Origin of the sequence: Lentibacter sp. (assembly GCF_965657785.1) — a bacterium.
Classification (GTDB): domain Bacteria; phylum Pseudomonadota; class Alphaproteobacteria; order Rhodobacterales; family Rhodobacteraceae; genus Lentibacter.
In genome coordinates, this window is sequence record NZ_CBFHPP010000005.1 from 113,572 (window position 1) to 169,051 (window position 55,480).

57 protein-coding genes and 1 tRNA gene (2 of these 58 running past the window's edge) are annotated in these 55,480 nt (G+C 59.6%); 26 read left to right on the forward strand and 32 right to left on the reverse strand.

Annotated features, from left to right (window positions below; genetic code table 11):
- The 7 genes from rpiB to ACTF58_RS04950 form a co-directional block, all read left to right on the forward strand.
- A protein-coding gene (gene rpiB / locus ACTF58_RS04920; RefSeq protein ID WP_438990916.1) for a ribose 5-phosphate isomerase B crosses the window boundary here: on the forward strand, positions 1-74 show its end. 376 nt of this gene lie to the left of the window's left edge; the window shows 74 of its 450 coding nt (coding positions 377-450); the start codon falls outside the window, past its left edge; the stop codon is at positions 72-74.
- A gap of 87 nt (positions 75-161) precedes the next feature.
- Positions 162-1,049 carry a CPBP family intramembrane glutamic endopeptidase gene (locus tag ACTF58_RS04925; RefSeq protein WP_438990852.1) on the forward strand — a complete coding sequence of 296 codons (888 nt, stop codon included), beginning with the start codon at positions 162-164 and terminating at the stop codon, positions 1,047-1,049.
- Positions 1,050-1,052: 3 nt separating this feature from the next.
- A complete protein-coding gene (locus tag ACTF58_RS04930) occupies positions 1,053-1,961 on the forward strand; it encodes a lysostaphin resistance A-like protein (RefSeq protein WP_438990853.1) in 909 nt (302 codons plus the stop codon).
- 63 nt (positions 1,962-2,024) lie between these two features.
- The gene (gene accD, locus ACTF58_RS04935) at positions 2,025-2,954 is read left to right on the forward strand and encodes an acetyl-CoA carboxylase, carboxyltransferase subunit beta (protein ID WP_438990854.1); all 930 of its coding nucleotides are present in this window, start codon (positions 2,025-2,027) and stop codon (positions 2,952-2,954) included.
- Positions 2,951-4,222, forward strand: a complete 1,272-nt coding sequence (locus tag ACTF58_RS04940) for a bifunctional folylpolyglutamate synthase/dihydrofolate synthase (protein WP_438990855.1) — start codon at positions 2,951-2,953, stop codon at positions 4,220-4,222. The genes accD and ACTF58_RS04940 overlap by 4 nt, the downstream gene beginning before the upstream one ends.
- Before the next feature lie 258 nt (positions 4,223-4,480).
- Positions 4,481-5,071 carry a rhodanese-like domain-containing protein gene (locus tag ACTF58_RS04945; protein WP_438990856.1) on the forward strand — a complete coding sequence of 197 codons (591 nt, stop codon included), beginning with the start codon at positions 4,481-4,483 and terminating at the stop codon, positions 5,069-5,071.
- Positions 5,068-5,904 (forward strand): LysM peptidoglycan-binding domain-containing protein, encoded by an 837-nt coding sequence (locus ACTF58_RS04950; protein WP_438990857.1) that lies wholly within the window; start codon positions 5,068-5,070, stop codon positions 5,902-5,904. Before ACTF58_RS04945 ends, ACTF58_RS04950 begins: the two co-directional genes overlap by 4 nt.
- Positions 5,905-6,009: 105 nt before the next feature.
- Here the strand turns inward: ACTF58_RS04950 and zapE are convergent, their stop codons facing one another.
- Positions 6,010-7,071: a cell division protein ZapE gene (gene zapE / locus ACTF58_RS04955; protein WP_438990858.1), complete on the reverse strand. Its 1,062-nt coding sequence runs from the start codon at positions 7,069-7,071 to the stop codon at positions 6,010-6,012.
- Positions 7,072-7,354: 283 nt separating this feature from the next.
- On the opposite strand from zapE, the gene ACTF58_RS04960 reads away from it, so the two are divergent.
- Positions 7,355-8,542: a leucine-rich repeat domain-containing protein gene (locus ACTF58_RS04960; RefSeq protein ID WP_438990859.1), complete on the forward strand. Its 1,188-nt coding sequence runs from the start codon at positions 7,355-7,357 to the stop codon at positions 8,540-8,542.
- 197 nt (positions 8,543-8,739) lie between these two features.
- Positions 8,740-9,975 (forward strand): MFS transporter, encoded by a 1,236-nt coding sequence (locus tag ACTF58_RS04965; RefSeq protein ID WP_438990860.1) that lies wholly within the window; start codon positions 8,740-8,742, stop codon positions 9,973-9,975.
- A 120-nt stretch (positions 9,976-10,095) separates the two neighbouring features.
- On the opposite strand, the gene ACTF58_RS04970 is transcribed toward ACTF58_RS04965, so the two are convergent.
- The 7 genes from ACTF58_RS04970 to ACTF58_RS05000 form a co-directional block, all read right to left on the reverse strand.
- The gene (locus ACTF58_RS04970) at positions 10,096-11,010 is read right to left on the reverse strand and encodes an ornithine cyclodeaminase family protein (RefSeq protein ID WP_438990861.1); all 915 of its coding nucleotides are present in this window, start codon (positions 11,008-11,010) and stop codon (positions 10,096-10,098) included.
- Entirely contained in the window at positions 11,007-11,624 is a 618-nt protein-coding gene (locus ACTF58_RS04975) for an HAD family hydrolase (protein ID WP_438990862.1), read from the reverse strand. The genes ACTF58_RS04970 and ACTF58_RS04975 overlap by 4 nt, the downstream gene beginning before the upstream one ends.
- On the reverse strand, positions 11,621-12,064 hold the full coding sequence (locus ACTF58_RS04980; protein WP_438990863.1) for a YaiI/YqxD family protein: 444 nt from the start codon (positions 12,062-12,064) through the stop codon (positions 11,621-11,623). Before ACTF58_RS04980 ends, ACTF58_RS04975 begins: the two co-directional genes overlap by 4 nt.
- Positions 12,061-13,479 (reverse strand): Si-specific NAD(P)(+) transhydrogenase, encoded by a 1,419-nt coding sequence (gene sthA, locus ACTF58_RS04985; RefSeq protein ID WP_438990864.1) that lies wholly within the window; start codon positions 13,477-13,479, stop codon positions 12,061-12,063. Before sthA ends, ACTF58_RS04980 begins: the two co-directional genes overlap by 4 nt.
- 9 nt (positions 13,480-13,488) lie before the next feature.
- The gene (fghA, locus tag ACTF58_RS04990) at positions 13,489-14,319 is read right to left on the reverse strand and encodes an S-formylglutathione hydrolase (RefSeq protein ID WP_438990865.1); all 831 of its coding nucleotides are present in this window, start codon (positions 14,317-14,319) and stop codon (positions 13,489-13,491) included.
- A gap of 76 nt (positions 14,320-14,395) precedes the next feature.
- A complete protein-coding gene (locus ACTF58_RS04995; protein ID WP_438990866.1) occupies positions 14,396-15,085 on the reverse strand; it encodes a nitroreductase family protein in 690 nt (229 codons plus the stop codon).
- A gap of 4 nt (positions 15,086-15,089) precedes the next feature.
- Complete coding sequence (locus ACTF58_RS05000; RefSeq protein ID WP_438990867.1) at positions 15,090-16,022, reverse strand: AEC family transporter; 933 nt, start codon at positions 16,020-16,022, stop codon at positions 15,090-15,092.
- A gap of 179 nt (positions 16,023-16,201) precedes the next feature.
- Between ACTF58_RS05000 and ACTF58_RS05005 the strand changes: the two genes are divergently transcribed.
- Complete coding sequence (locus ACTF58_RS05005; protein ID WP_438990868.1) at positions 16,202-16,948, forward strand: hypothetical protein; 747 nt, start codon at positions 16,202-16,204, stop codon at positions 16,946-16,948.
- Here the strand turns inward: ACTF58_RS05005 and mbfA are convergent.
- A complete protein-coding gene (mbfA, locus tag ACTF58_RS05010; RefSeq protein WP_438990869.1) occupies positions 16,945-17,919 on the reverse strand; it encodes an iron exporter MbfA in 975 nt (324 codons plus the stop codon). The two genes, ACTF58_RS05005 and mbfA, sit on opposite strands and share 4 nt — an antisense overlap.
- Before the next feature lie 118 nt (positions 17,920-18,037).
- On the opposite strand from mbfA, the gene ACTF58_RS05015 reads away from it, so the two are divergent.
- Both ACTF58_RS05015 and ACTF58_RS05020 read left to right on the forward strand, forming a co-directional pair.
- Positions 18,038-18,658 carry a TetR/AcrR family transcriptional regulator gene (locus ACTF58_RS05015; RefSeq protein WP_438990870.1) on the forward strand — a complete coding sequence of 207 codons (621 nt, stop codon included), beginning with the start codon at positions 18,038-18,040 and terminating at the stop codon, positions 18,656-18,658.
- Positions 18,659-18,685: 27 nt separating this feature from the next.
- Positions 18,686-19,036, forward strand: a complete 351-nt coding sequence (locus tag ACTF58_RS05020; protein ID WP_438990871.1) for a cupin domain-containing protein — start codon at positions 18,686-18,688, stop codon at positions 19,034-19,036.
- Positions 19,037-19,303: 267 nt separating this feature from the next.
- On the opposite strand, the gene ACTF58_RS05025 is transcribed toward ACTF58_RS05020, so the two are convergent.
- Positions 19,304-20,512 (reverse strand): aminopeptidase P family protein, encoded by a 1,209-nt coding sequence (locus tag ACTF58_RS05025; protein ID WP_438990872.1) that lies wholly within the window; start codon positions 20,510-20,512, stop codon positions 19,304-19,306.
- A gap of 152 nt (positions 20,513-20,664) precedes the next feature.
- Here ACTF58_RS05025 and ACTF58_RS05030 point away from each other — a divergent pair, with 152 nt between their 5' ends.
- On the forward strand, positions 20,665-21,651 hold the full coding sequence (locus ACTF58_RS05030) for a P1 family peptidase (protein WP_438990873.1): 987 nt from the start codon (positions 20,665-20,667) through the stop codon (positions 21,649-21,651).
- On the opposite strand, the gene ACTF58_RS05035 is transcribed toward ACTF58_RS05030, so the two are convergent.
- Positions 21,648-22,430, reverse strand: coding sequence for an alpha/beta hydrolase (locus tag ACTF58_RS05035; RefSeq protein WP_438990874.1), 783 nt, complete (start codon positions 22,428-22,430; stop codon positions 21,648-21,650). The genes ACTF58_RS05030 and ACTF58_RS05035 overlap by 4 nt on opposite strands.
- Positions 22,431-22,516: 86 nt before the next feature.
- Here ACTF58_RS05035 and ACTF58_RS05040 point away from each other — a divergent pair, with 86 nt between their 5' ends.
- A complete protein-coding gene (locus ACTF58_RS05040) occupies positions 22,517-23,989 on the forward strand; it encodes an NAD-dependent succinate-semialdehyde dehydrogenase (protein ID WP_438990875.1) in 1,473 nt (490 codons plus the stop codon).
- A 67-nt stretch (positions 23,990-24,056) separates the two neighbouring features.
- On the opposite strand, the gene ACTF58_RS05045 is transcribed toward ACTF58_RS05040, so the two are convergent.
- The 6 genes from ACTF58_RS05045 to ACTF58_RS05070 all read right to left on the reverse strand — a co-directional run bounded on the left by ACTF58_RS05045 (position 24,057) and on the right by ACTF58_RS05070 (position 29,734).
- On the reverse strand, positions 24,057-24,524 hold the full coding sequence (locus ACTF58_RS05045; RefSeq protein ID WP_438990876.1) for an Hsp20 family protein: 468 nt from the start codon (positions 24,522-24,524) through the stop codon (positions 24,057-24,059).
- A 141-nt stretch (positions 24,525-24,665) separates the two neighbouring features.
- Positions 24,666-25,481 (reverse strand): trypsin-like serine peptidase, encoded by an 816-nt coding sequence (locus ACTF58_RS05050; RefSeq protein ID WP_438990877.1) that lies wholly within the window; start codon positions 25,479-25,481, stop codon positions 24,666-24,668.
- 72 nt (positions 25,482-25,553) lie between these two features.
- A complete protein-coding gene (gene glcF / locus ACTF58_RS05055) occupies positions 25,554-26,840 on the reverse strand; it encodes a glycolate oxidase subunit GlcF (RefSeq protein WP_438990878.1) in 1,287 nt (428 codons plus the stop codon).
- Positions 26,840-27,175, reverse strand: coding sequence for a hypothetical protein (locus ACTF58_RS05060; protein WP_438990879.1), 336 nt, complete (start codon positions 27,173-27,175; stop codon positions 26,840-26,842). Before ACTF58_RS05060 ends, glcF begins: the two co-directional genes overlap by 1 nt.
- Entirely contained in the window at positions 27,172-28,290 is a 1,119-nt protein-coding gene (locus ACTF58_RS05065; RefSeq protein WP_438990880.1) for an FAD-binding protein, read from the reverse strand. Before ACTF58_RS05065 ends, ACTF58_RS05060 begins: the two co-directional genes overlap by 4 nt.
- A gap of 4 nt (positions 28,291-28,294) precedes the next feature.
- The gene (locus ACTF58_RS05070) at positions 28,295-29,734 is read right to left on the reverse strand and encodes an FAD-linked oxidase C-terminal domain-containing protein (protein ID WP_438990881.1); all 1,440 of its coding nucleotides are present in this window, start codon (positions 29,732-29,734) and stop codon (positions 28,295-28,297) included.
- Positions 29,735-29,852: 118 nt separating this feature from the next.
- On the opposite strand from ACTF58_RS05070, the gene ACTF58_RS05075 reads away from it, so the two are divergent.
- Entirely contained in the window at positions 29,853-30,233 is a 381-nt protein-coding gene (locus ACTF58_RS05075) for a hypothetical protein (protein WP_438990882.1), read from the forward strand.
- Positions 30,234-30,358: 125 nt separating this feature from the next.
- Here the strand turns inward: ACTF58_RS05075 and ACTF58_RS05080 are convergent, their stop codons facing one another.
- From ACTF58_RS05080 to ACTF58_RS05100, 5 genes are all read right to left on the reverse strand, one after another.
- Entirely contained in the window at positions 30,359-31,450 is a 1,092-nt protein-coding gene (locus ACTF58_RS05080; protein WP_438990883.1) for a CaiB/BaiF CoA transferase family protein, read from the reverse strand.
- 99 nt (positions 31,451-31,549) lie between these two features.
- Positions 31,550-34,216, reverse strand: coding sequence for a TRAP transporter large permease subunit (locus tag ACTF58_RS05085; RefSeq protein ID WP_438990884.1), 2,667 nt, complete (start codon positions 34,214-34,216; stop codon positions 31,550-31,552).
- A gap of 11 nt (positions 34,217-34,227) precedes the next feature.
- On the reverse strand, positions 34,228-35,220 hold the full coding sequence (locus ACTF58_RS05090) for a TRAP transporter small permease subunit (protein ID WP_438990885.1): 993 nt from the start codon (positions 35,218-35,220) through the stop codon (positions 34,228-34,230).
- 133 nt (positions 35,221-35,353) lie between these two features.
- Positions 35,354-36,439: a TRAP transporter substrate-binding protein gene (locus tag ACTF58_RS05095; protein WP_438990886.1), complete on the reverse strand. Its 1,086-nt coding sequence runs from the start codon at positions 36,437-36,439 to the stop codon at positions 35,354-35,356.
- 255 nt (positions 36,440-36,694) lie between these two features.
- Entirely contained in the window at positions 36,695-37,378 is a 684-nt protein-coding gene (locus tag ACTF58_RS05100; protein WP_438990887.1) for a phosphatase domain-containing putative toxin, read from the reverse strand.
- Positions 37,379-37,446: 68 nt separating this feature from the next.
- Here ACTF58_RS05100 and ACTF58_RS05105 point away from each other — a divergent pair, with 68 nt between their 5' ends.
- From ACTF58_RS05105 to recR, 6 genes are all read left to right on the forward strand, one after another.
- Positions 37,447-39,216 carry a DNA polymerase III subunit gamma/tau gene (locus tag ACTF58_RS05105; RefSeq protein ID WP_438990888.1) on the forward strand — a complete coding sequence of 590 codons (1,770 nt, stop codon included), beginning with the start codon at positions 37,447-37,449 and terminating at the stop codon, positions 39,214-39,216.
- The gene (locus ACTF58_RS05110) at positions 39,192-39,593 is read left to right on the forward strand and encodes a hypothetical protein (RefSeq protein ID WP_438990889.1); all 402 of its coding nucleotides are present in this window, start codon (positions 39,192-39,194) and stop codon (positions 39,591-39,593) included. The genes ACTF58_RS05105 and ACTF58_RS05110 overlap by 25 nt, the downstream gene beginning before the upstream one ends.
- A gap of 3 nt (positions 39,594-39,596) precedes the next feature.
- Positions 39,597-40,469 (forward strand): TauD/TfdA dioxygenase family protein, encoded by an 873-nt coding sequence (locus ACTF58_RS05115; RefSeq protein WP_438990890.1) that lies wholly within the window; start codon positions 39,597-39,599, stop codon positions 40,467-40,469.
- Entirely contained in the window at positions 40,462-40,896 is a 435-nt protein-coding gene (locus tag ACTF58_RS05120) for an NUDIX hydrolase (protein WP_438990891.1), read from the forward strand. Before ACTF58_RS05115 ends, ACTF58_RS05120 begins: the two co-directional genes overlap by 8 nt.
- A gap of 60 nt (positions 40,897-40,956) precedes the next feature.
- Positions 40,957-41,301: a YbaB/EbfC family nucleoid-associated protein gene (locus tag ACTF58_RS05125; RefSeq protein WP_438990892.1), complete on the forward strand. Its 345-nt coding sequence runs from the start codon at positions 40,957-40,959 to the stop codon at positions 41,299-41,301.
- Between the two features lie 88 nt (positions 41,302-41,389).
- Positions 41,390-41,986 carry a recombination mediator RecR gene (gene recR / locus ACTF58_RS05130; RefSeq protein WP_438990893.1) on the forward strand — a complete coding sequence of 199 codons (597 nt, stop codon included), beginning with the start codon at positions 41,390-41,392 and terminating at the stop codon, positions 41,984-41,986.
- 32 nt (positions 41,987-42,018) lie between these two features.
- Here the strand turns inward: recR and ACTF58_RS05135 are convergent, their stop codons facing one another.
- Positions 42,019-42,687 (reverse strand): Hint domain-containing protein, encoded by a 669-nt coding sequence (locus tag ACTF58_RS05135; protein WP_438990894.1) that lies wholly within the window; start codon positions 42,685-42,687, stop codon positions 42,019-42,021.
- A gap of 335 nt (positions 42,688-43,022) precedes the next feature.
- The gene (locus ACTF58_RS05140; RefSeq protein WP_438990895.1) at positions 43,023-43,781 is read right to left on the reverse strand and encodes a DUF1013 domain-containing protein; all 759 of its coding nucleotides are present in this window, start codon (positions 43,779-43,781) and stop codon (positions 43,023-43,025) included.
- Positions 43,782-43,921: 140 nt separating this feature from the next.
- On the opposite strand from ACTF58_RS05140, the gene ACTF58_RS05145 reads away from it, so the two are divergent.
- Complete coding sequence (locus ACTF58_RS05145) at positions 43,922-44,566, forward strand: ribonuclease T2 family protein (protein ID WP_438990896.1); 645 nt, start codon at positions 43,922-43,924, stop codon at positions 44,564-44,566.
- Between the two features lie 87 nt (positions 44,567-44,653).
- Here the strand turns inward: ACTF58_RS05145 and ACTF58_RS05150 are convergent, their stop codons facing one another.
- Both ACTF58_RS05150 and ACTF58_RS05155 read right to left on the reverse strand, forming a co-directional pair.
- On the reverse strand, positions 44,654-45,625 hold the full coding sequence (locus ACTF58_RS05150; RefSeq protein WP_438990897.1) for an NAD(P)H-quinone oxidoreductase: 972 nt from the start codon (positions 45,623-45,625) through the stop codon (positions 44,654-44,656).
- 11 nt (positions 45,626-45,636) lie between these two features.
- Positions 45,637-46,299, reverse strand: coding sequence for a COQ9 family protein (locus ACTF58_RS05155; RefSeq protein ID WP_438990898.1), 663 nt, complete (start codon positions 46,297-46,299; stop codon positions 45,637-45,639).
- 115 nt (positions 46,300-46,414) lie between these two features.
- Here ACTF58_RS05155 and rpsU point away from each other — a divergent pair, with 115 nt between their 5' ends.
- Positions 46,415-46,621, forward strand: a complete 207-nt coding sequence (gene rpsU, locus ACTF58_RS05160; RefSeq protein ID WP_438990899.1) for a 30S ribosomal protein S21 — start codon at positions 46,415-46,417, stop codon at positions 46,619-46,621.
- 76 nt (positions 46,622-46,697) lie between these two features.
- Here the strand turns inward: rpsU and ACTF58_RS05165 are convergent, their stop codons facing one another.
- Positions 46,698-49,085 carry a GcvT family protein gene (locus ACTF58_RS05165; protein WP_438990900.1) on the reverse strand — a complete coding sequence of 796 codons (2,388 nt, stop codon included), beginning with the start codon at positions 49,083-49,085 and terminating at the stop codon, positions 46,698-46,700.
- A 210-nt stretch (positions 49,086-49,295) separates the two neighbouring features.
- On the opposite strand from ACTF58_RS05165, the gene yghU reads away from it, so the two are divergent.
- On the forward strand, positions 49,296-50,168 hold the full coding sequence (gene yghU, locus ACTF58_RS05170) for a glutathione-dependent disulfide-bond oxidoreductase (protein WP_438990901.1): 873 nt from the start codon (positions 49,296-49,298) through the stop codon (positions 50,166-50,168).
- 142 nt (positions 50,169-50,310) lie between these two features.
- Here the strand turns inward: yghU and ACTF58_RS05175 are convergent, their stop codons facing one another.
- From ACTF58_RS05175 to ACTF58_RS05185, 3 genes are all read right to left on the reverse strand, one after another.
- Positions 50,311-51,891: a GMC family oxidoreductase gene (locus ACTF58_RS05175; protein WP_438990902.1), complete on the reverse strand. Its 1,581-nt coding sequence runs from the start codon at positions 51,889-51,891 to the stop codon at positions 50,311-50,313.
- Positions 51,892-51,931: 40 nt separating this feature from the next.
- Positions 51,932-52,555 carry a Hint domain-containing protein gene (locus tag ACTF58_RS05180; protein ID WP_438990903.1) on the reverse strand — a complete coding sequence of 208 codons (624 nt, stop codon included), beginning with the start codon at positions 52,553-52,555 and terminating at the stop codon, positions 51,932-51,934.
- Between the two features lie 117 nt (positions 52,556-52,672).
- Positions 52,673-53,131 carry an Lrp/AsnC family transcriptional regulator gene (locus ACTF58_RS05185; protein WP_438990904.1) on the reverse strand — a complete coding sequence of 153 codons (459 nt, stop codon included), beginning with the start codon at positions 53,129-53,131 and terminating at the stop codon, positions 52,673-52,675.
- Positions 53,132-53,275: 144 nt separating this feature from the next.
- Here ACTF58_RS05185 and ald point away from each other — a divergent pair, with 144 nt between their 5' ends.
- The gene (ald, locus tag ACTF58_RS05190) at positions 53,276-54,391 is read left to right on the forward strand and encodes an alanine dehydrogenase (RefSeq protein WP_438990905.1); all 1,116 of its coding nucleotides are present in this window, start codon (positions 53,276-53,278) and stop codon (positions 54,389-54,391) included.
- Between the two features lie 59 nt (positions 54,392-54,450).
- The gene (locus tag ACTF58_RS05195) at positions 54,451-55,050 is read left to right on the forward strand and encodes a sulfite oxidase heme-binding subunit YedZ (protein ID WP_438990906.1); all 600 of its coding nucleotides are present in this window, start codon (positions 54,451-54,453) and stop codon (positions 55,048-55,050) included.
- 51 nt (positions 55,051-55,101) lie between these two features.
- Here the strand turns inward: ACTF58_RS05195 and ACTF58_RS05200 are convergent.
- Together ACTF58_RS05200 and mscL are read right to left on the reverse strand one after the other, a co-directional pair.
- Positions 55,102-55,178 (reverse strand) — tRNA-Met (locus ACTF58_RS05200).
- Positions 55,179-55,340: 162 nt separating this feature from the next.
- Positions 55,341-55,480 carry the 3' portion of a large conductance mechanosensitive channel protein MscL gene (gene mscL / locus ACTF58_RS05205; RefSeq protein ID WP_438990907.1) on the reverse strand. 292 nt of this gene lie beyond the right edge of the window, so 140 of the gene's 432 nt are visible here — the last part of the coding sequence; its start codon lies beyond the right edge, outside the window; the stop codon is at positions 55,341-55,343.

Genomic DNA, 55,480 nt, shown 5'->3' on the forward strand with positions numbered 1-55,480 from the left:
CCTTCCTCTCCGCCGAGTTCGAAGGCGGCCGCCACGGCACCCGCGTGGACATGATCACCGAAATCGAAGCCTAGAGCATCCGCAGCACAGCCGCGCAAAAATAAACCCTCAAGTCAGGGTAAAGCTTTGCGTGGCGCGTGTTTGGCGCTAAAGCCTGACAAATGCGTTATCAGGGCCAAGATGTTTTAACTGCCCCCGCCCGCCAAAGCCCCGAGCTCTGGCGCTTTGGCTTGGGCGTTGTGCTCGTGCTCGCCTGCTATCTCACACTGGGGCATGGCTACTTTACCCTGCTCGCCGAACTGGTCGCGCCACAAGACTGGCCCGCGCTGGTGGCCGAAATCGACAGCGGCAGCAGCCCGCGCGGAATGCTCGCCATTCTCGCCTCCTTCGGCTTTATCATCATCGCCCTCGGCCTCGTGCTCAATATGTTACACCGCCGCCCGCTCGCCACACTCTTTGGCAAGGGGCGGCAGTTTCTTCAGCAGGGCCTGCGCGTCAGCACAGCACTCGGCGGCTTTGCCGTGCTGCTCTGGTTCCTGCCCGAGCCGGGGCTGCTAGAGCCGTTTCACAATCTTGACTACCTGCGCTGGCTCGCGCTCCTGCCGCTCGCCCTGCCGCTTCTGTTTATTCAGGTCACAGCCGAAGAGCTGCTCTTTCGCGGCTACGCCCAGAGCCAGCTCGCCGCGCGGTTTTCAAACCCTGTGGTCTGGCTTGGCCTGCCTGCGCTGGTCTTTGGCGCGCTGCACTACGAGCCCTCTATCGCTGGTCCCAACGCTTGGGCGCTTGTGCTCAGCGCCGCGCTCTTTGGCCTCGCTGCCGCCGATCTGACGGCACGCTCGGGCACACTTGCCCCCGCCATCGCGCTGCATTTCTTCTTCAACTTCGCCAGCCTGCTCTATGTCACGCCCGGCGATACGCTGGTCGGCCTCGCGCTCTATACCTACCCCTTCGAAATGACCGATCCCGCCCTCCTGCCGATCTGGCTGCCCTATGATCTGATGATCCTCCTCTGCGCCTGGCTCGCGGCACGGCTCTCGCTTGGGCGCTGACAGATGCGTCGCGCGCCCTATGCCCCGCATCGCGCCTTCATTGCCCCCGCGCGGCTCAGCGGCACATTGCTCACAGTGGTTCTCGGATACTGCCTGATCGAGTTTGGCTACCTCCTCACCTATGATCTGATCGAAGCGCTCCTGCTCGCCCTTCAGCCGGGTTGGGTCGCCCCCTTCTTCTCAGGCTCAACCCCGCTTGGCCTCGGCGCGCAGCTCGCCTCTTTCGGCCTGCTCGCCGCCATCGTTATGCTGGTGACACGCCGCCTGCATCACCGCGCCGCACAGACGCTCCTTGGCCCGCCACGCAAAGCCCTGCGCCAGTTTTGGGCCGTGCTCGCCCCGCTCACCCTGCTTTTGCTGGCGCTTGAGTTTATCCCGCCATGGTGGAGCGCCGAGGCCCTGCAAGCCACGCGCGCGCCCCTGCTCTGGGCTGCGCTTTTGCCGCTCTCGCTTGGGGCCGTCTTTGTGCAAATCGCCGCCGAAGAGCTGCTCTATCGGGGCTATCTGCAACAACAGCTCGCCGCGCTCTTTGCCCATCCCGCAAGCTGGCTCATTCTGACAAACCTCGCCTTCGGCCTCGCCCATTGGAACACAGAGGGCGACCTCTCCCACAACGTCCAATATGTCATCTGGGCCTTCTGCTTCGGCCTTGCCGCCTCCGACCTGACCGCCCGCGCAGGAACACTCGGCCCCGCCCTCGCCTTTCATCTCGCCAACAACGCCTTCGCCTTCCTGCTCTACGGCGAAGCAGGCGGGCCGTCGTCGGGCTTTGCGCTCTTTCTGTTTGCGCCCGAAACGCTGGAAGAAACCTTCGCTGGCGACACAGCCTCAGGCCTTAACTGGCAGCTCGCCCTCGAGCTTCTTTTGCTTGGCCTCATGTGGCTCGCCGCACGCATTGGCCTCAAGCGCTGATTGCATTTCCCGCCCGTCCTGATTATCTGGACATCTGACAAGTGAAACGGCAAAGGCCCCTCTATGAACTGGATCACAAACTACGTCCGTCCGCGCATCAACTCGATCTTCTCGCGCCGCGACACGCCCGAGAATCTCTGGAGCAAATGTGACGACTGCGGCACCATGCTGTTTCACCGCGAACTGGCCAACAACCTCAATGTTTGCACCTCCTGTGGCCACCACATGGGCATCACACCCCGCGACCGCTTCACAGCGCTGTTTGATGGCGGCATCTTCACCGAGGTCAAAGTCCCAGCGCCAATCGAAGACCCGCTCAAATTCCGCGATCAGAAAAAATACCCCGACCGCATGAAAGCCGCACAGAAATCAACCGGCGAAAAAGAGGCCATGCTCGTCGCCGAAGGCGAAATCGGCCGCACGCCGATCATTGCCGCCGCGCAGGACTTTTCCTTCATGGGCGGCTCCATGGGAATGTATGTCGGCAACGCCATCATCGCGGGCGCCGAACGCGCCGTAAAGCTCAAGCGCCCGCTGGTGCTCTTCTCCGCTGCGGGCGGAGCTCGGATGCAAGAGGGTATTCTCAGCCTCATGCAAATGCCGCGCACAACTGTGGCCGTGCAGATGCTCAAAGAAGCGGGCCTGCCCTATATCGTCGTTCTGACCCACCCGACAACAGGCGGCGTCACCGCCTCCTACGCCATGCTGGGCGACGTCCAGATCGCCGAGCCAAACGCGCTGATCTGCTTTGCTGGCCCGCGTGTGATCCAACAGACCATTGGCGAAAAGCTCCCCGAAGGCTTCCAGCGCGCCGAATACCTGCTTGATCATGGTATGCTCGACCGCGTCACCCCCCGCACAGAGATGCGCGGCGAGCTGATCCAGATCATCCGTATGCTCATGGATATGCCGCCTCCCGTCGCAGGTGATCTGCCCGCGCCAAACCTCGCAGAGGCGGCCGACGCCCCCGCAGCGGCAGACGCAAAAAAATGAGCAGCGGATCAGATGTCATCCTCGAAAGGATGATGGCGCTTCACCCCAAGATCATCGACCTCACGCTAGATCGCGTGTGGAAGCTGCTCGACGCGCTCGGCAACCCGCAAGACAAGCTCCCCCCCGTGATCCACATCGCAGGGACCAATGGCAAAGGCTCAACCCTTGCCATGTTCCGCGCAGGGATCGAAGGCGCAGGCCTCACCGCCCACGCCTATACCTCGCCCCACCTCGCCCGCTTTCACGAGCGCATCCGCTTGCGCGGCGCGCTGATTTCCGAGCCGCACCTCACCGAGGTTCTGAACGAATGCTATGACGCCAACAATGGCGACACGATCACCTATTTTGAGATCACAACGGTTGCGGGCCTGCTCGCCATGTCGCGCACGCCAGCAGATTATACGCTGCTAGAAGTCGGCCTCGGCGGACGGCTTGACGCCACCAACGTGATCAACAAACCCGCCCTCACAGTCATCACCCCCGTGTCCTTTGATCACCCGCAATTCCTGGGCGATACCGTCGCCAAAATCGCGAGCGAAAAAGCAGGGATCATCAAACGGGGCGTGCCGCTTGTGATGTCGGCCCAGCCCGAGGACGCCGCCGAAGTGATCGAAGCCAAGGCCGCCAGCCTCGGCGCGCCGCTGATCGCCCAAGGCCAGCACTGGCACGTCTCTGAAGAGCGCGGCCGCCTCGTTTACCAAGACGAAACAGGCCTGCTTGACCTGCCCCCACCTTCGCTCATGGGCGCGCACCAGTTCCAAAACGCCGGAGCCGCCCTCGCGGGCCTGCGCCACCTCGGCTTGCCCGAAGCCGCCTATGAGGCCACCGTCACGGGTGCCACATGGCCCGCGCGGATGCAAAAACTCGCTCAAGGCCCGCTGATTGACGCCGCCCCCGAGGCCGAGCTCTGGCTTGATGGCGGCCACAACGCCGCCTGCGGCGCAACCCTTGCCGAAAGCCTCACGCGCCTGCCCAAACGGCCCACCTATATGATCTGCGGTATGCTCAACACCAAAGACATCGCAGGCTATCTCGCCCCCGTCGCGGGGCATATCGAAGCGCTCCACGCTGTCTCGATCCCGGGCGAGGCCAACACCCTCCCCGCCGCGACCACAGCTGCTGCCGCCAAAGACGCAGGCATGAAAGCACAGGCCGCTGAGAGCGTCTCAGCCGCCCTAAGCGACATCCTGCGCGAAACGCCACAGGCGCGCATCCTGATCTGCGGCTCGCTCTATCTCGCAGGCCATATCCTGCGCGAGCACAGCTAAATCCGCAGCCAACGGACCAAAAGGTAAAATATTTCCCAAGCATTTAAGAAAAATGCGAATCACTTCCAAGGACTTAGCCCCAAGACAGCTCTGATTCGCCGAATTCCGAATCACTTTATGTTGACCGATTCGCATCGATTCGCCTATATGTTGAACCAGTTGTCAAAGCACGCCCTGCGCCACAGATGAATGCGTGCACTGATTTGGGGGATAGTAATGAGACGCCTTTTTGGCATTTTTTTCGCTGGCGCGTGCCTTATGCCAGCAGTGACCTTCGCACAGGATGTGCGCCTCACACCGGATAGCCTGTCAAAAGAGATCACGTTCAACACAGGCGAAGCGCTTGTGATCGAACGGATCCAAGACACCTCACACCAGCTCATGGGTGAGTTCACCAAAACATCGCGCGCCTGCCCGCCCTTCTGCATCCACGCCATGAGCGCGGGCGAAGGCGTCGAGACAGTGGGCGAACTCGAAGTGATTTCCTTTCTGGAAACTTCGGTCGCCCGCGGCAATGGCCTCCTGCTTGACAGCCGTATGCCCGACTGGTTCGCCAAAGGCACCATCCCGGGCGCCGTCAACGTGCCCTTCGCCACGCTGCAAGAGAGCAACCCCTACCGCGACGAAATCCTCAAGGCCCTCGGTGCGCAAAGCAACGGCACCACATGGGATTTTGCTGCCGCCAAAGAGCTTCTGCTGTTTTGCAACGGCCCGTGGTGTGACCAGTCCACCCGCGCCATCAACGCCTTGCGCAGCGCTGGCTACCCCGCCGACAAAATCAAATATTACCGTGGCGGAATGCAAGTCTGGCTCCTTCTCGGCCTCTCTGTAAAGCAGCCAACGTCATGAAGCAGCTTATCACACCAGCCAACCCGCACCTGACCCGCCTTTTGATCATCGGCGCGGCCTTCCTCACAGTCACACTGGCGCTCATTCTGATGCAGCCCTCAGGCGCCCCGTTGGCAAACGCCCCCGAAGAGCTGCCCTTGCCCGAAAGCGCCGATGACACCGCCGTCACCCGCGCCGACACAGGGCTGATCGGCCTCGTGCGCGCTCCTGCCACGACAGAAGAGACGCCCGTTGACGAGATCACAGCCAGCGTTCTGGCCAGCCTCTCAGGCCCAACAGCGCCAAAAGCGGCCGCCGCCGCTGCCCCCGACGACACCCTGCGCAACATGACCGCAGGTGTGCTCGCCAGCCTCACAGGCCCCGCGCCCAAGGCGGCCACCACCACGGCCAATGTGAATATGCAAGATCTGGTGACCCAAGCGCTCCAGCAAGGCCAGTCCGACGCCTATATCGACGCCCTGCTCAATGAGGCCGCCGCCTCTGGCAACATAGCGGTGCCCAGCGCCCTGCGCACAAACGAGGGCCGCGTCGATACCGCAACGCTTCTGGCCGCCCTCGTGCGCAAATCCAGCCCCGACACAGCGCCCGCGCCAACGATTGACGCCAACAGCCAAGGCGTCGAAGTCCGCGTCGTTCAGCGCGCCGGCGAGACCAAACGCTACAACTTCTACACCGTGCAGTCCGGCGACAGCCTCGGCGCCATCGCCAACCGCTTCTACGGCGACGCAGGTCTCTACACAGCGATCTTTGAAGCCAACCGGCAGTTTTTATCCAGCCCCGACCGCATCCGCGCGGGCCAGCGGCTGAGCATCCCCGAGGTCACCTCGGGGTAAGTGTTTACGAGGGCAAGAGTGTTATCTCTTAATCTATCGGCAGGAGAAAGAGGGGCCGATCCAACGGCCCCCTTTCTTTGCCGATAAGGGCGCAAGAGCGGGGCGCTAGGCCTCGCCCCAGCCGTCCCCCTGCATCTCGCGCAAACGGCTCGCGGTCCGCTCAAATTCAAACGTGCCCTCGCCCTCAAGATAGAGCATCTCGGGCGCCGCCGCCGCGCTCGCAATGAGGCGCACACGCGCCTCATACAAAGCATCAATCAGCGTCACAAAGCGCTTGGCCTCGTTGAAGTTGCTGCGCGACAGGCTCGGAATATCCTCAAGGATCAAAACCCGCACCGCCTCGGCAATCGCCAAGTAGTCGGCAGGCCCCAGCATCTTGCCGCAAAGGTCATGAAACCGCGCCCGCCCGACCCCGCTCTGAAACGCGGGCAAAACAACCTCGCGCTTGTTCACACTGAGACGCAGAGGCTTGGCCGCCGCCCCGCCCAGATCGGCCCAGATCGCGGCAATAGCGGCCCGCGCCGCCGCGTCTACAGGGGCAAAATACGTCGCCTCGCCCGCCAGCCTGTCTTGACGATAATCGGTGTCACTCACCAGCTCATGCACGGCAAGCCGCGTCTTGATCAGGTCGATAAACGGCAAAAAAAGCTGCCTGTTCAGCCCGTTCTTATAAAGATCGTCAGGCACACGGTTGGAGGTGGTCACAACAACAACCCCCGCCTCAAACAGCGCCTCAAACAAGCGCCCGACAATCATCGCATCGGTGATATCGGTGATCTGCATCTCGTCAAAAGCAAGGCAGCGCACCTCCTTGATGACGTTCGCCGCCACAGGCGCAAGCGCGTCCTGCACATTGTTCTGACGCGCCTCATGCATCCCCTTATGGATCTCCTGCATAAAGGCATGAAAATGCACCCGCCGCACAGGCACGTCGAGACAATCCACAAACAGATCCATCAACATAGACTTGCCGCGCCCGACCCCGCCCCACATATACAGCCCACGGATCGGCTCTGCCTTCTTGGCAAACCAGCCCCGCTTCACAGGCTCCGCCAGCGCCGCACGAATGCGCTCAAGCTCGGGCAAAGCCGCCTCTTGCGCGGCATCGGCCCTCAGGCTCCCATCCGCGACACGGGCCGCATATTCAGTGATCAAATCGCGCGTCATGTGGCCCTTCCTAAAGCCATTCACACCCTCGGCGCAATCCCCCCGCAAACGCCCCCGTCAGACAGGCCAATCCGCCGCCCTGAACCAAACACACCTCCCGCTGCGCCGCGCAGCACACCCCATGAGGCGCCCCAAACCGCTCTTTCTTTTTGCCCCAAATATCCAAATCCCACAGCAGCCCCACAGACCACGCCAGCGACCCTCCCCGTAGGCTACGCACCATTGCCTCCTCTCGCGCCCCGCTCTAGGATTTCGCAAGTTAATGTAAAGAGTGCCCAGCCCCATGACAGACGCAGAAAAAGCCTATGCCGAAGCCGAACGGCTGATTGCAAAAGAGAAGGAAGAGCGGACAGGACAGCTTGATCTCTCTAATGACGAGCTTAAGGCGCTCTCCAAGCTGCCTTCAGATATTTCAGACCTTGATTGGCTTAATACTCTAAACCTGAACAATACTCAGATTAAAAGCCTTGAACCAATTTCCACACTGACAGCGCTGATGATACTCGAACTCAAGAACACGTCAATTACAGACCTAACGCCCCTTGAAGCTCTCGAATCTCTCCGATGGTTGAACCTCAGCGACACTCCTGTCAGGGAGCTGGCACCGCTTTCAAACCTTCATAAGCTCTTTGGGCTTTTTCTTGGCAACACCCAAATCGGAGATATAGTGCAAATTGAGACTCTAAAATGGCTCAGACGTCTTGATATTGATAACTGCGAAATAACTGATCTGAGACCGTGTCGAAACTTCACGGAATTAAGTTCGGAAGACTCATTTCAAGGCTTGTTCTTTAGTAATATACTAGCATCACACCTTGACCCGCATCTTCACGAACTCAGTCAACTTCAAAACCCTCAAGACCGCACCCGCAAAACACTCGACTACCTCAACAGCCTTGATGACACCGAATACGACGCCTTCCTTGCGCGGCGGAAGCGAGAGCTTGGTATTGTAAAGGGAGAAGCAGTCGCACCCCCGCCCAAGCCCTCGCCCACAGCCAAGGCCCGCGCCGCATACCTCGCGCCAAACATCTACGCGCACCGCGAAGTCATCCAGCCGCTGGCCGATCAAATCCAGACCGCTCTGCGCGAATGGCAAAACGAGACAGGCACAAACCAGCTTCCCGAAGCGCTCCAGCTCATAGAGCACCTCGCCAGCGGTTTTGCCCTCGCCGTGAAGCAGAGCGACACTGAAGGCCTTGAAGCCCGCCTCGCCTATCTTGAGTCCGAAGGCCAAAAACTCGCCACGCTCCTGAAACAAGAGCAAGCCAAAACCGCCGCGCTCAGCCATGAGCTGTCCGAGGCAAAAGCCGCCAAATTCGCCCCTGCCTTCCGCGAAGAAATGGGCAAGCGCTCGGCTCAGATGATGACAGGTGGCGTCTATGCTTTCACAGGATTGGGTGTCACCTATCTTCTCGGAGAAGCTCACCCGATCACCAAAGCCCTAATCAGCTTAATCAGCCCTAAATAACCCCCCACCGCACGCCCCCTTAACCAAATTTCCCTAACAGAAATTAACGTTTAGCCGGTGCACGGGGGTGCACGCCTTGTGCACGGGTTTCACCCCCCCTTTTTAGGAGCGAGCGCCGCTCTTTACCAAAGTTAACAAATCAACAATTGACCTTCTCAAAGCGCCGCGCCACTGTCCCCTGCGATCAGGAGACACTCATGCCCAAACAAGCCTCACTTTTCACCCCTGTGCTTCTCACAGGCTGCGTGATTATCCTTGTGTCCTTTGCCATTCGGGCCAGCTTCGGTGTCTTCCAAATACCCATCGCACAAGAGTTCAACTGGCCCCGCGCCGAGTTCTCCCTTGCCATCGCCCTGCAAAATCTCGCATGGGGCATCGGCCAGCCGTTTTTCGGTGCGATTGCCGAGAAAATAGGCGACCGCAAGGCCGTCATCATCGGCGCTTTGGTCTATGCGGCGGGGCTTGTGCTCTCGTCTTTTGCCGTTAGCCCGCTTGAGCACCAACTCTATGAAATCCTTATCGGATTTGGCGTTGCAGGCACGGGCTTTGGCGTCATTCTCGCGGTCGTTGGTCGCGCCAGCTCGGATGAAAACCGCTCCATGTCGCTGGCGATTGTGACAGCTGCGGCCAGCGGCGGGCAGGTCGTCGGCGCGCCTATCGCCGAGTATCTTCTGGGCTTCATGTCATGGCAGGATGTCTTCCTCGTCTTCGCCGCCGCCGTGCTGGCGCTGATCATGCTCTTGCCCTTCATGCGCGCGCCTGTCGCGGCCACCAAGCAAGAGCTTGAAGACAGCATGGGAACGATCCTCAAACGGGCCGCGCGCGACCCGTCTTTCACCCTGATTTTCCTCGGCTTTTTCTCCTGCGGCTACCAGCTTGCCTTCGTGACAGCGCATTTCCCCGCCTTCGTCACAGAGATGTGCAGCCCCATCGTCTCAGGCTCCATGCTCGACACCATTGGCATCTCCTCCACCTCGGCTCTGGGCGCTGTCGCGATCTCGCTCATCGGCCTTGCAAATATCGCCGGAACGCTCACTGCGGGCTATCTCGGCAAGCGCTACTCCAAGAAATACCTGCTCGCGAGCATCTACCTCGCGCGCACATTCGTGGCCGCCGCCTTTATCCTCACCCCCATGTCCCCCGCCACCGTGCTGATCTTCTCGGTCGCCATGGGCGCGCTCTGGCTGGCGACCGTTCCACTGACCTCGGGCCTCATCGCCCATATCTACGGGCTGCGCTATATGGGCACCCTCTACGGGATCGTCTTCTTCTCCCACCAGCTCGGCAGCTTCCTCGGCGTCTGGCTCGGCGGGCGGATGTATGACATCTACGGCAGCTATACCGCCGTCTGGTGGTTTGGCGTGGGCGTCGGGCTGTTTTCCGCACTCGTCCATCTGCCCGTGCGTGAAAAACCCCTGGCTGCGGCCGCTTAAAGGGCTTCGAATTTCGCTTCGCGAAATCCGACCCGCTGGGGGCTTTGCCCCCAGATACAGGCTAAGCCGGGGGACTTTGTCCCCCGGACCCCCTAGGATATTGAGAGCAAAAAGAAAGGGCTAACGTTGGCGCCAAGCCTCAAGGATATAGCGGCTTGTCATCAGGTCAAGATGGGCACCACCGCCATTTTTGAAGAGTGTAATTTCGCTGTCTGATCTGCGCGTCATCTTTTCGGGTGTGTAATAATCCGCGATCAGATCTTCGCGCGTGATCACGCCGGTTTGCAGCGGAATTTCGATCTCGCCGATATGGCCGATGGTTGTGTTGTAACTGTCCACAAAAAGGCGCGCGCGCGTCAGAGCCTCGTCATCGGCCTCGCGCATATCAGGGCGATAGGCGCCAATCAGGTCGATATGTTGCCCTGCCTGCAGCCATGCGCCCAGGAGGTTCGGCTCTGTGACCATTGTGGCAGAGGTGATGATATCGGCGTCTTTCACAGCCGCCTCCAAGCTCTCGGCCACCTTCATGCCAGGATACTGCGCCGCCATCTTCTCGGCGTTGGCGCCTGTGCGGTTCCAGACCGTAAACTCTGCCTCGGGAAAGCCCGCGCCGTACGCCTGCCGCAGCGAGCGCCCGACGGTGCCTGCGCCAATGATCAGGATCTTGCGGCTGTCCTTGCGCGCGAGTTTGAGCGCACCGAGCAGCGAGTCTCCCGCCGTCTTCCATTTGGTTACAAGATGAAAATCAACGATCGCTTCAAGGCTCCCGTCTGCGTCCGAATAAAGGCTCACGCCCCCGCCCACCACAGGCTTGCCCACTTGCGGATTGTCAGGGAAAATCGTCGCTGATTTCACAGCAATTCCCATCCCGTCGATCCAGGCCGCACGGCTCAGGAGCGTGTCTTTGCCACGGTAGAGAAAGGTATCGCCGATCTCGGCCTTGGGCAGGGTGTGCCCCGCCTCAATCGCCTGCGTCAGTGCCACCCAGTCGAGCAGTTGTTCACCCTCATGAAAGGGAACCATTTCAAGACTCATCTCGCAGCCTCCTCGCTGAGCAGCCCTTGTGAAACCAGAGCTTGCGCCCAGCTGTCCTCGCTGTCAACGCGATGGGTCTGCCAGCCCCGCGCGCGGGCGGTGGCAAGGTTGTCGTCGCGGTCATCACCGAAGAGAAGCCGCTCAGGCGCAATACCGCAGTCGGCCTCAACAGCAGCATAAATCGCTTCAAACGGCTTGCGCATCTTCATGTCTCCCGAAATGTAAGCGCGGTCAAACTCAGCCAGAAAAGGATGCGCCTCAACGCTCCACTTGAAGTTCTCCGCGCCGAAGTTTGACAAGGCAAAGACAGGCACACCCGCCACTTTCAAGGCGCGCATGAGCCGCACAGAGCGGTGCATCACTTGAGCGGTCATCGGGAGCCACTCATCGCGCAGCATCAGAAGCTCATCGGCAAAATCGGGGTGTGTCCGAGCCGCTGCCTCAATGCTCTCAGAAAAAGGCGCGCCAGCGTCGATCTCGTTCATCAGCCCGTGCAGATCGTAGCCCGCAAAGAAGGCCTCCTGCCGCTCGCGCCCGAGGCGCTGCGCATAGTAGCGCTCCGGCTGCCATTCGATCAGCACATTGCCGATGTCAAAGACAACCGCCTCGATCACGTCGCAGCCTTGCGTAATTCCCGCTCCAGCGCCTCCAGAAAGCGCGAGCGGTCGGTCTTGGAAAAGGCTTTGCCGCCGCCTTGGCGAAACGGGTCTGCCGCGCGCAAATCATACATCAAATCGCGGGTGGCCAACACATTGCCAATATTGGCCGCCGTGAGCGCCTCGCCATTGTGCTTGAGAACTTGCGCCCCCGCCTCGACACATTTGGCCGCCAAAGGGATGTCGGATGTGATCACCACATCGCCTTTCCCCGCCCGCTCGGCGATCCACATATCAGCAATGTCAGGCCCGTCAGGCACAATCTCGTGGCTCACATAGGGGTTGGCCGAGGGCCGCAGCCCCCCGTTGCTCACCATCACAGCCATGATCTTGTGGCGCGTCGCCACGCGCTCCACTTCGTCCTTCACAGGGCAGGCATCTGCATCGACATAAATCACGGCTTTTTCTGCACCTTGAACTCATCAGGGATAGGCATACGGTTAAACGCATCCAGCCCCGCAATTTTATAGGCCTCCGCCAAAGTCGGATAGTTGAACGTGTTCTTCACAAAGTAATCAACCGTGCCCTTAAGATTGAGAACAGCCTGCGCAATATGGATCAGCTCGGTCGCGCCCTCGCCGACAATCTGCACGCCCAAGACACGCCGCGTCTTCAGGCTCACGAGCATCTTGAGCATCCCGTGCTCAAGCCCCATGATCTGGCCACGGCTGGTCTCGCGAAAGCGCGCCACGCCGATTTCGTAAGGGATTTCGCGCTCCTGCATCTCTTCCTCAGACATCCCGCAGGTGCTGATCTCTGGCACAGAATAAATCCCGTAAGGAAACCACGGGCTTTCCCCCAAAGTCGGCGTCTCCAGCGCATGGCAGCCCGCCACGCGGCCCTGCTGAAGCGAGGTCGAGGCCAGCGAAGGATGCCCGATCACATCGCCCGCCGCATAGATATGGGGCACTTTGGTCTGATAGCTCTTGCGGTCGACTTCAAGCCGCCCGCGATGGTCTGTCTTAAGCCCGACAACATCAAGCCCAAGCTTGTCTGTCGCGCCCATGCGCCCTGCCGCAAACAAAAGCATATCGGCGCGCACATGGCGTCCGTTTTCAAGGCTCACTTCCACATGGGTCTTGGCATCTTCGATCTTGGTGATCTGTGATCCCAGCCGCAGATCGACGCCGTTTTCCTTGATCTGATGGGTAAAGTCCGAAATCAGCGCCGCGTCGATAAAGTCCAGAAAGCTGTCGCGCGGCTCGATCAAAGTGACAGTAACATCAAGCGCCGAAAACATCGTGGCATATTCAACCCCGATAACACCCGCCCCCACAACAACAAGCGAGCGCGGGATCTCGGACATCTCCAGAAATTCGTCACTGTCCACAACCGTGCGGCCATTGAACGGCACATAATCAGGCCGATAGGTCTTGGTTCCCGTGGCAATCAAAAACTTGTCGCCCGTGATGCGGCTGGTGTCGCCCGCCTCGGTCGCCACTTCAATCTCGTTTGGCCCGACAAACTTGGCCATGCCGAGAAGCGTGTCGACATGATTGCGGTTGAACTGGTGCTCCAGCACATCCACTTCATGATCGAGCGTCATATGTAGCCGCGCCTTGAGGTCGCCCGCGTCGATATTGTCTTTCACACGGTAAGAGCGCCCGTAAAAGCTGCGCTCACGATAGCCCGACAGGTTGAGCACGGTCTCGCGCAAGGTCTTTGACGGGATCGTGCCCGTGTGAACAGACACCCCGCCCAAACGGTCCTTCCGGTCCACAACAAGCACCTTGCGCTTTAGCTTGCCCGCCTGAATGGCCGCCGCGCGCCCCGCAGGGCCGGAGCCAATGATGATCAGATCATAATGCGCCATAAATAGTCCTTATGCGTAAAGTGCTTCGGCATGAAAGGCCATGTGGTCTTCCATATAGCTAGACACGAAGAAATAGGAGTGGTCATAGCCCTTCTGAAGGCGCAGCGTGGCCTCTTGGCGGCGCGCATTGGCGGCCTCGGCCAGCGCCTCGGGCTTAAGGAGGTCGATAAACTGGTCGTTTGTGCCCGTGTCCACGAGCACAGGCCCGTCAAAGCCCACCTCGCGCATCATCAACGTCGCATCGTGGCGCGCCCATGCGGCCTCGTCTTTGCCAAGATAGGCCGTCAGCTGCTTTTTGCCCCAATCGCTCGCCGTAGGGTGACAGATCGGTGAGAAGGCCGAAACAGAGCGATACTGCCCCTTGCGTCCCATCGCCAGCGTGAGCGCGCCATGCCCGCCCATGGAGTGCCCCGTGATCGCCTGACGCTCCGCATCAATCGCGAACTCTTGCGCCACAAGCGCAGGCAGCTCCTCGGCCACATACTCCCACATCTGGAAATGCGGCTTCCAGGGGTCTTGCGTGGCGTTGACATAAAAGCCCGCACCTTGGCCAAGGTCATAGCCGTCATCATCCGCTACACCCGCGCCGCGCGGCGATGTATCAGGAAACACAAGCGCAATGCCCTGCTCGGCGGCCCAGCCCTGCGCGCCGGCCTTCACCATGGCATTTTCGTGGGTGCAGGTGAGGCCCGACAGATACCAGAGCACAGGCACAGGCCCGTCGCGCGCCTCTTCGGGCAGAAACAGCCCGAAGGTCATGTCACAGCCCGTGGCTTTGGAGGCATGGGTATAGACCCCCTGAACCCCGCCAAAACACTTGTTTTCTGCTACTGTTTCCATGGGCCGTGCCTCCGCTCTTCGTCAAATTCGCCACCAGCCATAACAAGGCCAGCCTGCGGGGCCTATCCCAAAACGGTCAATCTTCGCTTAAAACAGTCATGATTTCGCTCAAAGGTTTCTTTTTCTTTGCGCTTTGGGGCACAGTCGCATCCGCCGCCGCATGGCCCACCGCGAGGATCATGATCGGCTTTTCGTGCTCGGGCCGCCCGCAAATATCGCGCAAGAAGTTCATCGGCGCAGGCGTATGCGTCAGGCACGACAGCCCCGCATGATGCAGCGCCGCAATCAGAAAGCCCGAGGCAATCCCCGTGCTTTCAGGCACATAGTAATGCTTGAAGCGGCTGCCATCCTCGCGCAGCCCATAGCGCTGCGCAAAAATCACAATCAGCCAAGGCGCGTCTTCAAGGTGCGGCTTGCTCACACCGGTGCCAATCGGCTCCAGCGCGCTGAGCCACTCGTCGCCAGCCGCGCCCGCATAAAAGCGCTCTTCCTCTTCTTCGGCGGCGCGGCGGATCTCGGCTTTGATCTTCGGATCAGAGATCGCCACAAAATGCCATGGCTGGTGGTTCGCCCCGCTCGGCGCAAGCCCGCCCGCCGCGATACAATCGTCAATCACTGCACGGGGCACAGCCGTCGTCGCAAAGTCGCGCACGGTGTGGCGGCGGCTCATCTCGGCGCGAAAGCCCTCTGCCGCAGCGCGCATTTCCGCGTCGCCCTTGCTGATATGATCAGGGATCGGGATCGGTTCGTAATCTTTGCTCATCATAGCCTCAATAGAGTGTGGTGACCCAAGCAATCACAGCCGAAACCGTCACAATGCTCACAGCCGTAGACACAAGAATAGAAGCCGAAACCCGATGCGGCGCAACCCCGTAATGCTGGGCCAGAATATAGACATTCCCCGCCACAGGCAGCGAGGCCGCCGCAATCATGACCGCCGCAGGATAGGGATCAACAGGAAACAGAACCAGCGCCCCAAAGGCCACAAACAACGGGTGCAGCACCAGCTTGCAAAAGCTGAGCCAGCTCGGAACAATGATCCGCTCCGCCGATTTTGACGCCAGCGAAGCCCCGATGGCGAACAATGCGCCAGGTGTGGCCGCCGCGCCCAAAATGCTGACAAATTCATTGACAGGCCCCGGCAGCGGCACGCGGCTCGCCGACCACAAAAGCCCCAGCACAATCGAAACAATCATCGGGTTCTTCAATAGCCCGAGACCGACCGTCTTCAAAATTCCAAGGCTCATCCGCCCGTCGCGCGCCCCCGTGATCAGGATCACAACCAACGAGCCAAAAACAATCAGATCAATCGCCAGCAAAAGCATGATCGACTTGACTGCCTCATCCCCCATCAATAGCGCCAGCATAGGGATCCCGAGAAAGCCGACATTGCCAATCGCCGCACATTGCGCCTCGATCGCGGCCTCCTCCACACTGCGCCCGAGATAGAACGAAACCGCCATCGCAAGCCCATAGACAAACGCCGTGCCCCAGAGATAGGCCGCAATAAAACGCCCATCAACCAGCTCGGCAAAGCTCAGATTGGCCGCAAAGCGAAACAACATCGCCGAGAGCGCAAAATAAAACACAAACTTGGTGATATAAGACGTCGCCTCTTCGCTGAAAAACTGCGTCTTCCCAGCGCCATAGCCCAGCGCAATGATGGCAAAAAACGGCAGTGTTTCCAGAAAAATCTCGATCATGTCTTTTTCCTAAAGCGTTTCAAGATAAACTTAAATGCCCAGTTTCGCTAAAACACCCACACCCTTAAGCCGTTGTGCAGCGTTTCCTGATAACCCTCTTTCAGGTTCAGGCAAAAACGCTTTAGGGTCAGACGAAAGCAACATCAATCACAATTGCGCAGCTTACAAAGGCCCCCCAGATGCTCAACGCCTTTTTGCTTCACCACCGCGACACAGATAATGTCGGTGATCTGGCCTCTAGCCCCGCCAACTATTTTGAGTTCGGTCAAAGCGCTGTTGCGGCCTTTGGCGGCCCCGTTCCCGAAACAGAACGGCTCATCATGGGTGGCGGCCAAATCTGGAAATCCTGCCTTCGCACCCAGCGCCGCCACGCCCGCCGCGCCAAACATACCATCCTCTGGGGCGTCGGGATCGGCCCTCAGGCCCTACGCTCGCCCGACTACGCCGAGATGCAGGCGAGTTGCTCCCTGATAGGCACACGCTGCTCAGGCTTTGAAGACTTGGGCGCGCGCTATGTCCCCTGCGCCTCGGCCATGTCCGAGCATTTTGACACAGCTCCCGCCCCCAGCCACGATCTCGTCATGTTCGCCCACGGGCGCTACTCCGATGACATCCCCCGCCGCGCAGGCACACCCGAACTCAGCAACCTAAATATTTCGCTCAAAGACGCGATCCACTTTATCGCCAGCGGCGACACCGTGCTGACAAACTCCTATCACGGCACCTACTGGGCGCTGCTTCTGGGCCGCCGCGTGATCTGCGTTCCCTTTTCCCAAAAGGTCCGCTTCTTCCCCGACCCGCCCACTCTGGCCAAGCCCCACAACTGGCAAAAACACATAGGTAAAGCCCGCCGCGCCGAGGGCGCACTGGAGCAAGCCCGCGCCCTCAACCGCGCCTTCTATGACGATGTGATGAACCTGTCCTAGCCGCCGCCGATAATGACACCCGCCGCAAAGACAAGCGCGCCACCAAGAACAACCTGAAAGGTCGCCCGAAAGAAAGGCGTGTCCATAAAGCGGTTCTGGATCCAGACAATCGCCCATAGCTCGACAAACACCACGATGATCGCAAGCGAGGTCGCCGTCCAAAAATCGGTGATCAGATAAGGCAGCGCATGGCCCAACCCGCCCACCGTTGTCATGATCCCGCTGGCAAAGCCGCGCTTCCAAGGGCTGCCCCGCCCCGAAAGCGCGCCGTCATCCGAGGCCGCCTCGGTAAAGCCCATAGAGATGCCCGCGCCCACCGAGGCCGCAAGCCCGACCAGAAAAGTGGTCCATGTGTCCTGCGTGGCAAAGGCCGTCGCAAAGATCGGTGCAAGCGTGCTCACCGAGCCGTCCATCAGCCCCGCCAGCCCGGGTTGCACCCAAGTCAGCAAAAACTGCCGCTTGGAGCGCGCCTCTTCGCTCTCAAGGCTCGCCTCATCAAGGTGTTCGTCGCTCAGCTCGCCTGCGCGCCGCTGATGGCCCGCCTCCGCCGCCGCCAGATCGCCCAAAAGCTTGCGGGTGTCCGCATCTTGCGTGCGCTGCGCCGCGCTCAGATAAAACCGCTCCGCATCCCGCTCCATCGCTTCGGCTTCCTCGCGGATCCGCTCGATCCCGAGATTCTCGATCAGCCAGACAGGGCGGCGCGCATAATAGCCGGCCACGTGCTCGCGGCGCAAAAGCGGGATCACCTCGCCAAAGCGCTTGCGGTGCAGCTCGATCAACGCCTGCCTGTGGCCGTCTTCTTCCTTGGCCATCCCGTCAAATACCTTGGCCGTATCCGGAAACTCCGCACGCAGCTGTTGAGCATAATTGCGGTAGATTTGCGCATCGTCTTCTTCTGAGGAGATCGCAAGCGCCAGAACTTCCTGCTCCGTCAAATCCTTAAATCTGCGTCGCTGCGTCAAAAATCGCATGGTAGCCTCCAACTTAGAACCATTCTAAATTATGCCAAGCTATGCGCCAGGCTTCAAGCAAAATCCCTTGCTGCACCTAAACTGTTCCGTTTAACCTTGCGCAAGCAAAAGGCGCAGCATGACCCCTCTCACAAGCCACACCCCCGCCAAAGGGCGCAAATACGAAGACGTGCTCAGTGGCGCGCGCGAAATCTTTCTGCGCGACGGGTTTGAAGGCGCCTCCGTCGATGAAATCGCCCGCGCCGCAGGCGTCTCCAAAGCCACGCTCTACAGCTACTTTGCCGACAAGCGCGAGCTATTTCGCGAAGTGACCCGCGTTGAATGCGAGCGCATGGCCGAAACCACATTGTCCCGGATCGACTTTAACGCGCCGCCGCGCGAGGTCTTCACAGCCGCCGCCCATAGCCTGACACGCTTTGTGCTCTCGGACTTCTCGCTCCAAATGTTTCGCACCTGCGTCGCCGAATCCGCCCGCTTCCCCGAGCTGGGCCAGGCCTTCTACCAGAACGGCCCCGAAATGGGCCGCGCCCGTATGGTCGTCTATCTCAAGCTGGCCATCGCGCGGGGCCAGCTCTGTGATGTTGACCCCGACATGATCGCCGAACAATTCTCCGAGCTTTGCCGTGTGCGCCTCTGGACCCGCGCCATCTTTGGTGTCCAAACAGAGTTTTCCGAAGCCGAGGTGAACGAGGTCGCCAGCCACGCCGTCGAAACAGTCCTCGCCCGCTACGCGCTCTAGCCAACACCACATCCAAAAGGACAGCCGATGTCAAACCTCATGTCAAACCTGCTGAAAGTCGCGCCCGCAAGCGCCCCCGAAGTCGAACGCCCCGCCCCCGACAAAGTGATCTCGGGCGATCCTGTCTTCACCACATGGAACCTTGAGGAGACAGACGGGCTCTATGCGGGGATCTGGCAGTCCACTGTCGGCAAATGGCGGGTCTCTTATGACGAGTGGGAATATTTCCGCCTGCTTGAAGGCGTCTCGATCCTGACCGACGCCGAGGGCCACGAAACCCGCCTCACCGCGGGCGACAGCTTCATCATCCGCCCGGGCTTTTCAGGCACATGGGAGGTGGTGGAAACCACCCGTAAGGATTACGTGATCCGCCTTTGATCCAGAGGCAACGCACGCTCGGTTAAGTTAATTTCGCTTAAGACTTTCCCGTTTTGCCGGTGCACACATGGTGCACGGGATGTGCACGCTTATCACCCCCCTGGACTCAGCCCTGATCGGAAAGGTTAACACCTCAAAACGCAGCTCGAAAAACCGCTTTTTCTTTCCAAAAATATCCCGAGGGGGAGATTCGTAAGCCGCTAGGCTTATGAATCGGGGGAGCAGCGCTCCCCCGATGGGTCGGATTTGCAAAGCAAATCCGAAGACTTAGCCAACCACGTTGAACGCAGGCCCATAAGGATAGCCCGTGATGTTCTCGTTGCCGTCTTCTGTGATGATCAGAATATCATGCTCCCGATACCCGCCCGCGCCGGGTTCACCCTCCGCAATCGTCAACATCGGCTCCATAGAAATAACCATTCCTGGCTCCAGAACCGTGTCGATATCCTCGCGCAATTCCAGCCCCGCCTCGCGACCATAATAGTGGCTCAAGACACCAAAAGAATGGCCATAGCCAAAGGTCCGGTGCTGCAAAAGCTGGTGCTCTTCAAACAGCGCGTTGATCTTATGCGTGACTTCAGAACAGCTCGCGCCGGGCTTGAGAAGCGAGATGCCAAGCTCATGCGCCGCCACATTGGCCTCCCAGATTTTCAGGCTCGCCGCATCCACTTCGCCGACAAACATTGTCCGCTCAAGAGCGGTGTAATAACCTGAAATCATAGGAAAAGTATTGAGGCTCAGGATATCGCCGCGCTCAAGCTTGCGCGCCGTCACAGGGTTGTGCGCCCCGTCCGTATTGATGCCCGATTGGAACCAGACCCAGCTGTCACGATACTCCGCATCAGGGAAGCGTTTGGCAATTTCCATCTCCATCGCGTCCCGTCCGGCCATCGCCACATCAATCTCGCGCGCGCCTTCCTTCACAGCGTCGCGAATGGCATAGCCGCCCACATCAGCAACCGCCGCACCAGCGCGGATCATGACAAGCTCGTCGGCTGATTTATGCATCCGCTGCACCATGGTCGCGCCCGCAATATCAACAGTCTTGGCAGGCGAGAGGAAGTCACCCAGCTTGGCCATCTGCACCATGCTGATATGGTCGCCCTCATAGCCGACAACGCGGCCCGCGCCCGACACAGACAGAACCGCGCGCCAGTAATTGTCGCGCTGCCAGTCGGTGTAGGTGATGTTGTCACAAAACGAGCGCCGCCAAGGCTGTCCCGCGTCGATTCCAGCCGAAATCGTTACACATTCTGACGCCGTCACGACCAGCCCGTAAGGCCGCCCGAACGAACAGTAAGTGAAGCCCGAATAGTAAGAAACATTGTGCATAGAGGTAAAGACAGCCGCCTCAACCCCCATGTCTGTCATGATTTTGCGCAGCTTCGCGATGCGCGCTTCATATTCGCTCACCGCAAATTGTAGCGGCGCTTTTTCACCGTTGTGAAAACGGTACATTTCTGGACGTGCAGTCATAATGACCCTCCTTAGCACAAGAAAGGTCCCGGCGTTCAGGACTAAGTTATAAGTCGCTTCAAGTCAGGCGGCGCCACCGCCCTCGCGTGCTTTCTCATTGCTGATTCTGCGCAATCTGGCAAGATAAATCGAAACAGTGAAGGAGACATCCAATGCCCCAAGCCGGCCCGCTCAATCTCATTACAGATGTCGCAGGCCTACGCGTCGGCAATGCCTCTGATCTTCATGTCAAAACAGGCTGCACCGTGCTCCTCTCTGATGCGCCCTTTACCACAGGGGTGCACGTCATGGGCGGCGCCCCGGGAACCCGCGAGACAGACCTTCTCGCCGCCGACAAGACGGTTGAGCAAGTCGATGCGCTTGTCCTGTCGGGCGGCTCTGCCTTCGGACTGGACGCCGCCTCTGGCGTGGCGGATGCCCTGCGCGCTCAAGGGCGCGGCTTTACCGTTGGCGATCAGAGAGTGCCCATCGTGCCCGCCGCGATCCTGTTTGATCTGATCAATGGTGGCAACAAAGACTGGGAGGAAAACCCCTACAAGCGCCTTGGCCGCGAGGCCCTCGCCAATGCAGCTCGCAGCTTCGAGTTGGGCCGCACAGGCGCAGGCACAGGGGCCACAACAGCCACGCTGATGGGCGGGCTTGGCTCCGCCTCTGTTGTGCTGCCCTCGGGCCATACTGTCGGCGCGCTGGTCGCTGTGAATGCGCTCGGCTCTGCCACTGTCGGCACAGGCAAGCACTTCTGGGCCGCCCCCTTTGAACTTGGCGACGAATTCGGTGGGTGCGGCCTGCCAGCCGCCTTCCCCGAACCGCATATGCCAGCCACCAAACTGGCCGCTCATGCCAACACAACCATTGGCATTGTCGCAACAGATGCCACGCTCACCCAAGCCCAATGCACACGCCTTGCCACAGCGGCGCATGACGGCTACGCCCGCGCGCTTGTCCCGTCCCATACGCCCATGGACGGCGACCTGATCTTTGCCGCAGCCACGGGGGCGCGCCCTCTGGAAAATCCCATCGCCGATACGCTCTATCTGGGCCACGCGGCCGCAACCGTCATGGCCCGCGCCATCGCCCGCGCGATCTATGCCGCCACGCCTCTAACGAACGATCCCTTACCAGTCTGGCAGTCGCTCTAGCCGAGCAAACGCGCCAGCATCTCACTCTCTGCATCTGCCAATCCATCCACCACATCAAAGTGGTGCTTGCCTGCCGCCTCCACGAGGTCACAGCCCCAAGCGTCACTGAGCCAGCCCGCCTGATCCAGAAACGCGGGCCGCTCGGCCCCGCCGACCCAAACGGTCACGGGGCAGTCCACACGGTCTTCCATAAAGATCGGGCTTTCCGCCACAGCTGCGGCCTCATCCAGCTTAAAATCGGCGTTCATCGAGGTCTGCATAAGCGGGCGCAAATCGGACAGCGGCGAGATCGGCATCACATGAGAGAGCCGCGCCGCGATAGTCTCAGGCAGCATCCCGCGCGCCAGCATCCGCGCCACGAGATGGCCGCCCGCCGAGTGCCCCGTCAGAGCAATCGGCCCCGCGACAGCCTCCGCCGCAAGGCTCACAGCTTTCGCAATCTCACGGGTGATCCCCGCAATCGACGTCTCGGGGCACAGCGTATAACTCGGCATCGCCACAGCCCAACCGCGCGCCAGCGCCCCCGCCGCCAAATGCGACCAATAGCTCTTGTCAAGCATCCGCCAGAAGCCCCCATGCACAAAGATCAGCAAGCCCTGCGCCTCGCCTTGAGGGCGAAACAGATCAAGCCTCTGGCGCGGCTCTGGCCCATAGGCCAAGTCAAGCTCTGCGCCCTCAACCTTGTCGCGAAACTCGGCAGCAGCGGCCGCCCATTTTGGCGGGAAGCTCTCCCCGTCAGGAATATAAGCCGTATTGGCATAAGCGTCGTCGAGCCCCATCGCTCCCTCCAATTTGATCAAATCATCTGGACAAACCTATGCGCAAATGGTTTCCCTTGGCGAGATACAATCGCGCGGAGGCTGCTATGCTTGATACACCCACAAACCTCAAATCCTTGCTCAAAGACCCGTCACTCCTGAGAACACAGGCCTATGTGAACGGCGCATGGATCGACGGCGAGGGCACATTTGATGTGGTTAATCCCGCCCGTGGCGATGTGATCGCGCAGGTCACAGACCTGACACGCGCACAAGTCGCCGAGGCCATTACCGCCGCCGAAGTTGCGCAAAAAGACTGGGCCAAATGGACCGGCAAAGAGCGCGCCGCCGTGCTGCGCCGCTGGTTTGATCTGATGGTCGAAAACACAGATGACCTCGCCACAATCCTCACTGCCGAAATGGGCAAGCCCCTCGCCGAGGCCAAAGGCGAGATCGGCTATGGCGCATCCTTCATCGAGTTCTTCGCCGAAGAGGCCAAGCGCATCTATGGCGAAACAATTCCGGGGCACCAACGCGACAAGCGCATCACCGTGATCAAACAGCCCATCGGCGTGGCGGCCTCGATCACGCCTTGGAACTTCCCCAACGCCATGATCACCCGCAAGGCCGCGCCCGCGCTCGCCGCTGGCTGCGCCATGGTCGCCCGCCCCGCCGAGCTGACGCCGCTGTCTGCCCTCGCCCTTGGCGTTCTGGCCGAGCGCGCAGGTATCCCCGCTGGCGTGCTCAACATCGTGACAACATCTGACGCCTCCTCAACAGGCATGGAGTTCTGCGAAAACCCGACGGTGCGCAAACTCACGTTCACAGGCTCCACAGCCGTAGGCCGTATTCTCCTGCGCCAAGCCGCCGATCAAGTGATGAAATGCTCCATGGAACTCGGTGGTAACGCTCCGTTCATTGTTTTTGACGATGCTGATCTTGACGCGGCTGTTGACGGCGCAATCATGTGCAAGTTCCGCAATAACGGCCAGACCTGCGTCTGCGCCAACCGCATCTATGTTCAGGCAGGTGTCTATGACGCCTTTGCCGAAAAGCTCGCGGCCAAACTGGCCGATATGAAAGTTGGCGACGGCATGGAAGACGGCACGGTCTTTGGCCCGCTGATCAACGAAAAGGCCGTCACCAAAGTGCGCAGCCATATCGAAGACGCCCTCTCCAAAGGCGCAAAAGTCGCCTTTGGCGGCTCACAGCACAACCTCGGCGGCACGTTCTTCCAGCCGACAATCATGACAGGCGTCACCCAAGAGATGCAGGTGGCCCAAGACGAAACCTTCGGCCCCATGGCCCCGCTCTTCAAATTTGAAGACGAAGACGAAGTGATCGCCATGGCCAATGACACAATCTTCGGCCTCGCAAGCTACTTCTACGCCAAAGACCTGAGCCGCGTTTACAAAGTCGCCGAAGCCCTTGAATACGGGATCGTCGGCGTGAACACTGGCATTATTTCAACCGAGATGGCCCCCTTCGGCGGCGTCAAACAGTCAGGCCTTGGCCGCGAAGGCAGCCACCACGGCATCGAAGACTACCTCGAAATGAAATACATCTGCATGGCGGTCTAAGCGGCCTCCTACCTTAAAAAAAGGGCGCTGGAATTTAAGCCAGCGCCCTTTTCTCTATTCAAAGCAATCAGTTTACAGCTTTCGCATCGACGACATCTGCCGCGCTGGCGGGGGCTGAGGCGATCATGATACGCCTTGGCTTCAGCGCTTCGGGCACTTCCTGCACAAGATCAATATGGAGCATCCCGTCCGCATGGCTCGCGCCTGTCACGCGCACGTGTTGCGCAAGCTGGAAGCGTCGCTCAAAGGCGCGCGTTGCAATGCCACGGTGCAAAAACGTCCGCTCGCTCTCGTCTTCGGCCTTATTGGCCGACACAACAAGCGCGCTCTCCTTCACTTCCACAGACAGGTCAGCCTCCGAAAATCCGGCCACAGCGATAGAAATTCTGTAGCCATCATCAGCTGTTTTTTCGATGTTATAGGGCGGGTAGCTCGCCTGCCCCATATCCTTTGCCATAGCGCGGTCCATAAGGTCGGCGATCTGGTCAAAGCCGACAGTGGCGCGGTAAAGCGGGGTCAAATCAAAGTTACGCATGGGTCATCCTCCATTGAGCGATTCCAAAGGTGCAGCCTTCCAAACTGGACAGGCCGTAAGGTCGCAAGACCCATCATTGGCATCTTGCATCTCTCATAATGGGAATAGAAATTTAGGGTTTCAAGAGGGCGCTCACCCAGCTTAGTTCTTGATAAACTTCGCGCCCGTGTCGCGTGACTGGCCCACGGTGATACGGTTCATCCTCGGGCCTTTGTCCTGAAAGACACCGCCCCCCGCCGCAAGCTCGGCGCGCAAAAGTGCTAAGGGCGTCTCAAGCTGCGTGCCAAGCGAAACAGGCAGCCCCTCGACTTCGGCCTTGGCCGACACAACAGAGACAATCCGCGGCGTGCCATCTCGAAAGCTGAAGATCGGCGCGCCAGACGAGCCGAAATCAACTGTGCAGGAGGTCACAAGAACACCCTGTTGGCGCGCCAGAACCCCGCAAACCTCTTGCAAGCTCGGCGCTTCGGCACGGTCCAGCGCATAGGACACAACGCCGATTTTGTCGCCCTTAGCGGGGCGCTCGTCTGTGGCAAACGGGATGATCGTGGTGTTTCGAATGGGGTGATGCAGCTCCAAAAGCGCCACATCGTTGCGCACGCGCTCCGCCGTGGCCTTGCTCGCATAATCATACTCAGGATGCACCACAGCCCGCTTCACCATACGATATGCCGAGGCGCGCCCGTTGCGCCAGCCCGCGAGAAATTCGATCTGCCCATGATCAATGCGCTTTTTGGTGCCTGCGCTGTAAAGACAATGCGCCGCCGTCAGAACCAGATTGGGCGCAATCAGAGCGCCCGTGCAAAAGCCTTTGCCGTCGATATTGAGCCGCCCGACAGCTTCCCAGCCACGGCTGTCATCCCCCGTATCAAGCCGCTTCAGAGTGGCAGATTGCGCATTTGGAGGGCTTGCCGCCAGCACAAGCAACACAGAAAAAAATAGAGCGCGCAGAAGCATAAGGTCTGAAGCCTTTTTCAATCCAGAGGGCCGAGCTATCGAAAACTTATGGCAAAATTAGGGCATCCGCCCTCAACGCGTCAGCGCACGCGGCTTTGGCCCACCAGTCGCCCAGTCCAGAAGTTCCACCGTATGCACAACAGGAACACCAGTGCCCCCGCCGATTTGCATCATACAGCCAATATTGCCCGCGGCAATCACATCGGGCTGTTTTGCTTCAAGCGTATCCACTTTGCGGCGCTTCAGCTCTTTGGAAATTTCGGGCTGCATGAGATTATAGGTCCCCGCCGAGCCACAACAAAGGTGGCTGTCCGCAGGCTCGACAACCTCAAATCCGACCCGCTTCAGCAAGTCTTTCGGGAAGGTCTTAATCTGCTGGCCGTGCTGCAAGCTACAGGCCGCATGATAGGCCACACGAATGCCCTTGGCCGCGCCTTCGGGCAAGTCGAGCTGCATCAAAAGCTCGCTCACATCCTGCGCCAGATCCGCCACCTGCGCGGCCTCTTCGGCCTTACCACTCTCGCGGAACATATGACCGTAGTCTTTCACAGTCGTGCCACAGCCCGAGGTGTTGATCACAATACTGTCAAGCCCGCCCCCATTGGCCTCGGCCACCCATGCATCAATGTTCTTTTCCGCCGTCGCGTGGCTCTCTTTGGTCTTGCCCATGTGATGCGTCAGCGCCCCGCAACAGCCCGCGCCCTCGGCGATCACAACTTCACAGCCAAAGCGGCGCAACAGGCGGATGGTCGCATCGTTGATATCGGTGTTGAGCGCCTTCTGCGCACAGCCCGTCATCAGCGCGACACGCATCTTCTTTTCGCCCTTGGGCTGAAATGTCTGCGGGTCGTCATTGCGGCTCACAGGGGGGATGTCTTTCGGCGCCATCTCAAGCATCGCGCGCAAGCGTGCATCAGGCACAAGCGCCTTGAACGGCTTCGCAATCTTTGCCCCCAACAGCGCCAAACGGAAGCGCATCGGATAAGGCAAAATCTGCGCCAGAACCCAACGCAAGGCGCGCTCTGTGATCGGGCGTTTGTAAGTGTTCTCGATATACTCGCGCGCATGGTCGACAAGGTGCATATAATGCACCCCGCTGGGGCAGGTCGTCATACAGGCCAGACAGCTCAGGCAGCGGTCAATGTGCATGACCGTCTTCTTGTCGGGCACACGCTCGTTCTCGATCATATCCTTTATCTGGTAGATCCGCCCACGCGGGCTGTCGAGCTCGTCACCAAGGATCTGATAGGTCGGGCAAGTCGCCGTGCAAAATCCGCAATGCACACAGTTTCGCAAAATCTCATTGGCGCGCGCCGTGCCAGAGTCCTTGAGCTGCTCGGGAGTAAAATTCGTTTGCATCAGCCAGTCATCCAATCTGCCGCCGCCAGCCCGATCCATGGGATCACAGAGGCCATAGCGCCTATCGCTTTTGTCAGGGCCAAGCCCCGTGTTGTGTTCACCCGTCGCATCACGACACGAACGCAAAGCGCCACGGTCCCGACCCAGGCAAGCCAAAGCATCGCCAATGTCTCAAGCCCCGGCGTGCGCGTCACAAACAGAGCCGCCGCCAGCAAAGCCGCAACAACAGCCACCCCTAAAACAAAGCTCGTTTGCGTGGCGGCCTTCTGGGTCAAAAAGAGCACAAGCAGCGGCCCGCCCAAAAAGACTGTGAAATATGCCGTGCCATAACTCATCCCCGCGCCATCAGCTGAGGATTAAACAGCCCTTTCGGATCAAACCGCTGCCGCAAGCCCGCGCTCAAGCGCGCAACCCCTGCCGCTTCAGGCTGAAAAGCACAGGCCTCAAACGATCCTTTGATGCGTGTGGCGTGACCGCCATGTGCCGCACAATAGCTCTGCGCAAAATCGGCAAGGCTTTCTTTGTCAGAAGCCAGCCAAGCCAGCCCGCCACCCCAGTCAAGCTGTGTCTCAAAGTGGTGCTCGGCCTGAGCCGCCGCTAAAAAGGCGGGCATATCCGTGGGCCGCAACGAAACCCGCGTCACAACAGCATGGCCTGCAAAAGCACGCAGATCGCGCAGATCCTGCCAAAGCGTTGCCGAGGCTTCGGCGTCCAGCCGCTCCACCGCGCCAAAGCGGGCAAGCACTGCCTCCAGCGCATCCAAACGATATGCCACCGAAGGCACAAAGCCCTCAATGCGCAAATAGACAGGCCCGTTTTGAGCCGCGCCCGTCACCTCATAGGGCGAGCCAAGCGCCGCCGACATCGCCTCAACAGCCGCCGCCGCATCTGTGACATGAACAGCCAGCGTCGCTTCCGTTTCAGGGCATGGCATCACCTTGAGGCTCACTTCGCTCATCGCCCCCAGCGTGCCCCAAGACCCCGCCATAAGCTTCACAAGGTCATAGCCCGTCACGTTTTTCATAACGCGGCCACCGTTCTTCAAGGCGCGGCCCGTCCCGTCAACAAAGCGCACCCCAAGCGCAAAGTCGCGGCACGCGCCCACAGAAATACGCCGTGGTCCGCTTACATTTGCCGCCACGGCCCCGCCAATCGTGGGCGCGCCCTGCGTGCCCAAAAGCACGCGGTGATCCATAGGCTCAAACGAAAGCCGTTGCTTCTCTGCCGCCAAAAGCGCCTCGATCTCTGCCATCGGCGTCCCCGCCTTGGCCACAAGCGTCAGCGCGCCCGGCTCATACTCTACAACCCCCCTGATCCCGCTCATGTCGAGAACATCTTGCGCCGTCGTATGCCCAATCGCGCGCGTGCCGCCGCCTTGGACTTTCACAGGCGCCTGCAGCCCAGCCACAATCTCGGCCAGCTCGGCCTCAGTCTTGGGGGTAAATTTCATATCCCTACTCCGCCGCAATCCGTCGCGCCTCACTTGAGGCCAGCGGGAAAACTTTAGCAGGGTTCAAAAGCCATTTGGGGTCAAACACATCCTTCACAGCCATCTGCATATCCAGATCATCTGGCGCAAACTGATCGAGCATCAAATCGCGCTTCTCGATACCAACACCGTGCTCGCCCGTCAGACAGCCGCCCACTTCAACACAAAGCTTGAGCACCTCCGCGCCAAAGGCCTCGCAAATCTCAAGATCGCCAGGCTTGTTCGCATCATACAAAATCAGCGGATGCATATTGCCGTCGCCCGCATGAAAGACATTGCCCACAGCAAGGCCGTATGACTTGCTCATCTCGCCAATCCGCTTCAAAACATAAGGCAACTGGCTCACAGGAATCGTGCCATCAAGGCACATATAATCGCTCACCTTGCCAATCGCCGAGAAGGCCGCCTTGCGCCCCGCCCAGATGCGCCCCGCCTCGTCCGCACTTGTCGCTTTGCGAAATTCGACAGGGTTATGGCGCTTGGCAATCTCGTGAATGAGACCCAGCTGATGCTCGATCTCGGCCTCGCTGCCCTCCACCTCCACAATCAGAAGCGCCTCGCAGTCAGGATATCCCGCACAGGCATAATCTTCACAAACCGCAATCAGCATACGGTCCATAAACTCGATCGCCACAGGCAGAATGCCCGCCTTGATAATGTCAGAGACACAGGCCCCCGCCACTTCGTTGCTGTCAAATCCAATGAGCACAGGCCGCGCGCCCTCCGGCTTGTGCAAAATCCGCAGCGTGGCTTCGGTAACAACGCCAAGCTGCCCCTCGCTGCCACAAATCAGGCCGAGCAAATCAAGCCCGCCGGCATCCAGATACGCCCCGCCAATTTCGACAATCTCGCCATCCATCATCACCATGGTCACGCCCATGAGGTTGTTGGTTGTCACCCCGTATTTGAGACAATGCGCCCCGCCCGAGTTCATCGCGATATTGCCCGCAATCGCACAGGCCAGCTGGCTTGACGGATCAGGCGCATAGAAAAAGCCCGCGCCCTCCACAGCCCCAGTGACAGAGAGGTTCGTGCGCCCCGTTTGCACACGAATAACGCGGCTGGCAAAATCCGTCTCCAGAACAGCATTCATACGGCTCACGCCCAAAATCACACTGTCCGCCGTCGGCATCGCCCCGCCCGCAAGCGAGGTCCCCGAGCCGCGTGGCACAACAGGCACATCCATCTCGTGACAAATCTTGAGCGCTGCCGCCACCTCCTCGGTCGTGCGCGGCAAAATCGCAAGCATCGGCGGGCAGCGATACGCGGCAAGCGCATCACACTCATAGGCCTTGAGCGCAATATCTTCGGCAATCACCCCCGCTTTGCCCAAAGCCGCGGTCAATCGCTCCACCAGTCTGGCTTTTTTGGCAAGGATCACGGGGTTTGGCTGAGGCATCTGCATAAGGCATCTCCATAATTGGTAAAAGAATATTACCAACCGCCCCGCAGCTCAACTCATTTCCGCAAGAAACAACCGTCTCTCACAGTTTCACACAGAAAAGTGTCGTGAACTCCCTCCCATGGAGTGCTATCTCACGCCAATGCAAAAATCTTTCGCCCTTCTGGCCCTGTTGCTCTCAGGCTCGATCGCCACCGCAGATGCCCCGACGATCACCAAGGTCGAGGCCTCACGCGCGGGCATGGGCTGGCGCTTTGATGTGACCTTGGCGCACCCCGACACAGGCTGGGACCATTTCGCAGACGGCTGGGAACTCCTCGATGACGCCAGCAACAGGATCGCCTATCGCGCGTTGATGCACCCCCATGTCGAAGAACAACCCTTCACCCGCTCTTTGCGCAATGTGATGCTGCCCGACGGTATGCGCAAAATCTGGGTCCGCGCCCATTGCTCAAAATCGGGTTGGAGCGCGCCAGCCGTCGAAGTCTCCCTTCCCCACTAGCCCCGCGCCAAGGCGTCCTGTCTCAAAGCCGCCTTGGCTTTTTCTTTCCAGAAATATCCTGGGGGGTCTGGGGGGCAAAGCCCCCCAGCATGGGTCGGATTTCGCAAAGCGAAATTCGAACCCCCTCACATCCCAAGCTCTGCCAAAATCTCCGCGCCATCCGCCCCGCGCAGAGGCGGCAGCTGTGGCGTCCAGTCTTCGTCTCCCGCAAACCGTGGCGCAGGGGCCGCTTGCAACACCCCGTCGACCTCCCGCCAAGCCTTCCGGGACGCGTTCATCTCATGTCCCACAGCCTCATCTGGCGATAAGACAGGCGCCACGCAAGCATCCGATCCCAGAAACAGCTTGGCCCAGTGGTCGCGCTCTTTGGTCTTGAAAACGCTCGCCAACCGCGTTGTCAAATCAGGCCAAAGCGCTTTGTCGTATTGACTTTGAAAGGCATCCTCCTCCGCAAGCCCCATAAGGTCGAGAAACACAGCATAAAACTGCGGTTCAAGGCTCTGTATTGAAATATACCCACCACACGCGCATTCATAAGTGCGGCTCCAATGCGGCCCGTCCAGAAGCCCTGTGCCGCGCGCCTCGGGCATTCCCCCGCTCTGGCGCAGCGCCATCAACAGGTTCATCATATGCGCCGAGCCGTCATAAATCGCCGCGTCAACGACCGTGCCCTGACCTGACATCTTAGCCTGCAAAAGCCCTGCCAACACGCCGCTCACAAGATACATCGCGCCGCCCCCGATATCTCCGACAAGCGTCGCAGGTGTCATAGGAGCCTGTTTTGGCGCGCTGCCATACCAAAGCGCGCCCGACATAGCGATATAATTGAGATCATGCCCTGCCGCATGGGCCAAAACTCCGCTCTGCCCCCACCCCGTCATCCGCCCGAATACAAGTGTCGGGTTCACTGCGTGGCAAGCCTCAGGCCCAAGCCCGAGCCGCTCCATGACACCGGGGCGAAACCCCTCAATCAGCGCATCTGCCCGCGCAACCAGCTTCATAAACACAGCTGTATCCGCCGCATTTTTCAGGTTCAGCTCAATCGAGCGCTTGCCACGATCAAGCAAGGAGCGCTCGGGCATTCCAGGTGCTGGCTTGCCACCCTTGCGATGCACCACAATGACATCCGCGCCCATATCCGCCAGAAGCATTCCCGCAAATGGCGCAGGGCCTAGCCCTTCAACTTCAACAATCCGCACACCCGCCAATACGCCCATCACAAGCCTCCGTTACCCTGTCACAAGTCTAGCGCCTGCCGCGCAAAAGAAAACCGCCGCCTCATCTCTGGGGCGGCGGTTTGCAAGTGTGTGCACTGATCAGAAATTCAGCGAGATATCACGATGGACCGAGCTGCAAGATGACATGAACAGAGCCGCCTCACGGCTCAGCCCGTCCTGACTGCGCAAGCCAAGCGTGCTGCGAATGCTTTCAAGATAGGCTTCAAGCTCTGGTTTCAGGCTCTCGGCATTCGCCCGCCAGATTTTTTGAGCCTCAAACTCGGCCACAGCATCGTCAAACTCCGAAAGTGCTTTCTCACGGTCAAACCGCTTAATCGCAAGGGCGCGGCGCGCCTTACCAAGAGCTGATTTCACATCGCCTGCGCCGTCCACATCAGAGAACTTGTCTTCCAAGGCCTTCACAGTGTCTTCGCCAGCCTCATCCGTTTCAGCAACCGTCTCGATAAAGCCACGCAGGGCGCGCAACTCATCTTCAAGTGCGCCAAAAGCCGCGTTCGCTTTCAATGTTGCCAAGGCTTCGCTCGCGGTTTCCCAAGCGTTGTCTGCGTTGCGCTGATAGGTCGAGCGCGCCCGCTGCTCCGTGGTTGTGAGCTTGGCAAACTCGTCGTGCACAGGCTCCCATGTGTCGGGAATTTCGCCCTTAAGCACCTCGACCTCCGCAAGCATTTCCTCTCGCTTGGCCTCAAGCCGTGCGCGGCGCTTGGCCTGATCTTCGCTCTTCATGCGTCCTGTTGTGACACGAATATCTTCCGCTTCTTCTTCAAGCTTTCGGATTTCCTTTTCAACCTTACGCACCAAAATCTGCTTTGGCCGATACACCACAGCCGCCTCGTCGATCAGCACTTCTGTGTCAAAAGCGGTCTGCAATTGCACAAAGGCTTCAGGCGCCGAGGCAAAGCCAGCCGCGAGATCTTTGGCCAAGCTCTTCGGAAGAGCGGAAAGGTCAATGCCTTGCGCACGTGCAATGGCTTGATCAAGGGCTGCACCATTGGCCGCCACTTGCTCGCCGACATATTCCTCAAGGCAATACTGCATCTTCGGATTGCGCGGGGGCGGTGCGTTGTCTGAAAGAAAGGACACGCGGTTCGGCAAGTAGTTTACCAGCGGCGGATAAAGCCCCACCACGCCAAGCGCCAAGAGCTGCAGGCTGATGAACGCAATGACGCCCTTATACATCTGCATTGTTTTGACAGTGGCAGGCGCAACCCCGCGCAAATAAAACAGCGCAAATCCGAACGGCGGGGTGAGGAAGCTGGTCTGGATGTTCAGCCCGATCATAACGCCAAGCCATACAGCCGTGATATTCGCGCTCGGATCAGCCAACAGGATCGGCGCCACAATCGGCACAACGACAACGGCAATCTCGATAAAGTCGAGGAAGAAACCGAGGATGAAAATCACCAACATCACGATGAGGAATTGCGTCCAGAACCCGCCAGGCAGCGAGTTGAGGAACTCACGCACAAGCTCTTCCCCGCCAAAGGCGCGGAACGCAGAGGTCAGCATCGCCGCCCCAAGCAGAATGATGAAGACAAGCGAGGTGGTCTTCGCCGTTTCCATCATCACGCCGTCAAGCGTGCCATCCGTGCGAAACACCCGCCAGCCGCTCCATGCGACAGCGACGACCATCATCAGCGACGCAATAATCCCGAGCGTGATACCAAGCTGGTCTTGCGCCGTATCAATCGACTTGATGTTCATCTCGTAGTTGCCAAGCACATAGGCCAGCATAAACAAAGCCACCAAGCCAAGGATCGCCGGGACAAACGTCAGCTTCTTGTTGTCCCCCTCATAGAGGCGATACCCGGCCATAACCATGGCACCCGCCGCGCCAATCGCGCCCGCTTGGTTCACGGTGGCAACCCCTGTGATGATCGAGCCAAGCACAAGGAAAATCAACGTCAGAGGCGGAATAAGCGTCAAAGCAACAGTGCCCCAGAAGGCACGGTCAAACGAGCCTTCCACCTTGACCGCAGGGGCCGCAGAGGGCTTCAGAAACGCATAGACCAGAATATAGACCATATAGATCAAAACAAGCAGGATACCCGGCACAAACGCCCCAAGGAACATCTCGCCCGCCGAAGTCGAGGAGACATCAAAATTGGATGGCATCGAGAGTTCGCCTGTGGAAGCCTTGTGAAGTGCTTTACGCGCTGTGCTCGCTTGGTCAGTTGCGCTCGCAAGCTGGTCTGCAAGAATGATCAAAACAATCGAGGGCGGAATGATCTGCCCCAATGTGCCAGAGGCCGCAATCGTGCCTGTGGCAAGCGAAGGAGAATAGTTGTTGCGCAACATCGCAGGCAAGCTGATCAGGCCCATAGCCACAACCGTCGCGCCCACAATACCCGTTGTCGCCGCCAGAAGCGCGCCCACGAAAACAACCGAAATGCCAAGGCCGCCCGGCACAGGGCCGAAAAGCTGCGCCATAGTCACAAGCAAGTCTTCCGCAATCTTTGAGCGCTGAAGCATAATGCCCATAAAGATAAACAGCGGAATCGCAATCAGCGTATCTCGCTCAACCTCCCAGAAAACACCCCTGAGGTTTGTCACCCCCGCTGAGAGCCACTGCTGCGGCCCGCCGGTGTGGAAATAGGCAGTCGCATCACCCGAAAACACCAGCCCCGCAAGGCCTGCAAGAGAGATGGTGATGATGGCTGAGCCGGGCAGCGCGAAAGCAACAGGAAACCCCGAGCCAAGCGCGGCAGCCATCGTGATCAGCAATACGGCGAGAAAGAATAATTCCATGGTGTCGCTCCTCAGTGGCCGGTGGGTGTGACGAGGCGGTGCCCCGGCTCGTCGCGCTTGTCAGCCACGGATTCAAGAAAATAGCTCACAAACTGGATGAGCATTGTAATGGCGAAAATGCCCAGAAAGGCCGCCATCTGATATTTGATATACATACCCGTCGGGCCGGACTGCGTGATCTCAAGGTTCATCACAGGCGAGTTGATAATCGAGGTCTTGCTGCCAAGACCAATGATGATAATCACCCACGCCGTCGACATCCCCAAAATGATCGAGCCCCAAGCGTTTACAAAACCTTTCTTGGTCTTGCCAAAGCCCGCATAGAGCACGTCGACACGCACGTGCCCGTCTTCAAACAGGGTGTAAGCACTGGCAAAGAGGAAAAGTCCCGCATACCAGTAGCGCACAAGGTCGCCCATCAAGGCTTGCTCGTAAGAAAATACAAATCGCGAAATCACGATGCCGAGCATCGCCGCCACGATCAAAAGCGCCAACCAGTGAAAGCCGACGCCGCGATGCCAAAAGGCAATCAGCGCACCAACGATCATAAGTGGAACGTGAACCATTGGCCCAAGGAACTGCGAGCGGCCCATATTGATGACCATTTCGTCACTCAAAATGCCATTGAAGAACCCTTCAACCCGCGCAATCCCGATTCCTGCGTCGGCAAAGCCCGTCAGAACGATAATCCAGAAACAAGCCCGAATGACATAGGCGTTGAACCCGTGGATTTTCATAGCGTCCCAGCGCAGCGCCGTGTCAGGCGAGCGCAGCACATAGCCAATGCCTGCGCCAACGCCAAGAAGCGTAATCAGAAGCGGGATCCACATCAATGGCCCCGCGCTTCCGTCAAATACATCTGCAAGATTGGGGAACCCCCAGCCAATATTAAGGATGTTGATCACAAGGAAGGCCGCCAAAAAGCCAAGCATCCCCCAAGCAAAGGAGCGCGGAAGAAGCGCTGGTGCTCCCCCAGTGCGCGATAAATCTGCTGCAAAAGCCATAAGGTTGTCTGCCTCCCCAAAACGGTGCCTGCCTCAAGAGCTTTCTGCCCGAAGCACGGCGAGCCGTGAATACTGTGGTGCTAGTATGCAGAGCGGGGCCAAAAGGCCCCGCTCCAGTGTCGCTTGCGCTGACTTAGATGATGTCCAGAACGCGGTTGCGCTGGTTGATGAACGTGCCTTCGAAGTTGGCCATAAACGTGCCATACTCCACCAGCTTGGCTTGGAAGCTGTCATCAATACGGGCCGCAAGATCAGAGTGCGCGCGCGTGTCCGCAAACACTTCCGCAGCCGCTTCGCCCATTGCATCCCAGATGTCGTCGTTGAACGCACGGACTTGCACGCCGTGGTCGTTGACGAGCTTGGACAGGAACTCACCGTTTTTCGCGATGGCTTCTTCGTGTGAGGCCGCGTGCTCTTCGTTACACGCCGCTTCGATAACAGCTTGCTCATACTCGCTGAGACCGTCCCAGAAGTCTTTGTTCATGCCGAACGCAAGACCGCCGCCTGGCTCGTGCATACCGCCAGTGTAGTAATACTTGGCGGCTTCATAGAACTTCATGAAGTAATCGTTGTATGGACCAACCCACTCTGTCGCTTCGATTGAACCTGATACGAGGTTTTCATAGATCTGGCTGCCCGGAAGCGAAACAGTCGATGAGCCCATTTTGGTCAGAACCTGCCCGCCAAGACCTGGCATACGCATTTTCAGACCTTTAAAGTCGTCTGGGCTTTCCATCTCTTTGTTGAACCAACCGCCAGCTTGCGTGCCTGTTGAACCACAAGCAAGCGCTTTCAAGCCGTAGCTGCCTGACAACTCGTCCCAAAGCTCTTGGCCGCCACCGAATTTGATCCAGGCATTCCACTCAGGTGTGCTCATGCCAAACGGAACAGACGTGAAATAAGCGAAGCCAGGGTGCTTGCCTGTCCAGTAATAGTCCGCACCGATGTAGGCTTGGCTGTTACCTGAAGAGACTTCGTCAAATGAGTCAAACGCGCCAACGCGCTCGCCAGCGGCAAAATATTCAACGTTGAATGCGCCGTCGCCAAGCTCGGCAATGCGCGCAGCAAGACGCTGGGCAGACGTGCCCAAACCCGGGAAGTCCCGCGGCCATGTTGATACGATTGTAAGCTGCTTGCCACCTTGGGCAATAGCTGGCGCGGCCAGAGCCGTTGCTCCGGCGCCAATAGCAGCACCTTTCAGAAATTTACGACGATCCATATTCATCCTCCACGTTCGATATGGTTATGTTTGTTGAACAGTACCGATCTGAGCCGGTTCCCCTCCATACGCAATTACTAAGCAAGTCAGCCTAGATTACAACGAAAATTTCATCTGATTGGTAACATTAGTTTACCAAAATGTCGCGCCCCAAGCCGAAAGCTTCTAATTAAAGGGCCATCGCGTCACAATTGGTAAAGCTATGTGTTAAAGGCACTTTTTGACGCTGCGGAACCCGCACAACCCCATAGCGAATCACTTTGCTGCTGGGGTGACAGACACTGTCACAGTGGCCCAAGCGAGCTGTTCCGCCGTTTCCACAGCGCAGGGCCGCACCGCGCGCAAGCGCTTGAGCGCCATATCTGGAGCCTCACCCGCCTCGATCATCAGCCTCAGCGCCGCCATGCCAGAACGACCGCAGCCGCCCTTGCAATGCACAATAACACGGCCACCCCCCCTCAGTGCCGCCCGCGCCATTTCGCTCACCTCTCCCCAACGGGAAAGCGCCTCAGCCGCAGGGGTGCCATAATCCACCACAGGCAAATGCGCCCAACGACAGCCCAGCGCCTGCACCTCAAAGCCGAACTGCCCCGCGCCAATATCTTCAAGCTCGGCCTCCGTCACCATGGTCAAAACAAGGCTGGGCTTGAACTCCCCAAACAGGGCCAAATCCCCCTTCAGATCGCCTCCGCGTCCGGGCAGTGAGGCAATCGCCAAAGTCCCCTCGCCGACAGAAAGGGCCGCAATTTCTAAATCTGCCATGTCAGGACCACACCGCGCCACGGCTTGCGCGGCCTCGACAACGCCTGTCTTTTGCGTCGCGTCTTTTCCGCTTCTGCCAAAATCGCATTCCAAAGCCCCCAACGCGTCCTGCTCAATACAGACTGACGCATTTGCGCCGCCCTGCCAAGCTTCGCCTTCCGTTGCCTCGATTTCCAAGACAAACGCTAGACCTTACGCCCCCGCGCCGCTACCTTGGCCCAGCTTCTTATCTGACAAGGCACACCATGAGCGATACTCCACAGACAGGCTATCAGGTTCTCGCACGCAAATACCGCCCCGAGACGTTTGTTGATCTCGTCGGCCAAGAGGCCATGGTGCGCACGCTCAAAAACGCTTTTGCCGCGGATCGCATCGCACAGGCCTTCATCATGACAGGCATCCGCGGAACAGGCAAAACCACAACCGCCCGCATCATCGCCAAAGGCATGAACTGCATCGGCCCCGACGGCACAGGCACGCCCACAACCGAGCCTTGCGGCGTCTGCGAGCATTGCACCGCCATCATGGAAGGCCGCCATGTCGACGTAATGGAAATGGACGCCGCCTCCCGCACAGGCGTCAATGACATACGCGAAATCATCGACTCTGTCGCCTATCGCGCCGCCTCTGCGCGCTACAAGATTTATATCATTGACGAGGTGCATATGCTCAGCACCTCAGCCTTCAACGCGCTCCTGAAGACGCTGGAAGAGCCGCCCGCCCATGTGAAATTCATCTTCGCCACAACCGAAATCCGCAAAGTCCCCGTGACCGTGCTCTCGCGCTGCCAGCGCTTTGATCTGCGTCGGATCGAGCCGGAAGATATGATCGCAATGCTGCGTCGTATCGCCGACAGCGAACAAGCCGCCATTGCCGATGACGCCCTCGCCCTGATCACCCGCGCCGCCGAAGGCTCGGCGCGCGATGCCACCTCCCTTCTCGATCAGGCCATCAGCCACGGCGCAGGCGAAACAACCGCCGATCAGGTCCGCGCCATGCTTGGCCTTGCAGATCGGGGTCGCGTCATGGACCTGTTCGAGATGGTCATGAAAGGCGACGCAGCAGGCGCTTTGACAGAGCTTTCCGCACAATATGCCGATGGCGCCGATCCACTCGCTGTTCTGCGCGACCTCGCCGAGCTGACCCATTGGGTCAGTGTGGTCAAAATCACGCCAGACGCCGCCAATGATCCGACAATCGGCCCCGACGAGCGCGCGCGTGGCCAAGGCTACGCCGAGGGCCTCTCGCTGCGCGTCCTTGCCCGTATGTGGCAAATGTTGCTCAAGTCGCTCGAAGAGGTCGCCCACGCGCCCAACACAATGATGGCCGCCGAAATGGCGATCATCCGCATGACCCATGTGGCCGATCTGCCCACGCCCGACGAGCTGGTCAAAAAGCTCGCCGATAGCACACCGCCCCCCAGCAGCCCTTCAAGCGGCCCGCCCACAGGCGGCGGCGGTGGTGGCGGTGGCGGTGCTGGCCTCAGCCAGGGCGCGCAAGCCGTGGCGCGCGCAAGCGCGGGCGGCACAAGCTCCGCTGGCGGCGCAACGGCTCTGGCGCAAGACCCGCTCGAAGCCCTGTCGCGCTATCCGACGTTTGACCACGTCGTCGAGCTGATCCGCGCCAACCGCGACGGCAAACTCTTGATGGATGTCGAAGCAGGCGTGCGCCTCGTCGCCTATCAGCCTGGCCGGATCACATTCGAGCCAAGCCCCAAAGCGCCGTCCGATCTAGCCAACCGCCTCGGCCAACGCCTGCAAGGCTGGACAGGCAACCGCTGGGCCATCACGCTGGTGAACGAAGACGGCGCCGAAACCATTGAAGAGCGCCGCACCGCAGGCGAACGCGCCCGCGAAGCCGAAGCCCGCGCCCACCCACTCGTATCGGCCGTGTTTGACGCCTTTCCAACAGCCAAAATCCTGAGCATCCGCAGCGAAGCCGATATCGCCGCCGAAGCCCAAAGCGAAGCCCTGCCAGAAGTGGAAGACGAATGGGACCCTTTCGAAGAAGACTGAGCCTCACGCTCCTCATGACCTTCATGGCCGCCAGCCCCGCGCTGGCCGACGTTTGCGTCAAGGAACGCCCCGATTGGGACGGCGTCCCTGCCACGATCGAAAGCGAAGCGCTCGCGCTCTTCCTGTCGCCCGTCGGACTGTTTCTGCTCGGCGCACTCGCCGTCGCCGTGCTCTTCCGCCACGCCATGGGCACAGCCCTCGTCGCATTGCTCTGGTCGTTCTTTATCTCCTTCATCGTCTGGCCCGACCCGACAGGCCTGCGCAGCGCACGCCTCTCGGAAGGCTGCGAAGCCCCGCCCACGCTCTTTATCGTCGCCTCCGCCGCGCTCTGCCTTGCGGCTGTCCTCTATGCCCACCGTGGCGAAAAAAGGCTCTGATCCATGCAAACGTCTCCACTTCACCCTGACTTCGGCCTAACCGTTCACGATGTCGATCTGCGCGACGTCACAGCCGACCACCTCTTCCCCGAGATCCGCCACGCCTTTGAAGAGCACTCCGCCCTGCTCTTCCCCGCCCAAAAGATGGATGACGCAACCCATATCCGCCTCGCCAAGCTTTTCGGCCCGCTGGAAAACCGCGAAGCCATGGCCGCAGGCCGCGATGTCGCCTTTGAGGTCTCCGCCGTCTCAAACGAAACCGCCTCAGGCGTCACAGATGCACTGGATCTGCACACGCTCAACCTGCAAGCCAATATGCTCTGGCATACAGATAGCACATTCCTGCCCACGCCTGCGCTCATCAACATTCTCACAGCCCGCGTGCTGCCCCCCTCTGGCGGCGGCAACACCGAGCTTGCCAGCACGCGCACAGGCTGGGCTTCCATGCCCGCCGCACTCAAGGCAAAGCTGCAAGACTCGGTGATCTGGCATCGCCTCTCCCACTCCCGCGCGCGCATCTCGCCAGAGCTGGCCCGCCTCCCCGAAATGAACAAATGGCCCGACCGCCCCTGGCGCGCAATCTGGCCCAATCCCGTAACAGGCGAAGAGAGCCTCTTCATCGCCTCCCACAGCTTTGCGATCGAAGGCCTCGGCCTTGCCGAGGGCCAAGAGGTGATCGACGCCGCCATTGCCCATTGCACCCGCCCCGAAGCGGTCTATTCCCATTCATGGGCCGTCGGCGATGTCCTCCTCTGGGACGAACGCGCCGTGCTTCACCGTGGCCAGCCATGGGACTATTCCGAGCCGCGCACCCTCAAATCGATCTGCTGTTCCGTGACAGAAGCCGACGGCCTCGCAAGTGTCCGCCTTGTCTGAGACACGCGACCAGTTCTTCGTCGAAGCCCACCTCGTGCTCGCGCGCGAGGGCAAGCTCCTCATGCTCCTGCGCCAGAATACAGGCTATATGGATGGCCACTGGGGCCTCGTCGCGGGCCACGTCGACGCTGGCGAAACCTTCCGCGAAGCCATGGCGCGTGAAGCCTTTGAAGAGGCCGGCCTCCGCCTCGCGCCAGATCAGCTTCACCTCGCCCATATCATGCACCGCAACTCCGACAGCGAGCGCGTCTCGCTCTTCTTCACAACCGATGCCGCCACAGGCGCGCCCCAAAACAGGGAGCCCGACAAATGCGCCGCCCTGCTCTGGCAGCCGCGCACCGCCCTCCCCGAAACCACAATCCCCTACATCCGCGCCGCCCTTGGCTACATCGCCGAGGGCCGCCACTATTCAGAATTCGGCTGGTAGCTTGCCCCGCCGCGCAATGCCGCCTATCTAAAGACAACAGTGACCCTCAAGGAGACAGAGATGCTTAAAGGACTTGGCCAGCTCGGCGATATGGCGGGCATGATGAAAAAAGCGCAATCCATGCAAAAACAGATGGAAGAGCTGCAAGACGACCTCCACAACCTCATGGTCACAGGCCAGAGCGGTGCAGGCCTCGTCACAGCGACCTGCTCGGCCAAAGGCGAGCTCAAGGGCCTCGATATCGACCCGTCGATTTTCAACCCTGAGGAAAAAGAAGTCGTCGAAGACCTGATCCTCGCCGCCATCAAAGACGCGCAAGCCAAAGCCAGCGAAAAAGCGCAGCAAGAAATGGCCCGCATCACAGAAAGCCTCGGCCTGCCCAAAGACATGAAACTGCCGTTCTAAATCCGCCGCGCCCTTCCTCTTTCCAGAAATATCCCGGGGGGTGCGGGGGGCTGGCCCCCCGCCGCTCCGCCGGCCAAAGAAAGCCCCAATGAGCAACGCCACCAAAGACATCGACGCGCTCATCGAGCTGATGGCAAAGCTGCCTGGCCTTGGCCCGCGCTCTGCCCGCCGCGCCGTGCTTCATCTTATCCGCAAGCGGGCGCTTCTGCTCATGCCACTGGCCGATATGATGCACGCCGTGGCCGTCACCGCCCGCGAATGTCTGCGCTGCGGCAATATCGGCACCACCGACATCTGTGACATCTGCACCGCGCCAAAACGCGCCACAGGCGAAATTTGCGTGGTCGAAGATGTGGCCGATCTCTGGGCCATGGAGCGCTCGGGCGTCTTCAAGGGCCGCTATCATGTGCTCGGCGGCACGCTCTCCGCACTCGACAGTGTCGGCCCCGAAGACCTGCGCATCCCCCAGCTCGTCACACGGCTTGAGAGCGAAAACATCACAGAGGTGATCCTCGCCGTCGGCGCAACGATTGATGGCCAGACCACAGCCCATTACATCGCCGATCAGCTTCAGGGCCGCGTGCGCCTTACCTCCCTCGCCCAAGGCGTGCCCATCGGCGGCGAGCTGGACTACCTCGACGACGGCACAATCACAGCCGCCCTCAACGCGCGCAAGGAAATGTAATCTCGGGTCAGCGCGCCGCCTGCCCCACCCCGTCAGCTGGGCCGCAACAAGCGGCTTTCGTGCGCTTTGAGGCAGAGGCGCGCCGTCTCGCCATAATGGCCCTCATGGCTGCGCAATTCTGGAAAGAGCGTAAAAAGTTCCTCTCGGCCCCTGCTCTCCACAGCGTCAAGCTCGGCGCGTCGGGGCACAAAGCTCTCGCTCGCCGCACCCTCCGCATAGACAATCTCATGCTGGTCAAACAGGATATGAACATAGGTCACCAATCCACCATGCGCCTCGGTGACAGAGGTGCCGTTGACAAGATGTTTGGCCGTGGCCAGGACTTCACTTTCCCCAAACAAGATGGAAGACGCAAACCCCTGCATCAAGACCCGATGCTGCGGCGACACATAGAGCGGACGCGCGTTTCCGATAGCATTCGTCTCAAATCTGATCGGCGCCAAGGCGCCCCACGCAGGCACGGTGCGTTTGCCAGTCCAGCGCACAGGCTGCAAACCATGGTCGCGTGTCACGACCAAATCTCCAACCTCCAGATCCTCAATCGCGCGCGCGCCCCGCGGCGTCGCGATCCGCGTGCCCGCCCCAAAACAAACAACCACCTTTTCGCTCTCGCGACGGCTTGTAACTGCGCCACCATCAGAAGGCACCTCGTCCAGAGACGTTGATCCCGCGTCAAATTCCCAAAGAGAGAGATGGTCCATATGCGAGATCTGCTCCAAAACATCCGATTCCGTTTGGGCAGCCTATAGGGCGAAGACGTCACTGTTTTGGACAGATCAGGTCATTTTTGAGACGCTTCAATCTCTGTCAGGAGCTGAAAAACAATTTGTTTCCAAAGTGTCGACAGAGGTCAAATCTGTGCCAGAAAAGGCACCACAGGAGGCAAAATGCCAAAAAGCAACGCGCTACACCGAGGCTTTCGGCATGGGCCACGCTGAAACGCGGCCAAATCAAGGCAAATTGATAGAATTGAAGGTGGGAGGGACGCCGCGTCACAACCCGCACCCGCCCTGTTCGGGCAGGTGCGGATTTCAGCTTAGGACTGGTCGTCTTCGTCGTCGCCGTCATCATCAGGCAGGTTGAAGAAACTGTCCGCATCGCGCGTGCTGTCGTGCTTGTCTTCTTCCTCATCGTCATGTCCACCAAGCGTGAAGGTCTCAAGACCTTCAATCGCTGTGGGCATTCTCGGTTCTGCATCCATTCCAAGGCTCTGCTCGGTGCTCACAAGCTTGCGGCGCTCGTCATCAGACATAACTTCACCGCTCGCCGCCTTCTTGGCCGCGGCTTTTTGCACAGCGGCGTCCAGCTCGGATTGCTTGCACAAGCCCAGCGCCACAGGATCGATCGGATCAATATTGGCAATATTCCAATGCGTGCGCTCGCGGATCGCCTGAATGGTCGGCTTGGTTGTGCCGACAAGCTTTGACACCTGACCATCGGTCAGCTCGGGGTGAAACTTCACCAACCACAGAATCGAGGCAGGACGGTCCTGACGCTTGGACAGCGGCGTATAGCGTGGCCCACGGCGTTTTTCTTCGCCCACGGCAGAGGCGTAAAACTTGAGCTTGAGCTTATGTGTGACGCTCTCTTGCGCTTTGTCGATCTCTTCTTGTGTCAGCTGGTTGTTGGTAATCGGGTCAAAGCCCTTCACACCAGCGGCCACATCACCATCCGCAATGCCCTGCACTTCAAGTTCGTGCATCCCTACAAAATCAGCAATCTGCTTGAAGCTGATTGTTGTGTTGTCCACCAGCCAGACGGCTGTGGCTTTTGCCATAATCGGTTTGTCAGACATAGTTGCCTCCATCAATAAACACGCGTCCCATACAACTTTCCCGTGCCCTTGAAGGGGCGAGCCTTTGGAGGGGCTCAGGTTACCGTTGTCGGGGAACTTGATCGTTCTATACTGGCCCATGAAACATAAGGAAAGAGTGAATGTTGTTGCGTGCTTTTGTCGGTTTTGTCCTGTTCGTGATCGTTGCCAGCATTGCTGCGGCCAAAGGCGAACGCACGGGGGAGTTTGACTATTACGTCATGGCGCTGTCATGGTCGCCCAATTGGTGCGCCCTTGAAGGCACGGCCAAAGGCTCGCCTCAATGCGACGACGACCAAGACCACGGCTGGGTGCTGCACGGCCTATGGCCACAATATCACCAAGGCTGGCCGTCCTTTTGCCCGACAGCCGAACCACAGCCCCAACGCAGTCTGACCAACACCATGGCCGATATCATGGGCACATCAGGGCTTGCGTGGTATCAATGGAAAAAACACGGTGTCTGCTCGGGCCTCTCGGCGCGCGCCTATTACGAACTGTCACGCAACGCTTACGCAAGCGTTGTGCGCCCGCCTGTCTTTCGCAAGCTGGACAAGACCGTCAGGCTCCCCGCCTCAGTGGTCGAAGACGCATTTCTTAAAGCCAACCCGCAGCTGTCGCGCGATATGATCACCATCACCTGCCGCAGAGGCCATATTCAGGAAGCGCGGATTTGCCTTGGCAAAGACCTCTCCCCCGTGCCCTGCGGGCGGGATGTGTCGCGGGAGTGCGCGTTGAAGGATGCGGTGTTTGAACCTGTGGAGTGAAAAGGGATTGCGTCGCGGCTTCGCCGCGCCGCCCCGCTGGGGGCTTTGCCCCCAGACCCCCAGGATATTTCTGGCAAAAAGAAAGGGCTAGGAGACTTTCAGGACGATTTTGCCGATATGGGTGCTGCCTTCCATACGGGCATGGGCCTTGGCGGCGTCTTCAAGCGCGAACTCCTGATCCATCACGGGCGCAATGCGGCCCGCATCAAGCAAGGGCCAGACCTGCTGACGCAGCTCTTCGGCGATCCGCGCTTTTGCGATGTCAGATTGCGGACGCAATGTGCTGCCTGTGACTGTCAGGCGGCGTGCCATGATCTGGGCGAAGTTCAGCTCGACTTTCGGCCCTGTCAGAAACGCAATCTGCACCAAGCGGCCGTCATCGGCCAGCGCGCGTATGTTGCGCGGGATATAGTCTCCGCCCACCATATCGAGAATGAGGTTTGCGCCGCCCTCGGCCTTGAGCACCTCGACAAAATCTTCCTCGCGATAGTTCATCACCCGCTCGGCGCCCAATGCGCGGCAGGCGGCAGCCTTGGCGTCATTGCCCACGGTGGTAAAGACCCGCGCGCCAAAAGCCTTCGCCAGCTGGATCGCTGTCGTCCCGATCCCCGAGGAGCCGCCATGCACGAGAAAGCGCTCGCCCGCCACAAGGCCGCCGCGCTGGAACACATTGGTCCAGACCGTAAAGAACGTCTCAGGCAGACAGGCCGCTTCGCGAAGGCTCATGCCCTTCGGCACAGGCAAGGCATGCGTGGCGGGCGTTGTGACATACTCGGCATAGCCCCCGCCCGGAAGCAGCGCGCAGACCTTGTCGCCCACCGCCCAGTCGCTCACGCCTGCGCCAACTGCGACGACCTCACCGCTCGCCTCAAGCCCTGGCAGATCGCTCGCGCCCTTGGGCGGCGCATAGGCCCCTGCCCGCTGGAGCGCATCAGGGCGATTGACCCCTGCATAAGCCACCTTGATCAGGAGTTCGCCATGGCGCGGCGCAGGGCGCTCACGCTCGGCCAGCTTCAGAACCTCGGGCGCACCCGCCTCGGTTATCTCAATCACACGCATCGTCTTGATCCTTATTTCTTTGCCGCACCCGGCATATCCGACAGTGGCTCTGGCGCGCGCACAGCGTCTGTAATCCGCCCCAGAATATCGCCAAAAAGCTTGTTCTGCCCCAGCGCGTGTTTGACCTTCTCGATCTTCATCACATCCTCAATGCGCCGCTCCAAAAACGCCCATGTCGCCGCGTGGCCCTCACTCGTATCGCCGAGCCAGTATAGCACCGCAGAGGAATAGACCCCCGACAGGGTCGCGCGCTTGGTATACCAGTTCAGGTCTTCTGACGTGTCGCCAAGCGCCTCCCAGATGGCGTCACAAGTCTCCCAAATCAGCCGCGCACCCTCCGGCGCAAAACGCGGCAACGCAAACAGCGTCATACCACGGCGCACAAGCTCTTTGTCTTCGACCGCTTCAAGGCGGTAACGCACCGCAGCAGTCACGCGCGCAGAATAGCGCATCTCGCCCAAATCAGTCTGCGCCAGCCGCGCAAGCATCCGCGCATCGCCGCGCTTGTGATAGGCCACAGCCAGATCGACCGCGCCTCGCGGGCAAAGCCCATGGGCCAACGCAGGCTCCAGCCCCGCGTCCGCAACGGCGGCCTCAAAGCTCGCTGCACTCCAGCCGTCAAACGGCACATGATCGAGCGCTGCGTCGAGCAATCTGTCTTTCAAATCCGCCATAGTTGCCTCCTCTGCGTCGTCTGGCCACCAGTCTAGACAAAACAAAAGGGCTTTGCTATACGCCACCTTCCTGCAAATCCTTGCAACTTCAAACTAGAAAGGTGGTGAAAACCACATGCAGGTTAGTGTTCGCGACAATAACGTCGATCAGGCGCTTCGTGCCCTGAAGAAAAAGCTACAGCGTGAGGGTGTTTTTCGCGAGATGAAGCTCAAGCAACATTTCGAGAAACCGTCCGAGAAAAAAGCACGCGAGACTGCTGAAGCGATCCGCCGTCAGCGCAAGCTGGCGCGCAAGAAGCTACAGCGCGAGAACGGGATGTAACCACCCCCTCGATCTCAGAGCATCTCTGACACGAAAAAGACAATTGCCCCCGTAGCTTGCGCTGCGGGGGTTCTTTTTAGGCTTGCCCCGCAAGGCGGCGCATCGGCGCGACAGTGGCCTTCACAGCTTTGCCCAAGACATCAACAGTCAGGCCCTCCGCCCCAAGGCCCCGCTCTACAAAAGCCAGCGCAATATTGGCGCCGACACGGTGGCCCCATGCGCCCGTGGTGACTGTCCCAACAACGCGGCCGCCTTGCATAACAGACGCGCCGCCATGGGCAGGGGCCTCCTCGCTCTCAAGGGTCAGGCTCACAAGCTCAGCCTTTGGCTCATGCGCCGCCAATGCCTCTTTGCCGATAAAGGCCTTGTCCATCTTCACAAAGCGCTCAAGCCCCGTCTCATAAGGGCTAAACTCGGTGATAAGTTCTGATTTCCAGTGCAAAAAGCCCATCTCAAGGCGCATCGCCTCGACAGCACGGCTGCCAAAGAAGCTCATGCCATGCGCTTTGCCCGCTGCGCGCAACGCCGTGTAAGCCGCCATCAGGCTTTGGTTTGGCACATGGATTTCATAGGCCAGCTCGCCCGAAAAGCTCACCCGCATCACAACAGCAGGCGCGATCCCGATATGCGCCTCGCGCACCGCAAGCCACTTAAAGCCCTCGTCTGACCAGTCGCCGCGCGCCGCGCTCGCAAGCACATCGCGCGCTTTTGGCCCCGCGATCACAAGAATGGTCATATCGTTGGTCAACGAGCGGATCTGCACATCCTCCTCCGCCCCTATATGCTGCGTGAGCCAGTCCATATCGTGGTATTCTGCCGCCGCCGCCGAGCCATACCAGATCCGCCCACCGCTCAAGTTGGCAATCGTGGCCTCGCCCTTCACCATGCCTTGATGGTTGAGCAAATAGCTCAGCCCCACACGCCCCTCGCGGCGCTGAAGCCGGCCACAGGTCATCCGATCCAGAAAATCATGCGCATCAGAGCCAGTGATCTCAAAGCGGTTGAACCCGCTCACTTCACACAGCCCAACGCCGCTCTGCACCGCGCGCACCTCAGACCCAATCACCTCTTCCGCATTGGTAAAGCGGAAGCTGTGCTCTTCCTCAAACGCGGGGGTTGGCTTGATATATTCGAGCCGCTCCCAGCCGTTTACAAGGCCAAAGTGCCCGCCCTCCGCCGCCAGAACAGGCGTCAAAGGCGTGGTTTTCAGTGGCCGCCCCGCGGGCCTGTGCTCATGTGGATAATGAAAGCGGAATTCGTTCTGGTAATCCTCAATCGCCTTCAGCGCGGTCAGCTCGACAGTCGCGTGCCCCGTAAAGCGGCGCGGATCAATGCACCACGTGTCATAGCAGGCCTCGCCATGTGCGATCATCTGCGCCAAAAGCCAGCCATGCCCGCCGCCCTCGCCAAGCCCCGCACGCAGACCCGTGATACAAAACGCGTTGCGCTTGTTCGGGATCGGCCCGACAAGCGGCGCGCCATCAATCGTATAGGTGATCGGCCCGTTGACGATGGTGTGAATGCCAACCTCGCCAATCGCTGGCATCCGCGCCATCGCGCCCTCAAATGTCTCAATCACCCGCTCGGGGTCATCAGGGCAAAGCGCATTGGTAAAGTTGGGGTCAATCCCGTCCATGCCCCATGTCTTGCAATCCTGCTCATAAAATCCGATCAGCAAGCCGTTCTTTTCCTGACGCGAGTAATAGTCGCTGATCGGGCAGCGAATAAGCGGCATACGGTGGCCCGCCTCCTCAATCGCCTTGATCGGCTCGGTCAGAAAATACTGATGCTCCATGCTCGCAACGGGCAAAATCGCCCCCATCATCGCGCCAATCTCGTTGCAACGGTAACCGCCCGCATTGACGATGATTTCAGCCTCGATATCCCCCGCCTCGGTGTGCACAATCCAGCTGTCATCTGCGCGTTGCGTCAGCCCCGTCACAGCGCGGTGGCGGATCACACGCGCCCCCGCGGTCCGCGCCCGCCGCGCCAGCGCCTGACAGAGCTGGGCAGGGTCAATGTCGCCATCCAGCGGGTCCCAAAGCCCGCCCACAAGCCCATCTGTCTCCAAAAGCGGATGCCGCCGCGCACATTCCGCCGCATCAATCACCTCGAAATGAACACCCATCCCCCGCGCCATCGAGGCAAAGTGGCGATAGGCCTCCATCTGCGCCTCGGTCTCCGCCAGCCTGATGCCGCCGTCCGCATGGTGGTAGTTGATCGGATACTCGGGGTCCTCAGACAACTCTTTATAAAGCGCGATAGAGTGCGACTTGAGGCCCACCATGGTCTGGTTCATGCCAAAGTTCGTCACCTGTGCCGCCGAATGCCACGTAGTCCCGCTCGTCAGCTCGTCGCGCTCCAGCAAGATCACATCCGTGATGCCTTCCTCGGTAAGGTGATAGACTGTGGAACAGCCCGCAATCCCGCCGCCAATCACAACAACTTTTGCCCGCTCGCCCATCTGTGATCTCCTCTCGACACGTCCCAAGACAACACAGAGAGCCCCCTTTCGCGCAATGGGGCATTTCCTGTTTTTCCAAAACGCGTTCCCCCGTTTCAGCTTTTTTGAAAAGCGCCCCTGCGTCACTGCACAGCCGCCCTGCGCTTTTGGCCCTGTTCTCCCGCGCATTTTGCACTACCTTCCCTACAAGCAACCCGAAAGGCACATCACATGAGCGACACATACACCCCCCCCAAAGTCTGGACATGGGAAAAGGAAAGCGGCGGAACCTTCGCCGCCATCAACCGCCCGATCGCAGGCGCAACCCATGACAAAGAGCTGCCCGTCGGCAAACACCCGCTTCAGCTCTACTCCTTGGCCACGCCCAATGGCGTCAAAGTCACAGTGCTTCTGGAAGAGCTGCTCGCCGCAGGCCACACAGAGGCCGAATATGACGCATGGCTGATCAACATCGGCGAAGGCGACCAGTTCGGCTCAGGCTTTGTCGAGATCAATCCCAATTCCAAAATCCCCGCCCTGATGGACCACTCCGTCACCCCTCCGCGCCGTATGTTTGAAAGCGCCAGCATCATGCTGCAACTGGCCGAAAAGTTTGACGCCTTCATCCCCAAAGACGCCACAGCGCGCGGCGAAATGCTCAACTGGCTGTTCTGGCAAATGGGCAGCGCGCCCTACCTCGGCGGCGGCTTTGGGCACTTCTACGCCTATGCGCCCGAAAAATGGGAGTACCCGATCAACCGCTTCGCCATGGAAGTCAAACGCCAGCTCGACGTGCTCGATCGTCGCCTCGCCGAAAACGAATTCCTCTCGGGCGCGGACTACACCATCGCCGATATGGCCAACTGGGCGTGGTATGGCCAGCTCGTCTTGGGCCGCCAGTATAACGCCGCCGAGTTCCTCGATGTGGCAAGTTACAAAAACGTCCTGCGCTGGGCCGAAGCGATTGATGCCCGCGTGCCCGTCCAGCGCGGCCGTATGGTCAACCGCGCCATGGGCGAGCTCTCAAGCCAGCTGCGCGAGCGCCACGACGCTTCCGATTTTGACACCAAAACCCAGGACAAGATCGAAGCGGCACAAAGCTAAATGAAAAGGGGCGCGTAAAACTCACCCGCCCCTTTCTTTTTGCCCCAAATATCCCGGGGGTAGGATTCAAAAGCTCTATAGCTTTTGAATCTAGGGGGCTGGCCCCCAGCGGGTCGGATTGCCCGCAGGGCAATTCGACCCCTCACCCGCCCAGCATCATATCCGCCACCTTCTCGGCAATCATGATGGTCGGCGCATTGGTGTTCCCGCTCACAATCTTCGGCATCACACTCGCGTCCACAACCCGCAGGTTGCCCACAGCCTTCATACGGCACGCCCCGTCCAAAGGCGCAGCCTCCTCCTGCCCCATCCTGACCGTAGAGGTCGGGTGGAAAATTGTCGTGCCGATCTCCCCCGCCGCCGTCACAAGCTCGCCCTCGGTGCTCAAATGCGCGCCCGGTTTCATTTCCTCAGGCGCGTAGCGCGCCATCGCAGGCTTGGCCATAATCTCGCGCACTTGGCGGATCGCCGCCACCGCCACCGCGCGGTCGCCCTCCGTGCTCAGATACTTCGGCGCAATCCGCGGCGCATCCCTCGCATCTCTGCTCGCAATCTCAACACACCCGCGGCTTTCGGGGCGCAAGTTGCACACACTCGCCGTCATCGCGGGAAAATCATGCAAAGGCTCGCCAAACGCGCCAAGGCTCAAAGGTTGCACATGATACTCCAGATCCGCGCTCGCAAGGTCAGGGCGGCTCTTGGAAAACGCACCAAGCTGGCTCGGCGCCATACTCATCGGCCCCGACCGTTTCAAAGCATACTCCAGCCCGATTTTGGCCTTGCCCCAAAGCGAGTTCGCCAGCGTGTTGAGCGTTTTGGCGCCCGTCAGCTTCCATGCACATCTCAATTGCAAATGGTCCTGCAAATGCGCGCCCACACCCGCCACATCCGCGCGCACCTCGACGCCATGGCGCCGCAACAGCCCCGCAGGCCCAAGCCCTGAAAGCTGCAAAATCTTCGGACTGCCAATCGCGCCCGCACTCAGCACAACTTCGCCCTCGCAGCGGGCCACGCAGATCTCGCCCCCGCGCGCATACTCAACCCCGACACAGCGCCCCTGCTCCACAAGAAGCCTGTGCACGTCCGCCCCCGTCACCGTTTCGATCATCCCCTTGGGCGCGCCGCGCAAAAAGCTCTTCGCCGTATTGACCCGCCAGCCGCCACGCTGGTTCACACGGAAATATCCGACGCCCTCATTGTCGCCACGGTTGAAGTCCTCCACAGCAGGCAAGCCCGCGCTCACCGCCGCGTCGCGCCAATGGTCAAGCACATCCCAGCGCAGGCGCTGTTCCTCCACACGCCAAGGCCCGCCCACGCCGTGCATCTCGTCAGCCCCCGCGTAATAATCCTCCGAGCGCTTGAAATAGGGCAAAACATCGTCCCAGCCCCAGCCCGTCAGCCCCATCTGCCGCCAGCCGTCATAATCCGCCGCCTGCCCGCGCAGATAGAGCATCCCGTTGATCGAAGAACAGCCGCCCAAAACCTTGCCGCGCGGATATAAAAGCGAGCGCCCGTTCAGCCCCGCCTCTTCCTCGGTGCGAAAGCACCAGTCGGTGCGCGGATTGCCAATGCAGTAAAGATAGCCCATCGGGATATGCACCCAATGGTAATTGTCCGTGCCGCCGGCTTCGAGCAGCAAGACCTTGCGCCCGCCATCCGCCAACCGCCGCGCCACAACACAGCCCGCACTGCCCGCTCCGATAACGATATTGTCAAAGCCCATCTTCTGCTCCTGCCTTCTGATTGCGGCAGACGCTAGACTGTTAGATCAGCCTTGGCAAACCAGCGGGTGCCTCAGGCAAATAGCTCAGCAAAGCCGCCGCCTCGCTGTAACCGAGCCGCAATCGACGGCGCTCAGACGCGCCCCTGTGAAGCCCGTCCGCCTCACAGGCGGCGCCCTCCGCAAAGATCATCGCCTCCACGGTCAGGATCAGCCGCAGATAACTGATATGTTTACAAGGCCTCAGCGCAATATCGGTCCCGTTGACCAAAACCAAAGCCGGCACATAAAGCTCGCTCTGGCCCTGATAGCTGTGCCCCTCTGGCAGTCGGATCAAAACAGGCTGGCTCTGGCGCACACGCAACGGCATCTGGTTGCCCAGAACACCGGGGCTAAAAACAACAGGCGCATTCGCTCTCAGGCCCTCGCCCTGCCAGACATCAAAGCGCACAACCGTCTCATGGCCCATCTCGCTCAAAAGCCTGTCGCCGGGCCAAAGCCCGTCCACCCGCAGATCGCCCATCTCGGTCGCAACGCGCGTGCTCGCCTCCAGCCATGACGCAACATCCGACACAGGCGTTTGCGCCGCCGAAGGCGTCCCCGCCAAAGCCCGCCCTTGGGCCGTTTGCCATTGCTCTTGTTGCCTCTGCTCTTGGGGCTGTCGCATCTGCTCGCTTTCAAAACCGTCGCGCCAGACTAGGCTTTCGAAAGCTAAAGCAAGGTAAAGCGCTGCGCGCCCCTTGCCCTCAATTTAGCTAAACTTTTGACAACAGCTCCCAAGCGCTCAGACAGGCAGCGCCGTGGTCTTAAACACGGTGCGCAGCGCGAAACTGCTCTGCATCTGCGCCACACCGGGCAAGCGCGCGAGATGCTGACGGTGAATACGCGCAAAGTCGTCGGTGTTTTCGGCCACCACCTTAAGCAGATAATCCGCCGACCCCGCCATCAAATGACACTCGAGCACATCAGGGATCCGCCCGACCGCCTTTTCAAACGCATCCAGAACTTCATCCGCCTGCGCCTGCAAAGTGATCTCGACAAAAACGGTCGTTGGAACGCCCATCTTGCGCGCATTGAGCAGCGCCACATAGTCCCGAATATAGCCCTCTTTCTCAAGCCGCTGCACCCGCCTGTGGCAGGCGCTGGCGCTCAGATTGGCCGCTTCGCTCAGATCGGCATTGCTGATCCGCCCCTGCCGCTGCAAGACTTTCAAAATACGGCGATCCGTCTCATCAATGGCCATTTGCGCACACCTCTTCGAATATTTTGCTCTTTATGCGAAGATTCTCCCAAATAGTCCACATCACACGCCTCATTTCTCAAAACACTTGCATTTGACCTGCGACATTCTGGCACAAATCACCTCATGGCTCAGGGAGACAAGCTCATGAAAATCGGTTGCCCAACAGAAATCAAACCTCAAGAGTTCCGTGTCGGCATGACACCAAACGCTGCGGGCGAAGCCGTGGCGCGCGGGCATCAGGCCCTCGTGCAAAAAGGCGCAGGCCTTGGCGCGGGCTTCTCTGATGAAGACTACACAGCCGCAGGCGCACAGATCATCGACACAGCAGAAGAAATATTCGCAACCGCCGACATGATCGTCAAAGTGAAAGAGCCGCAATCTGGCGAGCGCAAAATGCTGCGCGAAGGCCAGCTTCTCTTCACCTACCTTCACCTCGCGCCAGACCCCGAGCAAACCCATGATCTGCTCGCCTCAGGCTGCACAGCCATCGCTTATGAAACCGTCACAGATGATCGCGGCGGTCTGCCGCTCCTCGCGCCCATGTCCGAAGTGGCAGGCCGCCTCGCGCCCCAAGTGGGCGCTTGGACATTGCAAAAGGCCAATGGCGGCCGCGGCGTCCTGATGGGCGGTGTGCCGGGTGTTGGTCCGGCCAAAGTTGTCGTTATGGGCGGCGGCGTTGTCGGAACCCACGCCGCCAAGATCGCCGCTGGCATGGGCGCGGATGTGACAGTGCTTGACCGCTCCCTGCCGCGCCTCAAATATCTTGATGATGTCTTCGGCGGCACCTTCAAGAACCAGTATTCAACCGCAGGTGCCACAGCCGAGCTGATCCGCGATGCCGATATGGTCATCGGCGCAGTGCTTATCCCCGGCGCCGCCGCGCCCAAGCTCATCAGCCGCGCACAGCTTGGCGATATGAAGCCCGGCGCCGTGCTCGTCGATGTGGCAATCGACCAAGGCGGTTGCTTTGAAACCTCAAAGGCCACAACCCACGCCGACCCGATCTATGACGTCGACGGTATCATGCACTATTGCGTGGCCAATATGCCGGGTGCCGTCGCGCGCACCTCGACAATCGCCCTTGGCAACGCGACCATGCCCTTCATGCTCGCCCTCGCCGACAAAGGCTGGAAGCAAGCCTGCGCCGATGATGCCCACCTGCTCGCAGGCCTCAATGTCCACGCGGGCAAGCTGACATATTTCGCCGTTGGCGAAGCCCTCGGCCTTGATGTGATGTCGCCTCAACTCGCGATCAAATAAGAACCGACTGAAAGGCGGGCGCGCGCCGTATCAGCCCTGATAACAACAGGACAGATACAATGCTCTCCCGCCTCTCTCCCTACTGGCTCTGGCTCCTCCTCGCCCTTCCCGCCTTCGCCATCCTCACCGAAGTGCTCACTTCAACAGACCCAAAAGCGCTCAAACACGCTCTGCACCCGTCAGGCGAATTTGCCGCGCGCTTTATGATTGTCTCGATGATGGCCACACCCCTCGCAATGCTATTCAAAGGCAGAAGTTTCCCCATCTGGCTCAAGAAAAACCGCCGCACCTTTGGCGTCGCTGCTTTCGCTTATTCTGCCTTACACCTCGGGTTTTATCTCGTCTCGCGTGGCAGCCTTGAGAAAGTCCTCGGTCAAGCCAAAGACTTTGACATTCTCACAGGTTGGCTCGCCTTCCTGATCTTCCTGCCCCTCGCGGCCACATCTTTTGACGCCGCCGTGCGCGCGCTCGGCCCCCGCTGGAAAAGCGTGCAACGCTGGGTCTATGCCGCCGCCGTGCTCACGCTTTTGCACTGGGCCGCAAAAGACGGCTGGGAGGGCTTGCCGCCCGCCCTCGTAAATTTCACGCCCCTTATTCTGCTGGAAGGCTACCGCATCTGGTATTGGTATATCCGCCCCAAACCAGCCCGCAGCGCTTGAGCCAAACAAAAAGCCCCGCGCAATCGCACGGGGCTTTTTATATCTGGTTTGTGGTAGCGTGAGGTGGACTTGAACCACCGACCCCAGCATTATGAGTGCTGTGCTCTAACCAACTGAGCTATCACGCCATTCACAACCGATGAGGGCGAATTAGCGGGGGCGAAAGGCGGAGTCAAACACAAAACTCGATGCAAGCCGCCTTCGGTGTTATTTTCCCGACACAGCCGCCCAAAACCGCAAAAGGCCCGCCCCTTTCTCAGGGCAGGCCCAGCAAACGCCTGACAGGCGTCTTACTTCTTCGCAAGCGCGTCGCGGATCTCGGCCAGAAGGTCAAGCTCGGTTGGCCCTGCTGGTGCGGCCTCAGCCACTTCTTCTTCCTTCATGGCGGCGTCCTTGGCTTTGTTCACAAAGCGCACCAGCATGAACACCA

Bases quoted from the DNA above. Each gene is read 5' to 3' on its own strand.
- ACTF58_RS04925 (WP_438990852.1), top strand. From the start codon at position 162: ATGCGTTATCAGGGCCAAGATGTTTTAACTGCCCCCGCCCGCCAAAGC.
- ACTF58_RS04930 (WP_438990853.1), top strand. From the start codon at position 1,053: ATGCGTCGCGCGCCCTATGCCCCGCATCGCGCCTTCATTGCCCCCGCG.
- accD (WP_438990854.1), top strand. From the start codon at position 2,025: ATGAACTGGATCACAAACTACGTCCGTCCGCGCATCAACTCGATCTTC.
- ACTF58_RS04940 (WP_438990855.1), top strand. From the start codon at position 2,951: ATGAGCAGCGGATCAGATGTCATCCTCGAAAGGATGATGGCGCTTCAC.
- ACTF58_RS04945 (WP_438990856.1), top strand. From the start codon at position 4,481: ATGCCAGCAGTGACCTTCGCACAGGATGTGCGCCTCACACCGGATAGC.
- ACTF58_RS04950 (WP_438990857.1), top strand. From the start codon at position 5,068: ATGAAGCAGCTTATCACACCAGCCAACCCGCACCTGACCCGCCTTTTG.
- zapE (WP_438990858.1), bottom strand. From the start codon at position 7,071: ATGACGCGCGATTTGATCACTGAATATGCGGCCCGTGTCGCGGATGGG.
- ACTF58_RS04960 (WP_438990859.1), top strand. From the start codon at position 7,355: ATGACAGACGCAGAAAAAGCCTATGCCGAAGCCGAACGGCTGATTGCA.
- ACTF58_RS04965 (WP_438990860.1), top strand. From the start codon at position 8,740: ATGCCCAAACAAGCCTCACTTTTCACCCCTGTGCTTCTCACAGGCTGC.
- ACTF58_RS04970 (WP_438990861.1), bottom strand. From the start codon at position 11,010: ATGAGTCTTGAAATGGTTCCCTTTCATGAGGGTGAACAACTGCTCGAC.
- sthA (WP_438990864.1), bottom strand. From the start codon at position 13,479: ATGGCGCATTATGATCTGATCATCATTGGCTCCGGCCCTGCGGGGCGC.
- fghA (WP_438990865.1), bottom strand. From the start codon at position 14,319: ATGGAAACAGTAGCAGAAAACAAGTGTTTTGGCGGGGTTCAGGGGGTC.
- ACTF58_RS04995 (WP_438990866.1), bottom strand. From the start codon at position 15,085: ATGATGAGCAAAGATTACGAACCGATCCCGATCCCTGATCATATCAGC.
- ACTF58_RS05000 (WP_438990867.1), bottom strand. From the start codon at position 16,022: ATGATCGAGATTTTTCTGGAAACACTGCCGTTTTTTGCCATCATTGCG.
- ACTF58_RS05005 (WP_438990868.1), top strand. From the start codon at position 16,202: ATGCTCAACGCCTTTTTGCTTCACCACCGCGACACAGATAATGTCGGT.
- mbfA (WP_438990869.1), bottom strand. From the start codon at position 17,919: ATGCGATTTTTGACGCAGCGACGCAGATTTAAGGATTTGACGGAGCAG.
- ACTF58_RS05015 (WP_438990870.1), top strand. From the start codon at position 18,038: ATGACCCCTCTCACAAGCCACACCCCCGCCAAAGGGCGCAAATACGAA.
- ACTF58_RS05020 (WP_438990871.1), top strand. From the start codon at position 18,686: ATGTCAAACCTCATGTCAAACCTGCTGAAAGTCGCGCCCGCAAGCGCC.
- ACTF58_RS05025 (WP_438990872.1), bottom strand. From the start codon at position 20,512: ATGACTGCACGTCCAGAAATGTACCGTTTTCACAACGGTGAAAAAGCG.
- ACTF58_RS05030 (WP_438990873.1), top strand. From the start codon at position 20,665: ATGCCCCAAGCCGGCCCGCTCAATCTCATTACAGATGTCGCAGGCCTA.
- ACTF58_RS05035 (WP_438990874.1), bottom strand. From the start codon at position 22,430: ATGGGGCTCGACGACGCTTATGCCAATACGGCTTATATTCCTGACGGG.
- ACTF58_RS05040 (WP_438990875.1), top strand. From the start codon at position 22,517: ATGCTTGATACACCCACAAACCTCAAATCCTTGCTCAAAGACCCGTCA.
- ACTF58_RS05045 (WP_438990876.1), bottom strand. From the start codon at position 24,524: ATGCGTAACTTTGATTTGACCCCGCTTTACCGCGCCACTGTCGGCTTT.
- ACTF58_RS05050 (WP_438990877.1), bottom strand. From the start codon at position 25,481: ATGCTTCTGCGCGCTCTATTTTTTTCTGTGTTGCTTGTGCTGGCGGCA.
- glcF (WP_438990878.1), bottom strand. From the start codon at position 26,840: ATGCAAACGAATTTTACTCCCGAGCAGCTCAAGGACTCTGGCACGGCG.
- ACTF58_RS05060 (WP_438990879.1), bottom strand. From the start codon at position 27,175: ATGAGTTATGGCACGGCATATTTCACAGTCTTTTTGGGCGGGCCGCTG.
- ACTF58_RS05065 (WP_438990880.1), bottom strand. From the start codon at position 28,290: ATGAAATTTACCCCCAAGACTGAGGCCGAGCTGGCCGAGATTGTGGCT.
- ACTF58_RS05070 (WP_438990881.1), bottom strand. From the start codon at position 29,734: ATGCAGATGCCTCAGCCAAACCCCGTGATCCTTGCCAAAAAAGCCAGA.
- ACTF58_RS05075 (WP_438990882.1), top strand. From the start codon at position 29,853: ATGGAGTGCTATCTCACGCCAATGCAAAAATCTTTCGCCCTTCTGGCC.
- ACTF58_RS05080 (WP_438990883.1), bottom strand. From the start codon at position 31,450: ATGGGCGTATTGGCGGGTGTGCGGATTGTTGAAGTTGAAGGGCTAGGC.
- ACTF58_RS05085 (WP_438990884.1), bottom strand. From the start codon at position 34,216: ATGGAATTATTCTTTCTCGCCGTATTGCTGATCACGATGGCTGCCGCG.
- ACTF58_RS05090 (WP_438990885.1), bottom strand. From the start codon at position 35,220: ATGGCTTTTGCAGCAGATTTATCGCGCACTGGGGGAGCACCAGCGCTT.
- ACTF58_RS05095 (WP_438990886.1), bottom strand. From the start codon at position 36,439: ATGGATCGTCGTAAATTTCTGAAAGGTGCTGCTATTGGCGCCGGAGCA.
- ACTF58_RS05105 (WP_438990888.1), top strand. From the start codon at position 37,447: ATGAGCGATACTCCACAGACAGGCTATCAGGTTCTCGCACGCAAATAC.
- ACTF58_RS05110 (WP_438990889.1), top strand. From the start codon at position 39,192: ATGGGACCCTTTCGAAGAAGACTGAGCCTCACGCTCCTCATGACCTTC.
- ACTF58_RS05115 (WP_438990890.1), top strand. From the start codon at position 39,597: ATGCAAACGTCTCCACTTCACCCTGACTTCGGCCTAACCGTTCACGAT.
- ACTF58_RS05125 (WP_438990892.1), top strand. From the start codon at position 40,957: ATGCTTAAAGGACTTGGCCAGCTCGGCGATATGGCGGGCATGATGAAA.
- recR (WP_438990893.1), top strand. From the start codon at position 41,390: ATGAGCAACGCCACCAAAGACATCGACGCGCTCATCGAGCTGATGGCA.
- ACTF58_RS05135 (WP_438990894.1), bottom strand. From the start codon at position 42,687: ATGGACCATCTCTCTCTTTGGGAATTTGACGCGGGATCAACGTCTCTG.
- ACTF58_RS05140 (WP_438990895.1), bottom strand. From the start codon at position 43,781: ATGTCTGACAAACCGATTATGGCAAAAGCCACAGCCGTCTGGCTGGTG.
- ACTF58_RS05145 (WP_438990896.1), top strand. From the start codon at position 43,922: ATGTTGTTGCGTGCTTTTGTCGGTTTTGTCCTGTTCGTGATCGTTGCC.
- ACTF58_RS05150 (WP_438990897.1), bottom strand. From the start codon at position 45,625: ATGCGTGTGATTGAGATAACCGAGGCGGGTGCGCCCGAGGTTCTGAAG.
- ACTF58_RS05155 (WP_438990898.1), bottom strand. From the start codon at position 46,299: ATGGCGGATTTGAAAGACAGATTGCTCGACGCAGCGCTCGATCATGTG.
- rpsU (WP_438990899.1), top strand. From the start codon at position 46,415: ATGCAGGTTAGTGTTCGCGACAATAACGTCGATCAGGCGCTTCGTGCC.
- ACTF58_RS05165 (WP_438990900.1), bottom strand. From the start codon at position 49,085: ATGGGCGAGCGGGCAAAAGTTGTTGTGATTGGCGGCGGGATTGCGGGC.
- yghU (WP_438990901.1), top strand. From the start codon at position 49,296: ATGAGCGACACATACACCCCCCCCAAAGTCTGGACATGGGAAAAGGAA.
- ACTF58_RS05175 (WP_438990902.1), bottom strand. From the start codon at position 51,891: ATGGGCTTTGACAATATCGTTATCGGAGCGGGCAGTGCGGGCTGTGTT.
- ACTF58_RS05180 (WP_438990903.1), bottom strand. From the start codon at position 52,555: ATGCGACAGCCCCAAGAGCAGAGGCAACAAGAGCAATGGCAAACGGCC.
- ACTF58_RS05185 (WP_438990904.1), bottom strand. From the start codon at position 53,131: ATGGCCATTGATGAGACGGATCGCCGTATTTTGAAAGTCTTGCAGCGG.
- ald (WP_438990905.1), top strand. From the start codon at position 53,276: ATGAAAATCGGTTGCCCAACAGAAATCAAACCTCAAGAGTTCCGTGTC.
- ACTF58_RS05195 (WP_438990906.1), top strand. From the start codon at position 54,451: ATGCTCTCCCGCCTCTCTCCCTACTGGCTCTGGCTCCTCCTCGCCCTT.